Origin of the sequence: Vibrio rotiferianus CAIM 577 = LMG 21460 (assembly GCF_002741985.1) — a bacterium.
Lineage (GTDB): Bacteria > Pseudomonadota > Gammaproteobacteria > Enterobacterales > Vibrionaceae > Vibrio > Vibrio rotiferianus.
In genome coordinates, this window is sequence record NZ_APHW01000014.1 from 230,685 (window position 1) to 288,355 (window position 57,671).

The 57,671-nt window shown below is 43.7% G+C and carries 46 protein-coding genes and 3 pseudogenes (2 of these 49 cut by a window edge); 19 read left to right on the top strand and 30 right to left on the bottom strand.

The window, feature by feature from the left end; translation table 11 throughout:
* The 6 genes from B853_RS07405 to B853_RS07425 all read right to left on the bottom strand — a co-directional run.
* Positions 1 to 1,237, bottom strand: partial view of a rolling circle replication-associated protein gene (locus B853_RS07405; protein WP_249027406.1) — the 5' portion only. Its footprint begins 377 nt before the window's first position; 1,237 of the gene's 1,614 nt are visible here — the first part of the coding sequence; it begins with the start codon at positions 1,235 to 1,237; its stop codon lies off the left edge, out of view.
* Positions 1,210 to 1,473 carry a hypothetical protein gene (locus B853_RS26420; protein ID WP_249027407.1) on the bottom strand — a complete coding sequence of 88 codons (264 nt, stop codon included), beginning with the start codon at positions 1,471 to 1,473 and terminating at the stop codon, positions 1,210 to 1,212. Before B853_RS26420 ends, B853_RS07405 begins: the two co-directional genes overlap by 28 nt.
* 49 nt (positions 1,474 to 1,522) lie before the next feature.
* Positions 1,523 to 1,717: a hypothetical protein gene (locus tag B853_RS07410; RefSeq protein WP_038883657.1), complete on the bottom strand. Its 195-nt coding sequence runs from the start codon at positions 1,715 to 1,717 to the stop codon at positions 1,523 to 1,525.
* Between the two features lie 127 nt (positions 1,718 to 1,844).
* A complete protein-coding gene (locus B853_RS07415) occupies positions 1,845 to 2,042 on the bottom strand; it encodes a hypothetical protein (RefSeq protein WP_038883655.1) in 198 nt (65 codons plus the stop codon).
* Positions 2,042 to 2,374 carry a hypothetical protein gene (locus B853_RS07420; RefSeq protein WP_038883654.1) on the bottom strand — a complete coding sequence of 111 codons (333 nt, stop codon included), beginning with the start codon at positions 2,372 to 2,374 and terminating at the stop codon, positions 2,042 to 2,044. Before B853_RS07420 ends, B853_RS07415 begins: the two co-directional genes overlap by 1 nt.
* Positions 2,371 to 2,571 carry a hypothetical protein gene (locus B853_RS07425; RefSeq protein ID WP_038883730.1) on the bottom strand — a complete coding sequence of 67 codons (201 nt, stop codon included), beginning with the start codon at positions 2,569 to 2,571 and terminating at the stop codon, positions 2,371 to 2,373. The genes B853_RS07420 and B853_RS07425 overlap by 4 nt, the downstream gene beginning before the upstream one ends.
* Before the next feature lie 144 nt (positions 2,572 to 2,715).
* Between B853_RS07425 and B853_RS07430 the strand changes: the two genes are divergently transcribed.
* Positions 2,716 to 2,979, top strand: a complete 264-nt coding sequence (locus tag B853_RS07430) for a helix-turn-helix domain-containing protein (RefSeq protein WP_038883652.1) — start codon at positions 2,716 to 2,718, stop codon at positions 2,977 to 2,979.
* A gap of 7 nt (positions 2,980 to 2,986) precedes the next feature.
* Here the strand turns inward: B853_RS07430 and B853_RS07435 are convergent.
* Positions 2,987 to 3,329 (bottom strand): annotated as a pseudogene (locus tag B853_RS07435) (DUF3693 domain-containing protein).
* Positions 3,330 to 3,385: 56 nt separating this feature from the next.
* Between B853_RS07435 and B853_RS26890 the strand changes: the two are divergent.
* Positions 3,386 to 3,532, top strand: coding sequence for a hypothetical protein (locus B853_RS26890; protein ID WP_409385907.1), 147 nt, complete (start codon positions 3,386 to 3,388; stop codon positions 3,530 to 3,532).
* A 613-nt stretch (positions 3,533 to 4,145) separates the two neighbouring features.
* Here B853_RS26890 and B853_RS07445 read toward each other — a convergent pair.
* The 4 genes from B853_RS07445 to matP form a co-directional block, all read right to left on the bottom strand.
* On the bottom strand, positions 4,146 to 5,363 hold the full coding sequence (locus B853_RS07445; protein WP_038883650.1) for an HDOD domain-containing protein: 1,218 nt from the start codon (positions 5,361 to 5,363) through the stop codon (positions 4,146 to 4,148).
* A 129-nt stretch (positions 5,364 to 5,492) separates the two neighbouring features.
* Entirely contained in the window at positions 5,493 to 5,819 is a 327-nt protein-coding gene (locus tag B853_RS26895; protein WP_010447998.1) for a hypothetical protein, read from the bottom strand.
* 120 nt (positions 5,820 to 5,939) lie between these two features.
* On the bottom strand, positions 5,940 to 6,251 hold the full coding sequence (locus tag B853_RS07455; protein ID WP_038883647.1) for a DUF3634 family protein: 312 nt from the start codon (positions 6,249 to 6,251) through the stop codon (positions 5,940 to 5,942).
* Positions 6,252 to 6,261: 10 nt separating this feature from the next.
* A complete protein-coding gene (matP, locus tag B853_RS07460) occupies positions 6,262 to 6,711 on the bottom strand; it encodes a macrodomain Ter protein MatP (protein WP_010448003.1) in 450 nt (149 codons plus the stop codon).
* A 213-nt stretch (positions 6,712 to 6,924) separates the two neighbouring features.
* Here matP and B853_RS07465 point away from each other — a divergent pair, with 213 nt between their 5' ends.
* Positions 6,925 to 8,565: a S16 family serine protease gene (locus B853_RS07465; protein WP_038883644.1), complete on the top strand. Its 1,641-nt coding sequence runs from the start codon at positions 6,925 to 6,927 to the stop codon at positions 8,563 to 8,565.
* 70 nt (positions 8,566 to 8,635) lie between these two features.
* A complete protein-coding gene (fabA, locus tag B853_RS07470; RefSeq protein ID WP_038883643.1) occupies positions 8,636 to 9,154 on the top strand; it encodes a bifunctional 3-hydroxydecanoyl-ACP dehydratase/trans-2-decenoyl-ACP isomerase in 519 nt (172 codons plus the stop codon).
* A 148-nt stretch (positions 9,155 to 9,302) separates the two neighbouring features.
* Here fabA and rmf read toward each other — a convergent pair whose 3' ends face one another.
* From rmf to B853_RS07540, 14 genes and pseudogenes are all read right to left on the bottom strand, one after another.
* Positions 9,303 to 9,476, bottom strand: a complete 174-nt coding sequence (gene rmf, locus B853_RS07475) for a ribosome modulation factor (protein ID WP_005532367.1) — start codon at positions 9,474 to 9,476, stop codon at positions 9,303 to 9,305.
* Between the two features lie 160 nt (positions 9,477 to 9,636).
* Positions 9,637 to 11,397: a DUF3466 family protein gene (locus B853_RS07480; RefSeq protein WP_038883641.1), complete on the bottom strand. Its 1,761-nt coding sequence runs from the start codon at positions 11,395 to 11,397 to the stop codon at positions 9,637 to 9,639.
* 7 nt (positions 11,398 to 11,404) lie between these two features.
* On the bottom strand, positions 11,405 to 13,324 hold the full coding sequence (locus B853_RS07485; RefSeq protein ID WP_038883639.1) for an ABC transporter ATP-binding protein: 1,920 nt from the start codon (positions 13,322 to 13,324) through the stop codon (positions 11,405 to 11,407).
* Positions 13,302 to 13,553: a glutaredoxin family protein gene (locus B853_RS07490; RefSeq protein WP_081641157.1), complete on the bottom strand. Its 252-nt coding sequence runs from the start codon at positions 13,551 to 13,553 to the stop codon at positions 13,302 to 13,304. The genes B853_RS07485 and B853_RS07490 overlap by 23 nt, the downstream gene beginning before the upstream one ends.
* A gap of 18 nt (positions 13,554 to 13,571) precedes the next feature.
* Positions 13,572 to 15,695, bottom strand: coding sequence for a bifunctional 23S rRNA (guanine(2069)-N(7))-methyltransferase RlmK/23S rRNA (guanine(2445)-N(2))-methyltransferase RlmL (rlmKL, locus tag B853_RS07495; RefSeq protein ID WP_038883638.1), 2,124 nt, complete (start codon positions 15,693 to 15,695; stop codon positions 13,572 to 13,574).
* A 512-nt stretch (positions 15,696 to 16,207) separates the two neighbouring features.
* Complete coding sequence (locus B853_RS07500; RefSeq protein ID WP_010448021.1) at positions 16,208 to 16,750, bottom strand: cell division protein ZapC; 543 nt, start codon at positions 16,748 to 16,750, stop codon at positions 16,208 to 16,210.
* Positions 16,751 to 16,916: 166 nt separating this feature from the next.
* Positions 16,917 to 17,926, bottom strand: a pseudogene (gene pyrD, locus B853_RS07505) (quinone-dependent dihydroorotate dehydrogenase).
* Between the two features lie 305 nt (positions 17,927 to 18,231).
* Positions 18,232 to 23,073 carry an NAD-glutamate dehydrogenase gene (locus tag B853_RS07510; protein ID WP_038883636.1) on the bottom strand — a complete coding sequence of 1,614 codons (4,842 nt, stop codon included), beginning with the start codon at positions 23,071 to 23,073 and terminating at the stop codon, positions 18,232 to 18,234.
* 199 nt (positions 23,074 to 23,272) lie between these two features.
* A complete protein-coding gene (locus B853_RS07515) occupies positions 23,273 to 23,491 on the bottom strand; it encodes a DUF2835 domain-containing protein (protein ID WP_010448028.1) in 219 nt (72 codons plus the stop codon).
* A 66-nt stretch (positions 23,492 to 23,557) separates the two neighbouring features.
* Entirely contained in the window at positions 23,558 to 26,164 is a 2,607-nt protein-coding gene (gene pepN, locus B853_RS07520; RefSeq protein ID WP_038883634.1) for an aminopeptidase N, read from the bottom strand.
* 232 nt (positions 26,165 to 26,396) lie between these two features.
* Positions 26,397 to 27,062, bottom strand: coding sequence for a hypothetical protein (locus tag B853_RS07525; RefSeq protein ID WP_010448032.1), 666 nt, complete (start codon positions 27,060 to 27,062; stop codon positions 26,397 to 26,399).
* A gap of 209 nt (positions 27,063 to 27,271) precedes the next feature.
* Entirely contained in the window at positions 27,272 to 29,266 is a 1,995-nt protein-coding gene (gene prc / locus B853_RS07530) for a carboxy terminal-processing peptidase (RefSeq protein WP_010448034.1), read from the bottom strand.
* A gap of 17 nt (positions 29,267 to 29,283) precedes the next feature.
* Complete coding sequence (gene proQ / locus B853_RS07535; protein WP_010448036.1) at positions 29,284 to 29,910, bottom strand: RNA chaperone ProQ; 627 nt, start codon at positions 29,908 to 29,910, stop codon at positions 29,284 to 29,286.
* A gap of 97 nt (positions 29,911 to 30,007) precedes the next feature.
* Positions 30,008 to 30,481 (bottom strand): GAF domain-containing protein, encoded by a 474-nt coding sequence (locus B853_RS07540; protein ID WP_038883633.1) that lies wholly within the window; start codon positions 30,479 to 30,481, stop codon positions 30,008 to 30,010.
* 87 nt (positions 30,482 to 30,568) lie between these two features.
* Here B853_RS07540 and B853_RS07545 point away from each other — a divergent pair, with 87 nt between their 5' ends.
* The 4 genes from B853_RS07545 to rsmF all read left to right on the top strand — a co-directional run bounded on the left by B853_RS07545 (position 30,569) and on the right by rsmF (position 37,853).
* The gene (locus tag B853_RS07545; protein WP_038883631.1) at positions 30,569 to 32,365 is read left to right on the top strand and encodes an ABC transporter ATP-binding protein; all 1,797 of its coding nucleotides are present in this window, start codon (positions 30,569 to 30,571) and stop codon (positions 32,363 to 32,365) included.
* Between the two features lie 21 nt (positions 32,366 to 32,386).
* On the top strand, positions 32,387 to 33,628 hold the full coding sequence (locus tag B853_RS07550) for a paraquat-inducible protein A (RefSeq protein ID WP_029560977.1): 1,242 nt from the start codon (positions 32,387 to 32,389) through the stop codon (positions 33,626 to 33,628).
* Entirely contained in the window at positions 33,625 to 36,279 is a 2,655-nt protein-coding gene (locus B853_RS07555) for an MlaD family protein (RefSeq protein ID WP_128826838.1), read from the top strand. The genes B853_RS07550 and B853_RS07555 overlap by 4 nt, the downstream gene beginning before the upstream one ends.
* A gap of 137 nt (positions 36,280 to 36,416) precedes the next feature.
* A complete protein-coding gene (rsmF, locus tag B853_RS07565) occupies positions 36,417 to 37,853 on the top strand; it encodes a 16S rRNA (cytosine(1407)-C(5))-methyltransferase RsmF (RefSeq protein WP_038887215.1) in 1,437 nt (478 codons plus the stop codon).
* Between the two features lie 344 nt (positions 37,854 to 38,197).
* Here rsmF and B853_RS07570 read toward each other — a convergent pair.
* Positions 38,198 to 39,033, bottom strand: a pseudogene (locus tag B853_RS07570) (CvfB family protein).
* 166 nt (positions 39,034 to 39,199) lie between these two features.
* On the opposite strand from B853_RS07570, the gene B853_RS07575 reads away from it, so the two are divergent.
* A complete protein-coding gene (locus B853_RS07575) occupies positions 39,200 to 40,552 on the top strand; it encodes a hypothetical protein (RefSeq protein ID WP_010448049.1) in 1,353 nt (450 codons plus the stop codon).
* A gap of 24 nt (positions 40,553 to 40,576) precedes the next feature.
* Here B853_RS07575 and B853_RS07580 read toward each other — a convergent pair whose 3' ends face one another.
* Positions 40,577 to 41,068 carry a PaaI family thioesterase gene (locus tag B853_RS07580; protein WP_010448051.1) on the bottom strand — a complete coding sequence of 164 codons (492 nt, stop codon included), beginning with the start codon at positions 41,066 to 41,068 and terminating at the stop codon, positions 40,577 to 40,579.
* Positions 41,069 to 41,527: 459 nt separating this feature from the next.
* Here B853_RS07580 and B853_RS07585 point away from each other — a divergent pair, with 459 nt between their 5' ends.
* On the top strand, positions 41,528 to 42,580 hold the full coding sequence (locus tag B853_RS07585) for a 3-deoxy-7-phosphoheptulonate synthase (RefSeq protein ID WP_010448053.1): 1,053 nt from the start codon (positions 41,528 to 41,530) through the stop codon (positions 42,578 to 42,580).
* 32 nt (positions 42,581 to 42,612) lie between these two features.
* The gene (locus tag B853_RS07590) at positions 42,613 to 43,095 is read left to right on the top strand and encodes a YajQ family cyclic di-GMP-binding protein (protein ID WP_010448055.1); all 483 of its coding nucleotides are present in this window, start codon (positions 42,613 to 42,615) and stop codon (positions 43,093 to 43,095) included.
* A 115-nt stretch (positions 43,096 to 43,210) separates the two neighbouring features.
* Here the strand turns inward: B853_RS07590 and B853_RS07595 are convergent, their stop codons facing one another.
* Positions 43,211 to 44,131, bottom strand: coding sequence for a precorrin-2 dehydrogenase/sirohydrochlorin ferrochelatase family protein (locus B853_RS07595; protein ID WP_038887218.1), 921 nt, complete (start codon positions 44,129 to 44,131; stop codon positions 43,211 to 43,213).
* 462 nt (positions 44,132 to 44,593) lie between these two features.
* Between B853_RS07595 and B853_RS07605 the strand changes: the two genes are divergently transcribed.
* The 6 genes from B853_RS07605 (at position 44,594) to B853_RS07630 (ending at position 50,507) form a co-directional block, all read left to right on the top strand.
* Positions 44,594 to 45,622, top strand: coding sequence for an amino acid ABC transporter substrate-binding protein (locus B853_RS07605; RefSeq protein ID WP_038887220.1), 1,029 nt, complete (start codon positions 44,594 to 44,596; stop codon positions 45,620 to 45,622).
* Between the two features lie 72 nt (positions 45,623 to 45,694).
* Positions 45,695 to 46,900, top strand: coding sequence for an amino acid ABC transporter permease (locus tag B853_RS07610; RefSeq protein WP_038887222.1), 1,206 nt, complete (start codon positions 45,695 to 45,697; stop codon positions 46,898 to 46,900).
* Position 46,901: 1 nt separating this feature from the next.
* A complete protein-coding gene (locus B853_RS07615) occupies positions 46,902 to 47,999 on the top strand; it encodes an amino acid ABC transporter permease (protein WP_010448065.1) in 1,098 nt (365 codons plus the stop codon).
* A 23-nt stretch (positions 48,000 to 48,022) separates the two neighbouring features.
* Positions 48,023 to 48,772, top strand: a complete 750-nt coding sequence (locus tag B853_RS07620) for an amino acid ABC transporter ATP-binding protein (RefSeq protein WP_029560978.1) — start codon at positions 48,023 to 48,025, stop codon at positions 48,770 to 48,772.
* Between the two features lie 378 nt (positions 48,773 to 49,150).
* Entirely contained in the window at positions 49,151 to 49,813 is a 663-nt protein-coding gene (locus B853_RS07625; RefSeq protein ID WP_038887224.1) for a Bax inhibitor-1/YccA family protein, read from the top strand.
* Between the two features lie 364 nt (positions 49,814 to 50,177).
* Complete coding sequence (locus tag B853_RS07630; protein WP_010448071.1) at positions 50,178 to 50,507, top strand: TusE/DsrC/DsvC family sulfur relay protein; 330 nt, start codon at positions 50,178 to 50,180, stop codon at positions 50,505 to 50,507.
* 32 nt (positions 50,508 to 50,539) lie between these two features.
* On the opposite strand, the gene yccX is transcribed toward B853_RS07630, so the two are convergent.
* Entirely contained in the window at positions 50,540 to 50,812 is a 273-nt protein-coding gene (yccX, locus tag B853_RS07635; RefSeq protein WP_010448072.1) for an acylphosphatase, read from the bottom strand.
* A 90-nt stretch (positions 50,813 to 50,902) separates the two neighbouring features.
* Here yccX and B853_RS07640 point away from each other — a divergent pair, with 90 nt between their 5' ends.
* Both B853_RS07640 and B853_RS07645 read left to right on the top strand, forming a co-directional pair.
* The gene (locus B853_RS07640) at positions 50,903 to 52,306 is read left to right on the top strand and encodes a methyl-accepting chemotaxis protein (protein ID WP_038887225.1); all 1,404 of its coding nucleotides are present in this window, start codon (positions 50,903 to 50,905) and stop codon (positions 52,304 to 52,306) included.
* A gap of 194 nt (positions 52,307 to 52,500) precedes the next feature.
* Positions 52,501 to 53,694 carry a class I SAM-dependent methyltransferase gene (locus B853_RS07645; RefSeq protein ID WP_010448074.1) on the top strand — a complete coding sequence of 398 codons (1,194 nt, stop codon included), beginning with the start codon at positions 52,501 to 52,503 and terminating at the stop codon, positions 53,692 to 53,694.
* Positions 53,695 to 53,743: 49 nt separating this feature from the next.
* On the opposite strand, the gene B853_RS07650 is transcribed toward B853_RS07645, so the two are convergent.
* Positions 53,744 to 57,671, bottom strand: partial view of a Calx-beta domain-containing protein gene (locus B853_RS07650; RefSeq protein ID WP_128826840.1) — the 3' portion only. 497 nt of this gene lie beyond the right edge of the window; the window shows 3,928 of its 4,425 coding nt (coding positions 498-4,425); its start codon lies beyond the right edge, outside the window; its stop codon occupies positions 53,744 to 53,746.

Below are 57,671 nucleotides of genomic sequence, written 5' to 3' on the forward strand. Positions count from 1 at the left end.
TCAGACGCTGAAGTTTTGCAACGGCGGTCAAGTTGCTCTTTTTCTTGTTGATGTCGATAGCTTTGATGTACTCCGCTTTCTTGTCTTGCTTGCGCTTAATCTCTCTTTCCAGTGGTTTTCGCCACTGCTGCAAGCGGTAGCCGCATTCTTGAATGATGCCCGTCATGTTATCGACGTCGAACGAGGCCAATACATCCCAATCAGGCGCACGGCTGCAGCGCGCTATGTTGTAGCGGTTACCCTTGATTAAACCTTGGTCTGCGTTGTCACCTTTTGCGGCATAACCCACCGCTTTGATGAGATAGCCAGACGCGGCCTCACCGTATTTGATGCGCTCTAAGTGCGCCATCCCATGACCCCAAAGCGCTTCTAACCGCTTCGCCCACGCTCGAAAATGGCAAGGCTCCACTTGCCAATTCAACAGTAAATGCACATGTGGATTCGGCTCTCCATCTTCATTGGCTGGACACTCAGCGACCCAAATATAATGGAAGTCTGATTGCTTACCGTAGCCGCTAACTTTGGTTGTATCTTCATCAAGATTCAGCATGCCGAATTGTGTTGCATCGTATTCAAAGCCGCGCTGATAAACCTTTTTAGCTGCGTTAAGAAAACGTGAGACTTCCGCGCCAATGGTGGTCTGAATTGGGCAGTATGCTAAACCCTCATCCGTAACCGACTCCCCACCAAAAATGTGAGCACGTTGCTCTGGTGTAAATGTGAGTGTTAGGAACGTAGTAAATCCACCATGACACGCAGCGACATAGGCGCCCGACTCAAATATTTTCTTCACTGCGCGAGGGTTCAACTTTTCTGTGAAGCGTTCACCCGCTTGCTGCTCTGGCGCATCGGATGGGCTTGGATGGTAAACCACCTGCATTTTGGTTTGCTTTGACCAATCACGACGCATCAAATACGCACGACTTTTACCGATTGGTTGCCATTCCAAGCGCTTTTTGTTGCCTTCCTTGGTCAGCACCCAGCCTGTCTGCGACTCTGAGCGCGTGTTAATTTCATCGGTAGCATTGACGCCAAAAAACGATTTCGTCTTTTGTCGGGGCGGCATACGTCGAGAACGGGTAACGAATCGCTCTATGTGCTTTCGTTTTCCGTGTCCGACTTTTGCGCCCTTTGACGAGCCTAGTACTTTCACGCCTACGGCGTGCGCTTCGCGCTTAGGTTCATTCCAATATTCAGGTGTGATTAACGTTAGTTTCCACCCTGAACCAGTTTCCAAATCTCGGCACTGTCTTTTGATTGATGATGATGTACTTGATCAAACGATTTGAGTTTCGCCAGTTCGTTTTCCATCCAATCATGATTTGGAGCACTAAAAAAACCGCTGTCGATAGCGGCAATGTTTTTCTCAGTGATTGTGACGTCTTGGGCTAAGGCGGTAACAAAGCCCACATCTTGTGGGCTTAATAAATTGGTAAATTCACGCACCGGCTGCGGTTCATATAAGTTATTCATCTAGAGTATTGCTCCCTGGACGTAATACACGCCACGTATGCGCACCTGGTTAACTTTTAAATTCGATAATTTCTAGTTGAACTAGAACATGAAGTGGGATGGCTTGCTTACCAGAAGCCCAACGCGACAAGGTGGCCTGTGATACCTCAAGCTTGTTGCGACGTAAAAATTCATCTTGCCAAGATCGAGATAAACGCTTTCGCAATTCGCCCGCTGCTTTTTCTTGAATTTCTTGTTTATTCATACCAACCCCAAATTTCCGCACACAGCATAAAGAGACAAAGCAAGAGCAAGAGCAACTAACAGCGCTTGTCTAAAGCTGTCGAACGAATACGCACATAACGCACCGATAATAATTGCTATCACTGTCATCATAACGTCACCACCATACGGCGATTAGCATCCAATGGAATGATCGCAATGCTTGGATTGATAAAGGTTGCCGTTGCTTTGGTGTGGTTCTCACACTGAGCAATCAGTGCGTAAAAGTTACGGCTGAACGGTTTAAACGGGAGTTCTTCTCCCGTTGGCGCATGGTTTACGTTTGAATAGATTGCTAGGCTAGCCATTAGATAGCCTCTTGAAGTGAAGAATCCGCGCCCGCTTGGGGCGCTTCATCTTGCTTGCGGATTTCGTTGCGCTCTCGCTGCATGCGAATAAGCAATGCTAATAGGTAGCGCGGCTTGGTTCTCGATGTGGCATCAAAAGTTAAATAACCACTTCGGCTTTGGATGATTCTCTCCACTAACCGACAAAGAGTTGATGCCTTGTAAGCTGCGCACGAACCAAGCGTATTATCAATCTCATCTAAAATCAGGAACACGCCATTTAATGAGCCGCTTTTGAACTCTTCTTCGGCTTTAAGGACAATTTTTCTAAACGCTTTTGGTGAGTTAATCATGATTGCACCCCCAGACCTGAAAGACGCATAGCAACCAGTTGATGACCGCGCTTGTACTCTGCCTGACCACGGCGAGAAAAACGGTAGTCTTTACCTGTAGTTAGAGGTTTGTCGCTTTTGCCAAAGTTAGGGAAATATTTGTGCTTAATACTGTCTATGGTGTTACAACCAAACTCAGTCGGTGTATGTGTTTCCATGGCGTAGCCTCCGCAAGCTGCTTCATAAGTGATTCGAAAAGACAATATCACCACAAATCGGCTATAGCCACCGACCAGCCATAGTGAAAAGAACAAAATGATCCTCTATGATTTAACAATTAGCGGATTAGAGGTATCCACAAAATGAACTACACAAATGCTCTTTTGGACAGGGTAAAAGCCAAGTTCGAATTGACTTCTGAGTACCAACTTGCGAAAAAACTAGAAGTTCCGCACAGTAGTCTGCGCAGATGGCGAAAAGGTGGGAGTTCTATGGAATGGGATACTGCCTTTCAGATAGCAGATTTGTTAGACGAAGATGATCAAAATGTCGTTCATGGTTTGATAAATGACAAGTACACAAACCCTCGCCTAATCAATGCCTTACATGCGGGCGCACCCTCTTAGCGCCCATTTACCACGTTATACATAATGCGCACTGATATAGTGGTTCTTGTGGGCTTGCTAATGTTACGGCTAATCCTGTACAAGCCATTAAACTTTTTTCCAATGCTTTGCCATAACGTTTGAGCTTCGTGCGTTTTCGCCTTGTCCATCGCCAAACCAATTAGAGCTTTTTCTTTATCTTCGCCTATAGCCTCCGCAAGCATAAGTATCTGATTTTCTTTTAAGTAAGTTCTTCCTTTTCTCACATCTGTCAGCATTTGTGGGCTTATCCCCAAATCAGGCGCAATTTGTTTGTATTGCACGTACTTCATTTGCTTTTTGTAAGCGTCAATGAGTTGGTTTGTGTACATTTCTGCTGCTACAAAAATATCTGTATACAACCACCTTGGCTGCAGTTATTCTAAATGTGTCTGTTCGTCATATCCGGCGCTTACTCAATCGAATTTCCACTTTAGGAGCTCAAAGTCTCGTACACGCTGCTCGTGGTCGTCCAAGTAACCGACGTTACTCTGAAGATTTTAAAGTTGAAATACTAAAGATTATTCACAAGTAATATTCTGATTTCTCACTAACGCTCGCTCTAGAAAAACTCTCAGAACAACACAACCTCGCTACCGACGTGATTGCGTGAGCTTATTCAAATTGATGGATCTATATCTAAACTTGGTTACGCTTCTTTTTTATAGTGACGTTGTCACCGGGTTAGACAAGAGCCTGCCCGCAAAACCATGCAGTTTTCAAACTTAGCCCCCGTTCTGTCTTATATCGTAACTCTTTGACACTTAATAATATGGATGTCTTGACATGAACCTCGCTCAAATCATCTAATACGATTTTCTGTCTGACTACAAAAGCGGTTATTTCCTTTGGAGCTAAGGAGTTACGTAGGTTTCACTAAGCTGCTCATCTTCTTTCAAGCATGAGCTAATCAAAGGATTTCGTTACCGCGTAACCAATAAGGGCGGCTAGCTCCCTGCTCCACCTATGTTCAACCGAGCTTTGGCCAAGTATCTTAGAGGTTGATACATATTAAACTTTCTGGATAGCACTTCATATGCACTCGCTCTTCATGGCGTCACACTGTAACTATTAATTGATTTAGTCTTACCTTACGGGTCTTCTAACAACAAAAAAGCTCGTGTCGCGAGCTTTTTTAATACTTATCTCTACATTGTTAATGTTAATTTCCCGGGGATTCTTGAGCGCACATCCTTTAGCGCATCTCCAGACATCTGAACATTTGCGAACCAGAATGGCTTGTGCTTATCAATGAATGCGCTACTTTTAGTTAAGCCTTCATAAATTGAGTACGCTTTGGCTTGTACCAATGCTGCGCCATGGTCGCTTCTCTCCAATATTGGTATGTTATCAAGATCTTCGATGACAGCATTTTTGATATGTAATGAAGCTTTTGGCCAATCATATGATTCAAGAATACGGCGTGTAATCGATGCTTCCATCTCGTGTATGACTTTTGGTAAAAAGGCGGTATTGGCTTTTATGTCAGCACAAGCATAGTATTCTTCTTTTTTTTCTGCTTTCCTGTAGTTAAGCATGACCTCAACCAATGCGTCTTCAAAGGTATAAGTAAAATGATTGACGATGACGAAGTTACCTAGTGTACGCAAAACACCAATTAGAATACCTGCGTCTGGCTCTCGAACCCCTGCACTTTGCAAACGCATTCGTGTGACATTTGCAGTTACCACAAGGTGTTGCCACATTTTAGGAGCAATAAGTTTGGTATTCTGATCTGCCCATTTGAGCATCGGCCTTGCCATTAAGACAGGAAATAACAGACGACAATTCTCAATTCCGATTTGACCAATCGCAACTTTTGCATCCGGTACACCCTTAGGTTTACGTCCTAGCCTTTCACAAAATTTGGGGTTAGAAATGAGATCTACAATGGTAGAGTTCAATTGGTGACTAAGGGTCGTGAGTGTCCCTAACTTCGAAAAAGAAAGTGATGGAGAGTATGCAAAAGAAGCAAAATGATCAAAAAGAGGGATTCCTCCGCATAGTTTATCAATAGGATAAGACTCTAACTTACTAATCAACATGCGTTCAGCTACTCGTGAAACATCCCGCACAACTTTTCTTAGTGTTTTTTGTTTGTCTTCAACAACCTGACGTCTTTCCTGTACCCGCTCTTGTTCGCACATAAGTAAAATACGTTGATTTCGGGTTATACGCTCATCCTCGTTGAAGATGACGTCATCACAATAGCGGCCTTGTAAACTTAGTAAATCATCGACCTCTGTTTGATCAACTAGGTACTTCATGCTAACAAGCCATTTTGCGTGTCGAATTTCTACCTCTTTCGATACTTTACTTGCTATATCAATTGCTTCTTGCGTGTAGGTTTTCTTGGTTAGCAACAAGCTTCTATCCCTATACTTCTTATAATGAATCTAATTGGTATAGTGTATACGATATGGCAATCAATCTTAAGTTTTGTGTGATATTAATTCAGATTAAGCCCTATCCGAATCTACTGAATCATCAACAAACTACAATTTTGACAGAGTAGACAGGTGGAGGCGGATAAACTTTTCGGGATACCGATATTTAAACTTTTTGCCTTTCTTCAGCTTCGATTTGGCAAATTTGCAGATCTTCGTGTCACCTATGCCAGTGACACGCCTTATCTTGGCAGTGCTGTTGGAGTGCTCAAGCTCAATCATGACATCACAATACCCTTGGTAATCATCAAACCTCTTATCTACCTGCTTTTGGAGTTTAGATTTGATTTTCTTTGCCACGGGATTGAATTCCGAATCATCTGCAACAATGAGGTTCGAGAACAATAATAAAGGAAACAGGAGTATTGAACGCATTTTCAGTCAGATAGTATTTAGAAGCCATGAATACTGACTATATTAAGTTCTCTTTCGTAAATAAAACCGGGACGCATGTTGTGCGTCCCGGTGAGTGTTTTTTCGTAAGTGATATGTTTGTTAGGCCTGCTTTTTTCCTTTGCTACTTTTAAAACCTTGGTGAGGAAAAACGTTTCTAATACGCTGCTGTACTTTCTTGGGTACCTGTTTAGAAAACACCAATCGCATACCAGTGCGCTGACTATATACTTTCAGCTGACCATCAAAAGGAAAATGTTCGGCAATATCTTGCAAGTGGTGCTTAAAAGAAGGTGGAATGTGGCCTTTCACTTTAGTCAAATTACCCTTGTCAAAGTTCACCTTTAAAACTGGGCGATCTACAGCTATCAACCAAAAAATAACAACAGCAGCAATCAAGATTACATAAAGCATTCGGTGCTCCTTAGCTAGACAACAGTTTGCTCAAGTCTTCTTTAATTGATGATACCTTAAGACTTGCCTTTTCGCTTCTTGAAGCTTCGGACAATAAATATTCGATGGCATCGGATAACGTACAACCTAGCTCATTCGCTCTACTGGAGAGTTTTTCCCATACACGATAGTCAAGATCGATGGATTTCTTCTTGGTATGAACTTGCTCAGCATTAAAGTGACGTTTGCGCTTAGCGCGAATCGCTTGCTTGAGCTTATTATCGAGTTCGTCTGACATATGGTTTTCAATCCAAGTCAGAACTTGTGTTGGCTCATGCTCTATTTTACGCAACTCAGCAACTGCTGCGTCAGCTTCACTGGTGTCAATGTAGCGTGTAATCGCCTCTCCATCTTTCCATTTTTTGATGAGATACTTCCACTTCCAACCACATTCTAAATTTTCAAGTTGCTGATATTTCATCCTTTCGACCCTTAATGCGCATCTGGGTGACAGCGTAACCCAGAGATGTCAATTCAGCAATTAAAACTCGTGAAAGTATCGATGTTGATCACTTATTTGTCTAAAGTTTAACCGGCGTACCGTTTCAATTTTTGGGATTGGTTAAATTGTCGCTAGGGAGTTGATCATCGTTTCGTTATAATGCTTCGCAAGATTAGATTAAGATGAATTTTAATGAACCAAGTTAACTGGCAAGATGTCACCCCTTCTTTCGAGCAATATGAAGAGCTTTTAAGCAATGCAACTACTCTTCCGATAAAATCCTTTATTGACCTTCAGCCAAGACTTGAAGCAACCATTAATAGATTTACTAACGTCCGAGGACTCACTCGCATACTCTTGGTCAACTGTACTGATAACGCCATTTATAGAGGGTTTATCTTTGATGTAGTAAAGGGTAAAACGTCTGGTCCTGTTATCACAACAGAATCGCTTGACGCGAAAGAGTTGTTTGACCGTTACAGTGTGAGTCGAGATGGTAACACGACATGTGAATCGGGTTTACTCTCTAAAGCAGATGGTGGCTATCTAATTGTTCCAGCAAATTTGGTTCTTGCTAATGCCGCTCGTTGGCCGAATATCAAAGCAGCTATTCAGGGGACTGGATTCTCGCCAATAAACCTAACTCCCGAGCGCATCGCCTCTTCACCAGTTACAGCAAAAACTTACGATGTAAAACTGATAATCACAGGCGACCGTAATCAGTTGGCCGAAATAGAATATGTTGATGATGACTTTTCGGCAGGCTTAACGATGTATACAGAAGTGGAAGAAGACATTCATCTTTCTCAAGAGAACCTCGGTAACTATATTGGATTGGTTAACTGGATTTGTAAGAAATATCAGCATCCAAATTTAGATTGTAGTGCATTTAAAAGGTTAATTCTTGCTGGTATGCGATACACGGAGGATCAGCATTACTTACCTCTTGGTGTGATGTGGCACAACCAGTTACTTGGCCTTTCACAACAATATGCTACGAGCGATATCATTAACTTTAACGCGGTTGATCAGGCTATTGATGACAAGTACTACCGTGAGTCATACCTGCCTCAGCGAGCGGTTGATGATATTCTTGACGGGCAAGTGATCATCGAGACTACGGGAGAACAGGTTGGCCAAATTAACGGATTGACCGTTATCGATATGGCTGGACACCCTGTTTCTTACGGAGAGCCCGCTCGTATCTCATGTGTTATACACTTCGGTGATGGTGATATTTCCGATGTTGAACGCAAGGCAGAGCTTGGCGGTAACTTGCACGCCAAAGGTATGATGATCATGCAAGCATTTGTGAGCTCAGCACTGGATCTTGATGAACCCTTACCATACTCCGCGTCGATTGTATTTGAGCAGTCTTACAGTGAAGTTGATGGTGATAGCGCCTCATTAGCCGAGCTCTGCTGTTTGGTAAGTGCCCTGTCTGAATCTCCAGTCAATCAACAGATCGCCGTCACCGGTGCTGTAGACCAATTTGGTCGTGTGCAAGCCGTTGGTGGCCTGAACGAAAAAATCGAAGGTTTCTACCAAGTATGTAAACACCAAGGGTTCACTGGACAGCAAGGTGTGATTATGCCCAAATCTAACCTCAAGCACCTCGCGTTACATAAAGATGTCATAGAGAGCATTAAGAATGATGAGTTCCATATTTGGTCTGTTTCTACTGTAGACGAAGCGATTCCTATCCTGATGTCAAAACCATTTCGTGGAGAAGAAGATAGCGTCATTGGTAAGATTGCCGAACGTATTGAAAGCTTTGAAAGACACGAACATCCTGAAGGAATTGTGGAGCGCGTCAAAAACTGGTTTGTCTAGTACTGATCGGAGTTGTTTAGCGTACACGTGTTCACTAAGATGCAGCTATCAAAAATCGGAGTAATTGATAATGCAAAACAAACGTGATTCTTATAACCGTGACGATCTTCTAGCTTCTAGCCAAGGTGAGCTGTTCGGACCTAGTTACCCTCAGCTTCCAGCGCCAAACATGCTAATGATGGATCGTATTACTAAAATGTCTGAGACTGAAGGCGATTTTGGTAAAGGTTTAATTCTTGCAGAATTGGATATTACTCCAGACCTTTGGTTTTTTGATTGCCACTTCCCTGGTGACCCGGTAATGCCAGGCTGTCTTGGTCTTGATGCAATGTGGCAGCTTGTTGGTTTCTTCTTAGGCTGGGTTGGCGGTAAAGGCAAAGGTCGCGCTCTTGGTGTTGGCGAAGTGAAATTTACTGGTCAGATCCTACCAACAGCGAAAAAAGTAACTTACGAAATCCACATGAAGCGTGTTGTTAACCGTAAGTTGGTGATGGGCTTAGCTGATGGCCGTGTATGTGTAGACGGTAAAGAAATCTACGTAGCAAAAGATCTGAAAGTGGGTTTGTTCCAAGACACTTCTAGCTTCTAATCACCTACTCTGAAGCGTTTTATAAGGCTCCTTTTTTAAGGGGCCTTTTTGTTATCCGCAGTATTGTTTTAAAACAAAATCTAGGCTTATGAACGCAGAAAAGGCTCTAAATGAGCCTTTTCAAATCCTTCTAGTTGTATGTGGAGAGTTATTTGTAGAGACCAGACTGTTTTTCATCTCTGGCATCACGCCAACCACCTAACCAATACGACCGAGCATCAATTTGTTGATATGGGCAAGCCTCTTGGGACCTTCCATTCAACCCAGCTTTGTAGCCTTGAGATTGAGCTCGTTCTAGGCGATCACGCTTTTGTCTCTTCATAGGTAATTCCTCATACAGGTCGTACAACTGTTATTGTGAAACTTTGATGGAGTTTTTATGACTCCACTTATAAGAATCGATCAAAGTTTGCTTTTTCTCAAGGCATAAAAAAAGCAGAGACTCATTTCTGTGAGCCTCTGCTTGATTTAAAAAATACTGACTATTTTCTACGGAACCCGAAAAGCCCAAGTAGTGTCAAAGCAAAAATGCCAAGCCCAGCACCTTGGCGTTCTGCTGCCGCTTGGTCGACAGATCGAGTGACAATGTCAGTTGCATCATTGGATGCGATTGGAATTAGTTTAACCGCCACCACTTTTTCAGCATTTGCCTCACCACCGTTACACAGTGAGTTATGTGCAAACGTATCATAGCCACCTGGACACATCGTCGCCGTTGCGGATATCATACCTGCATCATTAATGTCGGTTGCATCAATAATGCGGAATTGGTTGTTTTCAGCTGAATAATCACCACCATTAGTAAGGTCGTCCAAGTACCAAGCTCGATCTTGGAAGATATCTCTTCTCGCTTCAACCGTCCCTGTTGCGTCGTAAGGTAGGATAAAGCCGCGTTTTCGGCGTGCTTTGCCATCAACTTCACGCGTATCCTCCGCATCTAGCTGACCAACAATTTCATTGTAATTGTTGATGGACCCAACTTTACCGCCGATACCATCAAAAAAGATACCTCCGGATAGGTAGTTCGCAGTTGGCTGTTCAATGTCACTAACCACAAATAGCCTGTTTGACGCTGAACCATTTTCGGGGGCACCACCTGATCGCTTTGCCTCGCCGACTGCTATAAGGTTATCGTTTATCGTTTCAACTACAGAATTAGTATAAATAAAGTCAGAACTAATTTCTGATGTTGCACCTGATACACGTGATGATGTCCAAGCTGCGGTGGATACATTAGAAGAAGAATCAAAAATGCCTTTAAAAATAGTTGCCTCTAGGTAATTGTCATCATTTCCGTAAGTGTTATATCCAACGCCGTATATCACACTGTTTGCAGAATCCTTTTTAGATACAAAATCTCGCATACTTCCTTGCGCAATACGGTCATTTCTTATGGTATTGCCAGAAGACCAACCAATAAGCGCGGTATTACCTGCACTATCCCAAATTGCTGCCTTCGAGCTGTAATTCGAGCCATAGTCATTAACTTTTGAATATGAAACACTACCCGACACAAAACTATCATCGCTAGCCCAAGCTCTAGATTGATAATACTCTGTCTTAGCATCATCATCTGATTCCTTAATATAACTAGGATAAACAGGGGCAACAACTTGGTTACGTGTTTTCAATTTACTAGCGAGAGAGCCATCGCTGCTACTGTTAAGTACACTTTGATTACCTATCGCCTGACCGCTTTCAGTAAGAGCGTTTATTACATTGTTGTACTTGTTATCAAAAGGAGCACCCTCTGAGAATGCTAGCGCATTCGATTTTTCGTTTAGTGTGTATTTCTCTTGATACCAAGGCTCCCAAACACGTGAAGCCCAACTCTCACATGTGGAATATCGTAGTTCTCTAATACAATATAACTCAACGTCATCAAAGTCTTCGATGTAACGGAACTGAGCATCCATCGCAAATGGTACTTCCTCACGAAAGCTAACACCATCTACCGCTTCACCCGATAGTATCTTGGTCGTTCTCGTTTCACCGGCTAGCTTGAATGTTGTTTCATCACAAGCGGCACCATTATCAAAACAACCTAACTGATATGGTGTTGTTTTATCAGTGTCTTCATAAACGTTACCAGCTTGGATTGCAACGCCATATGCTGTGGCATAATCGGTATTGATACCTTCTGGAGCCACCTCCACCACACGATAAAGCGCAGCGTTAGCATTCATTGCCGTACCCACCATCATCGCGACGGCGGTCAATTTGAATTTGTTACTACAATTCATGGAATTCTTAACTGTCCTGTTGCATTGCTTCGAGTTCTTCCCATCTCTCGAACGCGATTTCCAACTCCTGCTCTACGGCAGCGAGCTGTTCCAATACCGGTTGAGTCTGTTCTACAGGTTTAGTGAAGAACTCTGTGTCATTCACTTGTTCTTGTAGAGTCTCAATATCCGACTCTAATTGTTCTAGTTTAGCTGGAAGAGCCTCTAATTCTCTTTGCAGCTTATACGATAACTTCTTCGAATTGTTCTTAGGTTGCGTAGTTTTGGGAGTTTCCTCAACCACTTTCTCTTTCTTCGCTGTTTTTTCAACCTGACCACGCGAAGCAAGAACTTGATCACGTTGCTGTTTTGCATCGTGATAGCCACCAACGAACTCTTCGATTACGCCGTTACCTTCAAAAATCCAACTGGTCGTTACTGTGTTATCTACAAACTCACGGTCGTGGCTTACTAACAGTAACGTACCCTGATAATTGGCAAGCATTTCTTCTAAAAGTTCCAACGTTTCGATGTCCAAATCGTTAGTTGGTTCGTCCAGAATAAGCAAATTGTTAGGTTTCAATAAGATACGCGCTAGCAACAAACGGTTTTTTTCACCGCCTGATAACGCTTTTACTGGCGTACGAGCACGTTTTGGTGCGAACAAGAAATCTTGCAGGTAGCTCAATGCGTGACGTTGACGACCGCCCACCATCACTTCTTGCTTACCATCCGCTAAGTTATCGATAACCGTTTTTTCAGGATCGAGGATTTCACGGTACTGGTCGAAGTAAGCCACTTCAAGTTTTGTACCGCAATGTAGACGACCACCTTGTGTCTCTAACTGGCCTAGTAGCAACTTGAGAACCGTACTTTTGCCACAGCCATTAGGGCCAATCAGTGCGATTCGATCACCGCGCATGATGTTGAAGCTAAAGTCATCCACGATCTTTTTGCCTTCAAAAGCAAAAGAGACGTTCTCTGCTTCAAAGACGATCTTGCCTGAACGCGATGCATCATCGATATTAAGGTTAACTTTACCTTGAACTTCACGGCGGTCACGACGTTCTTCACGCAGCTTTTTAAGAGCACGAACGCGACCTTCGTTACGTGTACGACGCGCTTTAATACCCTGACGAATCCATACTTCTTCCTGAGCTAGCTTTTTGTCGAACTCGGCATTTTGCATCTCTTCAACGCGAAGCATCTCTTCTTTGTCATTCAAGTATTGGTCATAGTTTCCAGGGAAAGAAGCCAATTGACCGCGATCTAAGTCAACGATGCGTGTCGCCATCGATTTGATGAACGCACGGTCGTGAGAAATAAAGATGATCGAGCCCTTGAAGTCTTTTAGGAAGTTCTCTAGCCATTCGATGGTTGTTACATCAAGGTGGTTAGTAGGCTCATCAAGAAGCAATACATCAGGGTCACAAACAAGTGCACGAGCGAGCGCAGCTTTGCGTTGCCAGCCACCTGACAAATCGGTCAGTTTGGTTTCAGGACTTAGCTTTAGCGCGCCAAGTACATTCTTAACACGATCATCAAAGCGCCAAGCGTTAAGGTGATCCAGCTGTTCTTGAATCTTAGCAAGTCGGTTGATGTTCTTTTCACTTGGGTCTTGAGCAACAAGATCGAGAAGATCGTGGTAGATCTTTAGTTGTTCACCTATTTCAGCCAAACCGCCAGATACGTATTCGTAAACCGTACCCTCTTGATTGCGCGGTGGATCTTGTTCAAGTCGAGAAACAACTACGTCTTGAGTGATTTGAATCTTGCCATCGTCCAACAAAATGTCGCCGGCAAGCACTTTCATTAATGTCGACTTACCTGCACCGTTACGACCAACTAAACAAACGCGTTCGTTTTCTTGAAGAGCGAACTCCGCTTTATCTAGCAATGGGTGGTCACCAAATGCAAGTTGCGCGTTATGAATAGTAAGTAATGCCATTATTATCCAACCAATGTGTGAGTTGTTCTAAGTCAAACGGCCAGTTCAACTCAGAATCTTGATATTTTAATACGGGAATCGTGACGCCGTAACGAGAAAAGAGAACATCGTCGAACGCAATGTCGACGATGTGTGTTTGTTCGGCGAGACCAATCTGACCAACGAGGTCAAACGCCATCTCACAGAGATGGCATCCTTCTGTGCTGTAAAGTGTTAGTACGTTCAACATCCTTTTACTGTTCCGTCCCTATTCTGCGTGCGTAACCAACCAGCAATTGTGAATCTGTTTGTTACGAGAGAAATCCAATGGCAGAGTTTGAGAAGAAATGTTCTGCGCTTTTAAGCCAAGTTCTGCAAGCCCCGCTTCGTCCATCTTGAAGTGACGTTTATTGTTAGAGAACACAATCGTACCGCCGGCACGTAATAGACGCTTCAGGTTTGTCATTAGCTTAATATGATCGCGTTGTACATCGAACGACGTTTCCATTCGCTTAGAGTTAGAGAATGTCGGTGGATCAATAAAGATAAGATCGTATTCACCTTTAGCGTTCTCAAGCCACTGTAGACAGTCAGCTTGCTCAAAACGATGCTGGCGACCCACACAACCATTTAGCTGCATGTTGTCTTTCGCCCAGTTAAGGTAAGTGTTAGACATGTCTACCGTGGTTGTAGAACGCGCACCACCAACGGCAGCGTGCACTGTCGCACTGCCAGTGTAAGCAAACAAGTTAAGGAAATCTTTACCCTGAGCCATCTCACCAAGGCGACGACGAGTGATCTTATGATCCAAGAACAAGCCTGTGTCTAGGTAATCGTGAAGGTTCACGATCAGCTTCACGCCATACTCATTCACTTCAAGCGTCTCTGAAACTTGACCTAGTTTTTGGTATTGACTACGACCTTTCTGCTTCTCACGAACTTTAAGTACAACTTTGTTCGCTTCTACACCTGTTACCTGAATCGTTGCACGGATGATGTCCGTTAGACGACGCTTAGCTTTTTCTTCAGGAATGTTTTTAGGTGCCGCGTATTCCTGAATCACAATTTGCTCGCCATACACGTCGATAGCTACGTTGTATTCTGGAAGGTCCGCATCGTAGATACGGTAACAGTCTAGTTTCTCTTTACGCGCCCACTTACCAATCTTGCCGATGTTTTTCTTCAAACGGTTTGAAAAGTCAGGTGCGATTTGGACGTTAGTGTCCGCACCTTTCACTTCATCAGCACTACGCTCCGCAATGCTGTAGTTCTTTTGGTGACACGGTAACGCACCATTATTCAATTTGAACTGTTTGTCCGCACGCATACGAAGACAACTTAGTAGCTCGTCTGAACTAGAGAAAATAGACGCTTTACAACCGCCAAATTCTGCTTTTAGCTGACCACCAAACGCTGTGTATAGCGCAATCAGACCTGGCTCAGTACCAAGACGCTCACCATACGGCGGGTTAGACACGATAACACCAGCTTCGAAACCGGCCGGACGAGTAATAGTTGCTGCGTCGCCTTGTGCAAATGTAATTAGCTCTTCAACGCCAGCTCTGCGAGCGTTGTCCTGTGCTACTTTCAGAACTTTCGGGTCGTTATCGAAGCCAAAAAACTTAGCGTCAACTTTTTTGACACCGCGTCGGGCTTGTACATTTGCTTCTGATTTAATCTCTGCCCAAAGCTCAGGTTCAAAGTCTTCTAGCGCTTCAAAGCCCCACTGTTTACGTTTAACGCCAGGTGCGATGTTCGCTGCCATCATTGCCGCTTCAATCAGCAACGTACCAGAACCACACATTGGGTCTAGAAGTGGTTGAGAGCAATCCCAGCCACAACGCATTACGATTGCTGCAGCAAGCGTTTCACGAAGTGGAGCTCGGCCAGATTCTGGGCGATAGCCACGTTGATGAAGGCCACTGCCCACCATATCGACACCAAGAATCGCTTTGTCTTTATGTAGACGAACGTGAACACGGATATCTGGTCGCTCTTTGCTAATGTTCGGACGAGGAAGTCCTTTCTTCTCAAAGCAGTCTACGATGCCATCTTTGACTTTCATCGCGCCATATTGGCTGTTGCGGATTTCGCGGTTAGTACCGTTGAAATCAACCACAAAACGCTTTGAGCTATGGAATTGGTTTACCCAGTTGATTGCAGACGTTGACAGGTAAAGGTCCATGTCGTCGTTACAGGTAAACTCCGATAAAACACGTACAAATCGAGACGCTAAGCGGCTCCACAAACAGCAACGGTAAATCTGTTCATTCGTTGCCTTAAATTTTACGCCTGCCTGTACTGGTTTGACGTTTTCAATGCCTAGTTTAGTCAGCTCTTCTACAAGCAAGTTTTCCATGCCGTTTGAAGTTACCGCGAGATATTGATTCATAGTGTTCTTTCGTCGATAAAAAATGGCTTTGATTATACCTGACTTTACGATCAATGCCTCGTTTTTAAAGGCTTTTTCGCTTTATTAGCGCAAACAGTCGCCAATCTCACCAACTGAAAGTCAAATCACATCACCTCCATAAACAGAATACGTCTCCTTATCACCTTCTTGTAAAAATGCGGCCTGTGGCGAAAGTAAATACTTATTCACTAACAAATTGGTATATACCAGTACGGGTTTTGGCATGTAATTTACTTACAAAATGGGCGTATAGAGGAATAAAAGGTGAAATATTAAGCGTCTTGTTGCCTAATTTAAGGAAAAGCTAAAGTGAAAAAATTGGAATAAAAGTGAGTTGCTTCATATATGAGATATGAAATCCCCCTCATCTAGGGATGAGTTTTGGGTGCATACGAGGAGAGATTTGGAAAATTCTAGGCAAAAAAAATCGACCTAATGCGGTCGATTAATGCAAACAAAGGAACGAAAATAAAGAAAAAATCAAAAGGAAACTAACCCACCATCGCCATTGGTGCCATCATGAATAAGTGATTGGCACATACCATGCGATCATGCATTACTTTAATCGGTTGTCCAAATGGCAGTGCTTTATTGCCATCGAGTAAGAACTCGTCCTGCCCTACATAAGCACACAGACTAGATGTTTCGCCTGGCTCGAGAACGATGAATACGCCTTCTGAAAAGCGGTTTGTCAGGCATACCATGTCCCCTTCTTCTGGCTCATGTCCATCGCATTGGGCATCGAAGAACCAGCTCTTGGGCTGGACTGGCTTGTGAAAGCGTTTTGCGGCTACGCAATAAAGCGTAAGTTCGGCTTGACGGTATTCGTTGATGTCGAGACAACGGATTCGTTCGTTGTACGTTTGGAACGCGCTTGCGTCATCAACGGTGAATTCATTGTCTGAGAAGGCACAATTGACCAACAGCTTACGGCATAGATTGGTTTGGAAAATCATCTCCTCCCCCAAATCCAGCATTAGGCAAGCTTTCTGCTCGTCAAAATACCAATTCCATTTGTCGCTGGGTTTAAGCATTATTCCGTTCTCTTGTGACTAGTTAAACAGTAATAAGAGGTAAAACGCTTAATTACCTACTCATGATTTTTAAATTTTACAAACGAACGGACAAAAAAAAAGAGGAAACGAGTTCCTCTTTTTTTTAGTAACAAGCGTCGATTTCTCAACGAGTTAGCAGCTAATTTTATAGACTTTTAACAATATCGCGTACGAGGCCCGGACCGTGGTAGATGAACCAGTGTAAACTTGAACAAGTTGTGCACCCGCCATCATTTTCTCTTTGGCAGCAACGTATGAGTCCACACCACCTACGCCGATGATCGGTAATTTGTCACCCAGCTCTTCATGAAGTTTACGAACGACCTCTGTTGAACGAGATTGAACTGGGCGTCCACTTAAACCACCCGCTTCGTTCGCATGTTTCATTCCTTCAACAATTGTGCGATCCAACGTCGTGTTTGTTGCAATAACGCCGTCAATGTTGTTCTTAATTAGAGAATCACAGATCTGGCTGATTTCGTCATCACTCAAATCCGGTGCAATTTTTAGCGCAAGTGGTACGTACTTACCGTGTTTTTCAGCAAGTTCTGCTTGTTTCGCTTTGAGTTCAGATAACAACTCGTCTAGCGCTTTACCGTACTGAAGCGAACGAAGTCCTGGTGTATTTGGTGACGAGATGTTCACGGCGATGTAACCGGCGTACTCGTACACTTTTTCCATACAAATCAGGTAGTCCTCTGCCCCATTCTCAATTGGTGTGTCTTTATTCTTACCAATGTTGATACCAAGAACGCAGTTGTATTTTGCCTTTTTCACATTCTCAACCAGATGATCCACACCTAGGTTGTTAAAACCCATACGGTTGATGATACCTTCCGCTTCAACTAGGCGGAACAAGCGTGGCTTGTCATTACCTGGTTGCGGACGAGGCGTAACAGTACCAACTTCGACAAAACCAAAGCCCATTGCGTCAAAGGCTTCGATACATTCACCGTTTTTGTCCAAGCCAGCAGCAAGACCCACTGGGTTACGGAATGTAAGCCCCATGCATTCTACTGGACGGTTTGGTAGTTGTTGACGATAGAAAAGATCGAGAGGAGTGCCATTAAAGCGTTGGAAATTTTTGATTGCAAGATCATGTGCCTTTTCGGCATCAAGTTGGAAAAAGCCAGTTCTGGCTAGACGGTAAAGCATTGTGCCTCCGAAAGAAAAAAGCCCCGTGTAAACGGGTCAATATTATTTACTGTTTTTCAATGCAATTCAATGAAAATGAGTGAATTCGGCAAAATAGTACGTCTCATTTTGGTTTTACTCATAAAAACAGTCGATTAGCGCACTATTCTCTATACAAAATTGCTAGCTTTTTCTTTAGAAGCAAACGATTTCATGCCATAAAAACTTAAATTTGGAGTTACAGCGTCACTATTTATGGGTAGTTATTAGTGATTTGAACATAAAAAAGCCCCGCGATTGCGAGGCTTTTGCTAAAGTCACTTACCCTATTCGTTCGAAGAACAGTTCAGGTTAAGTAGAACTAATTCTCGAAGTGCAACAGAGAACTTAGCGAACTCATGAACGGAACCAACTTTGAACTCGTTCAAGATGCTTTCCCAACGATGGAGTGACAGCTCATTCGTTGTCATCCAATCTTCTAGCGCTTGCATCACATCTAGATCTTCTGTTGAGCAACCACAAGTTAGAACTTGAGCTGTCAATTGACGTTGTTGCCAATCAAGATCTTCACGGAACGCCGCACGCGCCAGAGCTTGCCAGTTGTTGTCCACCGCTTGGCCATTGATTTGCTTCAAGAACCAGTGAAGTGATAAACGGTCACCCAAGTTAAAGTAAAGCTTCGATGCTTGCTCAACTGTTTTACCCGTTTCGCTTGCCACTGCGGAAATGTCCAATGCTGATTGTAGGCTAGAGAGACGTGCAACGTGGTGTGCAAGCTTGTCTTCTACTCCACGCTCAATCCATTTCAGAGCAAGTTCGTTGTGCTCTTCCACTTCTGACGCAACTAACATGGTATCTAGTGTTTCAGTAATTGTGTGAACATCGTCTTTATATAGTGCAACGAGCTCAGTTACCGTGCTCTTACCGCTTCGGTTGCGTAGTAACCAGCGAGAAATACGGCGTAATGCACGACGTACGTAGAACATGATTTCATATTGAGCTTCTGCAGTTGCAATGTTATCTAATGCACGGGTTTGCTTAAGAATATCTTCCAGTTCGAAGATTTCACGGGTCGCACTGTAAGCATTTGCGATATCAACTACACTCGCCCCCGTTTCTTCTTGAAGACGAGTCACGAAATTACAACCCATTTCATTAACCATTTGGTTTGCCAACGCCGTCGCGATAATTTCAGCACGCAGCGGGTGGTTTACCATTTGATCTTTGTAGTTACGGCGTAACTCACTTGGGAAGTAAGCAACTAGCTGTTTTCCATGGAATTCGTCATTTGCAATGTCATCAGCAACCAACTGCTCTTTCAGAACCATCTTGCCGTAAGCCACTAGCACTGAAAGCTCAGGACGCGTAAGACCAAGACCTTGTTTTTCGCGCTCAATGAGCGTTTCATCGTCTGGAATGTACTCAAGAGCACGATCCAAGTACCCTGCCTTCTCCATTGTATGGATAAAGCGGATTTGTTCTTTGACGATACCGACACCCTGTTGCTCAGTCACTGAAATCGACTCAGACTGACGGTATGCATCATCCAAGACGATTTCGCCCACTTCGTCTTCCATCGATTCAAGAATCTGGTTGCGTTGTTTAACCGTCAGATCGCCATTTGATACAAGACCGTTCAAGAAGATCTTAATATTTACTTCGTTATCCGAACAATCTACACCACCAACGTTGTCAACAAAGTCCGTATTTACTCGACCACCAGTCGTTGCATATTCGATACGACCAAGCTGAGTCATACCTAAGTTACCGCCTTCACCAACGACTTTCGCTTTCAAATCACGTCCGTCGATACGGAGTACATCGTTTGCACGGTCGCCAACATCGGTATGTGTCTCGCTAGATGCTTTAACATACGTGCCGATACCACCATTCCAAAGTAGATCCACTTTCATTTGCAGGATCATCTTAATCAGATCGTTTGGAGCTAGAGACGCTTTCTTCGTGCCCAGCATTTTTTGGATTTCTGGCGTCAGGTGGATCGATTTAGAGCGACGAGAGAAAATACCACCGCCCTGCGAGATCAACTCTGCGTTGTAGTCTTCCCAACTTGATCGTGGCAGATTGAATAAGCGGTTACGCTCTTCCCAGCTGGTGGCTGAATCTGGATTTGGATCAATGAAGATGTGCATGTGGTTAAATGCAGCTTGTAGACGAATATGCTTAGACAGCAGCATTCCATTACCAAATACGTCACCCGCCATATCACCAACACCAATTGCTGTGAAGTCAGTGGTTTGACAGTTGATACCCATTTCACGGAAGTGGCGCTTCACCGATTCCCAACCACCTTTCGCAGTGATACCCATTGCTTTGTGGTCATAACCGTTAGAGCCGCCTGATGCAAACGCATCGCCTAGCCAGAAGTTGTACTCTGCAGATACAGAGTTTGCAAGATCAGAGAACGTTGCCGTACCTTTATCGGCTGCAACAACCAAGTATGGGTCGTCTTCATCGTGACGTACTACGCTCTTCGGTGGAATAACTTCGCCTTCGATGATGTTATCGGAAACATCAAGAAGCGCGCGAATAAAGCGTTTGTAACAACGCTGACCTTCAGCAAAGATTTCATCACGGTTAGTTAGAGTGTGCTGACGTTTACATACGAAGCCACCTTTTGCTCCCACAGGAACAATAACCGTGTTCTTAACTTGCTGCGCTTTAACCAGACCAAGAATCTCAGTACGGAAGTCCTCTTGTCGGTCCGACCAACGCAAACCGCCACGTGCGACTTTACCGCCACGTAGGTGTACACCTTCGATATCCGGTGCGTACACAAAGATTTCAAATGCAGGTACAGGTTGAGGAATATCTGGAATTTCGCTTGGCTTCATCTTCAATGATAACCAAGGTTTTGGCTGCTTATCTTCGTCCAACTGGTAGTAGTTAGTACGCAGCGTTGCTGTGATCATTTCCATGTAGCGACGGATAATACGATCATCATCCAAGCTTTCTACACGATCCAATTCTTCTGTAATCTTCTTAATGAGATCGTTTTGACCTTTCTCGCTGCCCTTATGTTTTGGATCGAATCGCTTAGCAAACAGATTCACTAGACCCGTGGCTAAATCTGGGTAATGGCTAAGGGTATCTTCAATATATTGTTGACTAAATGGGAAGCCAACTTGGCGCATGTAGCGAGCGTATGCACGAAGAATAGAGATTTCACGACCAGACAGTGAAGCGCCTAGTACCAAGCGGTTGAAGCCATCACTTTCTAAGTTACCAGCCCAAATCGCTGCGAATGCTTGTTGGAAACGATCGCGAGCTTCACGAAGATCAACGGTCTTGTCGCTTTTATGCAGCATCGAGAAGTCTAAGATCCAAAACGTCTGGCCGTTGTTGGTTTCGATCTCATACGGTGATTCGCCGATCACACGTAAGCCTAGGTTTTCCAACATTGGCATTACGTCAGATAGGTGAATCGGCTCGTCACGGTGGTATAGCTTTAAGCGCACCGCTTTCGATTCTGCCGCCTCTTCTTGCGGGCGGTAGAACAACATACCGAGTTTGTTATCATCGCTTAACGCTTCAAGACGTTCGATGTCTGCAACTGCAGAACCTGGCATCATGTCTTCTTTGTATGAACGTGGGAATGCGCTCATGTACTCTTTCGAAAGTGGAAGACCTTTACTCTCACCAAAGTTTGCAATGATGGATTCTTTTAGGCGGTCATCCCATGAAGTCGATACTTCCATTAAGTTCTGCTCAATCTTTTTCACGTCTACATCAATGTTGTTATTGTCTACACGAACAATGTAATGGGTTCTCGCTAGCGGGCTCTCAGAGAAGAACGTTGTAAATTCAACCTCTTGCTCACAGCCGAAGTACTGCTTAAGAATGCGTTGCGTTTGGCGACGTAGCTCCGTGTTATAACGGTCTTTTGTCACGTAAACCATGCAGCTGAAGAAGCGACCAAACGGGTCTTTACGAACAAACAGACGCAATAAGTCACGATCTTGCATCTGTACTACACCCATTCCCACTTCTAGTAGCTCTTCTTCACGAGCTTGAAGGAGTTCATCACGTGGGTAGTTTTCTAGAATATTGTGCAGTGCTTTGTAAGAGTACGATCCGTTACGGTAGCCGCTTGCTTCTAGGATACGACCCACTTTCTCGCGGATTAGAGGAATGCTTTGTACCGCTTGGTTATAAACAGCAGAAGTGTAAAGACCTGTGAAACGGTGTTCACCAATGACTTTGCCGTTTTCATCAAACTTTTTAACACCAATGTAGTCGGTGTACGCTGGGCGATGAATGCGAGACGCTTGGTTGCCCTTAGTAATGATCAGTGCGTAAGGTTTTTTCGCTTCAAGACGAGCTGAATCAGATAACTCTGAAAGCTTAATGCTGCGTATGCGATTGTCATCGGCAAATAGACCGAGGCCTTTTTCTTTTACTGGTTGGAGTTCAGTGTCGCCATCGACGTTAACAAGATCATATTCCTTGTAGCCCATGAAGGTAAAGTTATGATCCCCTAACCAACGGAGGTATTCGATCGTTTCATCCAAACGATCGGTTTTCATTGAGACTCGATCTTTATTCTTTACGAGATCATCAGTAACGATCTTGAGTTTATCAACCATTTGCTTCCAGTCATCAACGACTAAACGTGTGTCAGACAAAATAGTAAGTAGCTCATTTTTCAGCGCTTGCATTTCATCTTTACTGGTTAAGCGGTCAACTTCAATGTGGAACAGAGATTGAAGAACACCACCCTCACCATTAACGTCCGTCACTTGACCTTTCTTATCGCGCTCTAGTTGCGTTGGATTGTTAAGCATCAAGTGAGAAACAAGGTCGAGTCGCGTTAGTGCCATCTTGATGGAATCCACCAAAAAAGGGCTATCTGGGACAACAATTTCAACAATAGTGTGGGTTGATTGCCAACCTTGGCGACTGACAGTTGGGTTAAATACCCTTACAGAGATGTCTTCTGGTTTCTTTTCATTGACATGATGCCACAGGCTAACAACGGCACCATATAGGTCGGATTCGTTTCGCTGAATTAAGTCATCATCAGCAATGTTACTAAATAAGTGTTGAGCAAGTTTAGTTACAAGCGGTTGGTGAGAAAGCTCGAGTTTGTCTTGAATTAGTTGGTATACCTTTTCAAGCAGAACCGGCACTACATTTTCACGCGCGGTCATATTCACACTCCACATTAGAATTGTTGTTTTGTAGGGGGACTTAACTTCGGGTTTTAGCCTCGAAACTAAGCATAGGTAATGCATGCACTTATTGTAAAAGCATAATTACAAATGTTTAACAAAAATTCGCAGTGGTAGGAGGTGAAATGTTTGATTCTGTGACTAAGATTCCTGTTTAACTCACTAGGAATATCAGGCATCACAGAGTTTCTAACTTTAGAAACTTATTATTTTGGTCAGTTGTGAGTCTAAAACGACCTCGAATGCCTAATTGGCTAAGAAATGGTCGAAATTTTGATGCATCTAGTTGCAGCCTCAAACCGTTGTCGGTAATGACTTGAACCGAACTCGCCACGCCAGAATAGTGTGAAAGAAATGTTTGATAAGAGATGTTGAGAGAGAAGTAATACTGGTTCATGGGAATGGATTATTGTCAGAACAAATAGCTAGGGTGATCGTGACGACCACCCTATTCTTTTGTCGATTATTCGTCTAGTGCTTTAGTCACTTTTTCGAACAAGTCTTTCGCCAGATTGTCCATCGCTTTAAGCTTTTCAAGCTCTGCACGGATCAATGCTTGACGACCCTTATCGTATTTACGGAACTTCAGCAGAGGATCGATCATACGAGATGCCACTTGTGGGTTGCTATCGTTCAACTGACGAAGGATCTCGCCCGCAAACTTGTAGCCAGAACCAGACTTATCATGGAAGCGAACTGGGTTTGCGTTCAAGAAAGAGCCAATCAAACTACGCGTACGGTTCGGGTTTTTCAAGCTAAACGCTTCGTGGCTCATAGTTTCTTTCACTTTATCAAGTGCGTTTTCTACTGGGTTGCTGCCCTGAAGAACAAACCACTTGTCCATAACCAGACCATCGTGCTTCCACTTGTCGCTGTAATCCGACATGAGTGTTTCGCGGCATTCAAGTTGAGCACTGTTCGCAGCACTCATTGCTGCGATAGTGTCTGTCATGTTGTTGGATGACTCGTACTGTGCTTTCGCTAGCTCGTTACCCTTTTCAGTGTAAGCTAAGAACTGCAGACATTGGTTACGCAAAGCTCGTTTACCAATAGCGTCGTGATCAATGCTGTACTCTGCTTGGTTCAATGCGTGGTAAGTCGCACTCAGTTCATCTTCTAATTCTTTAGAAAGTGACACTGTAATGCCATTCAGTACCGTATCTACCGCATCAATATCGATCTGCTTGTACCAACCTGTGATTTCGTTGATTGAAGGCAAAGACAGAACTTGTGCGATAAACGCTGGCTCAAGATTCGAATCAAGTAACACGCCTCGGAATGCATCGATTAAGTCTTCAGATAATTTAACCTCACCACCCGCTTGAACATTGGCTACGTTTTGACGAATGTATTTCGCTAGTAGCATTTGGCTAGCATCCCAACGAGCAAAATCGTTTGTCGCATGCTTCATCAAGAAAATCAGTTCATCATCACTGTAGTCGTATTCCAATTTAACTGGTGCAGAAAACTCACGAAGTAATGATGGCACTGGCTGTTCTGCTACGTTTTCGAATACGAAAGTCTGCTTGTCTTGTTTCACATCCAGAACGTTGTGTACTGATTCGCCATTGATAACCAGTGGAATCACATCACCATTTTGTGCGTAAAGTTCGATATCAAACGGAATATGTAGTGCTTGTTTTTCTGCTTGTTCGTGTGTTGCTTCAGTGAACTGTTCAACCGTTAGGGCGTAAGTTTTTGCTTCTGCATTGTATTCACTGTTTACACGAAGTGTTGGTGTACCCGATTGGCTGTACCATAGGCGGAATTGCTTGAGGTCAACGCCGGTTGCATCTTCCATTGCAGAAACGAAATCTTCACACGTTGCAGCCGTACCGTCATGACGCTCAAAGTAAAGCTTCATGCCTTTTTGGAAACCTTCTTCGCCAAGTAGCGTGTGGTACATACGGATAACTTCGCTGCCCTTTTCGTACACGGTTAGCGTGTAGAAGTTATTCATTTCAATAACTTTATCAGGACGAATTGGGTGTGACATTGGGCTTGAGTCTTCCGCAAACTGAGGCCCACGGATAATACGAACATTGTCGATACGGTTAACTGCACGTGAGCCAAGATCTGATGAGAACTCTTGATCACGGAACACCGTTAGACCTTCTTTCAAGCTCAGTTGGAACCAGTCGCGACAAGTCACTCGGTTACCTGTCCAGTTATGGAAGTATTCATGACCGATGACCGCTTCAATACCTAGGTATTCGCGGTCAGTAGCCGTTTTCTCATTCGCCAGAACAAACTTCGAGTTGAAGATGTTCAAACCTTTGTTTTCCATCGCGCCCATGTTAAAGAAATCAACCGCAACGATCATGTAGATATCAAGATCATACTCAAGACCAAAACGATCTTCGTCCCACTTCATTGAGTTGATAAGCGAAGTCATTGCATGACCTGCACGGTCAAGGTTGCCTTTATCTACAAAGATTTCTAGGTCAACTTCACGGCCAGATGTTGTCGTGTATTTGTCACGTAGAACATCAAAGTCACCAGCAACTAACGCAAACAAATAAGCAGGCTTTGGATGTGGGTCTTGCCACTGAACCCAATGACGACCATTTTCTGCTTCTCCTTCTGCAATACGGTTACCATTGCTCAGTAGGAATGGATACACGCCTTTGTCTGCAATCACTTTCGTTGTGTATTTTGCAAGAACGTCTGGACGATCTAGATAGTAAGTAATGCGACGGAAACCTTCTGCTTCACATTGCGTGCAGAATGCACCACCTGATTTGTATAGGCCTTCAAGCGCTGTGTTGGCTTCTGGGTCAACCTTAGTAACAATTTCTAATTCAAATTCTTTTGGCAGATCAGTAAGAACTAATGAAGCTTCTTTGACTTCATGATGAGACCAATCTTCACCATTCACTTTTACGGAGCGTAGCTCTAGCCCTTCACCGTCCAGTTCTAACGTGGTTGATTCACACTTTTGAACTACTTTTGATACTGCTGTGACGATTGTGTCGTTGTCATAAAGATCAAACGTCAAATCGATATCAGTAATGGTATGAGATGGCGCCTTATAATCTTTGCGATATTTCGCTTGGGGAGCTTGAGACATGTCCATAAATCCTTGTATATAGAACCACAAAAATACCAGGACTAGAGGCTCAAACACCTCACACTGGTATCACGATATAAGCTATTTGTAGGGGTTATGGTATCAGAATACAAGTCTTTCTATAAAAAAACGGAGCTTTTAGTGGCTTAGCTCCGCTTTCCGTTTAACATTTAATCAACATCAGAATATTTCACTATTAATAAACAAACGTGAAATCATCTGAATGAATCATTTAAGGTGTCACTCGATTAAGTACTGCGTACATATCTCCATTAGAGTCCTCAATCGTCAGCATATTTTGATTCAATTTGTAACGTGTACCGTGCTCACCATTCTCGTAAAGAAGAACTAAATGTTCTCCCTCGGTGTAAAACACGCCCTGCTTAACCGACTCCTCTCCTGCTTCATTTGAAACTCGGAACATAAACACAAAATCTGGCTGCAATATCAAATCCATCTGGCTGATGTTATTGGCAAGCATACCGTCCCCACCAACTTGTGAGCTGGACCAAATACCAGCAAGTGCATTCGACAACCCTTTGGTAAAGGTTACACCGTTCAGGTCTAGCGTGTTGTGATTATTTCGATATGCATAAATTTGCGGTTGGTCTGTGTTCAAGCCCAGGACAATGGTATCTTCGTTAGCGTTGTACATCCCTTCCCAATGGTCAATCGAGTAGTCCTTTTTCTGAATATCGATCGAAAAAGTGTAGTCCGAGCCTAGAGTCAGTTTAATGGCTCTGAAGTTTTCAGCAGAATCATCAGGATTAGGATTCATTAAATACCAGTCACCGATGAGAAAAGGTGTATCAAAATGACTAAGTTCGTCTTCTTTGTTTATTTCCGCACTAAAAACACTGAAGCAACAAAAGCTAAGTAAAACAACAAACCATTTCATAACGGTATCCTTATCGTTTTCTTTTAGCTTAGGCACTAGAACTCATTTTTGCGATATATTTGATCTAGATCACGTAAATTATTGGTGAGAATTAAGAGTATGAATCATCGTATTTAGCGTAAACATTACGGTAAAAGCACACAAAAAAAGAGCGAATCGAAATGACTCGCTCTTTTTGTATTGAATTGCTAGTCGTTATGACTGAATACTTAGCTCTTAAGCATATCAACCATCACCGCGACAGATTCATCTAAATAAACATCTGGGGCTTCGTAGTCTTTTGGCACATCGTCTAACGTCTTGAATGGTTCTTTACCCATTGCAGTCTGACGTTCATTAATGCGCTCTAAACGTAATGCTTCCGCTTTATCCGATTCGTCTTCACGTACTTTCTCGTTAAGAGACAATAAGTTATCGTCTTTCTCTTTACGGTACTTCTCGATATCTTCTTTAATGAATCGGAATTCCATTTCGTCAGCAATTCGTTTGTTGTGAAGCTCAGTTAGTTCAGTTACAAGTGCTTCATTACTAGGGAAAGTCTGATATTTTGCTTTATCAATGCTATCCCAAGGCAGCGCATTGTCTTCAACACTTTCACCTGTTTCACTTGGCTCAACCGGAGTTGGATAAGCGATGTCTGGCGCTACACCACGGTTCTGAGTGCTGCCACCATCAATACGGTAAAACTTTTGAATCGTGTATTGAACGTAGCCCAGTTCCTTATCAAACAAATCATAGATATGATTTAATGAACGGTGCTGCTGTACAGTACCCTTACCAAAAGAGTTTTCGCCAAGAATGACTGCGCGGTTGTAATCCTGCATTGCCGCCGCAAAGATCTCAGACGCCGAAGCACTGTAGCGGTTGATCAACACTGTGAGAGGACCATCGTAGCTAACTTCACCATCGGTATCCGCATTCACTTTGATACGACCGTAACTATCACGAACTTGCACAACTGGACCTTCTTTAATAAAGAGACCTGTTAATGCCGTTGCTTCAGTCAGTGCACCACCACCGTTGTTACGCAGATCTACGATCACGCCATCAACGTTTTTCGATTTCAGCTCAGATAGCAGTTTATCGGTATCTTTAGAAAGACCCACATAGAAGCTAGGAACTTCAAGTACCCCTATCTTCTTGCCATCTTTCTCGATAATTTCAGATTTAACTGCACGATCTTCTAGACGTACTTTATCACGGACAATAGTGACAACGTAACTCTTCGCATCTTTACCTTCTGGCAAGACTTGCAGATTAACTTTAGTGCCTTTTGGCCCCTTAATTAACTGTACGACATCATCAAGACGCCAACCAATCACGTCTACAACTTCTTCGCCATCCTGACCAACACCAATAATTCGGTCGCCCTCACCTAGCTGTTTGCTCTTAGATGCTGGTCCACCAGCCACTAAGGATCGAATAACGGTATAATCATCCGTCATTTGAAGCACAGCACCAATTCCTTCTAGGGAAAGGTTCATTTCTGACTGGAACTGCTCTGCATTTCGTGGGGACAAATAGCTGGTATGAGGATCAACTTCACGAGCGAAAGCGTTCATGTAAAGTTGGAAAGCGTCTTCGTTGCGAGTTTGAGTGATACGTTTCATTGCGTTGTTATAACGCTTCTCTAATACCTCTTTAATTTCTGGCCATTCTTTACCAGTCATTTTGAGGTTAAGAGCGTCATATTTAACACGCTTACGCCACAGTTCATTCAATTCCGCTTCATCTTTTGGCCAAGCAGCTTCAGAGCGATCTAATTCAATAAATTCATCAGTATCAAACTTGATTTCGTTATCGAGTAGAGTCAGTGCGTAGGCGAAACGATCAAAGCGCTTCTGCATCGAAAGGTTATAAACATCAAAAGCAATCTTGTTGTTGCCAGCTTTAAGTTGATCATCAAGGCTGATTGACCAATCTTTGAAAGAGTCGATATCGGCTTGAGTAAAAATATTTCTATTGTAATCAAGCATTTCTACGTAGCGCTCAAAGATCGCTTTGGAGAAATCATCGTTAAGATTGAAGTGCTTATAGTGAGATCGTGTGAATCGAGATGTTACACGTTTGCTGGCTGTTTCGTGCTGAACTTCAGGAGCGAGAACCGGCAAATCATCTTTGTTTAGTTTGGCTTCTAGAGCCTGAGCTGAAGCTGCTAGCATTAAGCTAGCAGCAATCAGTGTCACTTTTGAACGGCAATTCATGCGTAGGAGTATCTCCCTTATGCGCGCAAGTGCTCCGCTTTTACAACCATTTGTAGGCCGTTAGCAAGTTGAACACGTACATCATCCTTATTGACTTCAACAATGGTCGCTGCCATGTTTCCTTTACCCATGTTCACGTTTACTGCATTGCCTACTGTGATTTCATCAGCGTTTAATGCGCGTGTTTCTACAGGCTTATTCTCTTTTTGTACTTTTGGTTTGTTAGTACGACGAGGCTGTTGAGGTTTTTTAGCCGATGGTTTTGCCTTAGCTTTACCTTCTTCACGAGCCTTTTGAGCTTGCTCTTTACGACGAGCCTGCACTTTAGCTTTGCTCTCAGCTAGTGTTGCTTTAGCGTGATCTACGTGCTCTTCTTCTAGTTCACCACAAGGGTTGCCATCTAGATCAACACGTACCGCACCAGGTTTTACGCCGTGTAGGTAACGCCATGATGAAGTGTACTGTCTTAACGCTGCACGAAGCTGAGTTTTGCTTACTTTTTCGTCTTCATTTAGACGTTCCGCAAGATCTTGAAAAATACCAATTTTCAGAGGCTTTGCTTCACCTTCTAAAGTAAAGCACTTAGGGAAACATTCAGCAATATATGCGATAACTTCTTTGCTGTTTTTTAACTTTTCAGTCATGAGGGTTCCTGATTTGAGCGGATTTCCGCGAAGCATTAAGAAAAATATTCTCGTATTATAGTGACATGCCAAGGAAAAACCACACTCGAGGGCGAATTTATGCGTCGTTAGCGTGCGAATTAAGCAGCTTTTCTACTTCTAACATGAAATGTGTGAGGCCTTGCTCATCAATTTCATTAAAACGACCAATACTTGGGCTATCAATATCAAGTACACCAGCCACTTCCCCATTGATCGTAAATGGCAGAACTATTTCTGAGTTACTTGCTGCATCACACGCTATATGACCTTCAAACTCGTGTACGTCGTACACTCTTTGTATGCGATTAGTTTGCGCCGCAGTTCCGCATACTCCTCGCCCCATAGGGATACGCACACAAGCGGGTTTGCCTTGAAACGGACCAAGAACGAGCTCGTTTCCTTTTTTCAAATAAAATCCCGCCCAGTTTAGGTTTTCTAGTTCCATAAATAGAAGGGAACTTATGTTCGCAAGATTTGCAATTAAATCCGGTTCCGACTCGATAAGTGCAACCGCCTGTTTGGTAAGTGTTTGGTATTGTTCTATGGTCATATTAACTTCCAAATTATTCTGTTGAGGCTTCCATTATTAGTGAATACAATGCTCGCCTAAAATTTAATAGGACTTATTCTCATTACAATGACTTCACGAAATGACACTATTAGCCGTTCTTGGTTGATAACTCAAGCAAAAAAGCACAAGTCTAAATTGGCTTTGGCTAACTTTATTGCGGTTTTAGCAACTCTGATTAGTGTTCCTATCCCACTTCTGATGCCACTTATGGTCGATGAAGTATTACTCGATAAGCCAGCTTCTGGTTTGGCAGCCATGAATCTTGTTTTACCAGAGGCATGGCATACTCCTACGGGTTATATCTTCTTTACTCTCTTCCTTGTTGTTCTCATGCGCGCTGCCAGCCAAGCGCTTAACATAGTTCAAAGCCGCCAGTTTACTCTTGTTTCAAAGACGATTACTTATGAAATGAGAAGCAAGATGATCGACAAACTTGGTCGGATAAGTATTCGCCAATATGAAACAAAAGGTAGCGGCGGCATTAACGCTCACCTTATCACTGACATAGAGACCATAGATAAGTTTATCGGTTCTACGTTAGCTAAATTTGTTATTAGCTTACTCACCGTCATAGGTACGGCCATCATTCTCTTGTGGTTAGACTGGCGTCTTGGATTATTCATTCTTCTTGTGAACCCTATTGTTATCTACTTTTCACGTAAGCTGGGAAGTACGGTCAAACATCTTAAGCGTAAAGAGAACCACTCATTCGAAGTTTTCCAAAACCGATTGGTTGAAACTTTAGATGGTATCTACCAATTGCGAGCAGCCAACAAAGAACGTGAGTTTCTTCAACAGTTAAAATTCGATGCTGATCAGATCCGTATCGACGCAGACAAATACGCCTGGCAATCAGAAGCAGCTGGTCGTGTGTCCTTCCTTCTTTTTTTAATCGGTTTTGAACTTTTCCGTGCCGTCGCAATGCTCATGGTGATGTTCAGTGACCTCACCATCGGTCAGATTTTTGCGGTCTTTGGCTATCTTTGGTTTATGTTGTCCCCAGTGCAAGAGCTATTAGGCATTCAGTTTTCTTGGTACAGCGCTAAAGCTGCCCTAAAACGCATCAATGACCTTCTAGAACTCGAGGAAGAACATAGACCTGTTTCTAAGGTAAATCCTTTCAACAAAGGCCAAGAAGTTGATGTTAAAATCGAGAATGTGGATTTTTCATACAATAGTGAGGTAAAGGTCTTGGATAACCTCTCACTGCATATTCCACCGGGTAAAAAAGTGGCACTGGTTGGTGCTTCTGGTGGAGGTAAATCCACACTGATCCAACTATTAATTGGTGTTTATCGACAAAACTCTGGAAACATACGTTTTAATGATGAACTCAGTGAAGATATAAGCTTCGATGTAATTCGTAATAAAATTGCCGTTGTATTACAGCAACCTATATTATTTAACGACACGCTAAGGCATAATCTTACGCTTGGTGGTGACTTTGATGAGTTGTCTTTGTGGCGCGCATTAGAAGTTGCTCAGTTACAAGACGTAATGAAGCAATTAGACAATGGTTTAAACACCCAAATCGGTAGGAACGGTATCCGATTGTCTGGTGGACAAAGACAGAGATTGGCCATTGCTCGTATGGTGTTAAGCGATCCTCAGTTTGTAATACTTGATGAGGCGACATCAGCATTAGATACCGCTACGGAAGCAGCGCTCCATAAGGCGTTAACAGAGTTTCTGAACGGCAGAACCACTTTAATCGTTGCGCACAGGCTGTCTGCAGTAAAACAAGCTGATTTAATTTACGTACTTGAAGATGGAAAAGTCACCCAGTCGGGCACGCATGGTGAGTTAGTTGAACAAGAAGGTTTGTACCAAACGTTATACGGGGGAGTTCAGTCCCACGTTTAGTATTATCGCAGGGAGGTCATATTGGCCTCTCTAGATAAGCATGCAAATAACCCTGACAATGTCAGACTATGTCAGGGTTGCGAATTACCTGTCGATACCCTCCTTCTACCTAGAGGGAAACACGCCTATTGCCCTCGATGTGGCACGCAACTTTATCGTGGAGGCTCTCCTAGCCTTTCTGGGAATCTGGCAATTGCCGTCACTTGCTTATTACTGTTCATCCCTTCCCACTTCTTTGACTTCATCAGTATTCGTTTAGTTGGGGTCATGATCCCGGCAACCCTCCCTGCTGGAATGATTACGTTAATGGACGAAGGTTTCGTTGCACTGTCACTTTTGATTCTATTTTGTAGTTCTCTAGCTCCATTTATCGTTTGTAGCTCTGTTGTCGTCGCTCATGCATCGATGAAGATCCGCTGGTTTAACGGTATGCGTATCTCACTCTGGCTTGTTCAACACCTAAAGCATTGGGTGATGATTGACGTATTTCTTGTTAGCATCGCCATTTCATGTTTTAAGCTCCAAGATTACTCAGATATTTTCGTTGGTCCTGGGCTTATTGGCTTAGTTCTCCTTCAATTGTTTACTGTATTATTAATCACCCGTATCAGCGTTCGTCGATATTGGGAAGCCTGGCAACCAGAACGGGCTTTTCACTTCGAGCACAAAGATATTCATTGTCATGAGTGTCACCTTTCACAGCCCGAAGGTGATAAATGTCAACGATGCCATCATGTGCTATATCATCGGAAACCAAACTCCATTCAAAAAACGTGGGCGTACTTAATTGCAGCGACGATTGCAATCTTCCCCGCTAACTTAATTCCTATATCTATCTTGATCACAAATGGACGACGTTTAGAAGATACAATCTTTTCAGGTGTTGCTGGATTAGTTAAAAATGGCATGTACGGCATTGCAATAATTATATTTGTCGCCAGTATCATCGTCCCCGTCATCAAGATTTTAGGTTTGGCCTATATCCTACTTTGCATCAAGTTCAAGCGTTCTGTGTTTCATAAACAGCGTATGATGGTTTACTTCGCTGTAAAATGGATTGGCAAATGGTCAGTAATGGATTTATTCGTTATTTCAATAATGATGACGCTAGTCGACCGTGGACAGATTTTAGATTTCACACCAGGTTATGGTGCAGTCGCATTTGGAATAGTAGTTGTTTTAACTATGCTCGCAGCAGATAGCATAGACCCAAGGCTTATTTGGGATAATGCTCCAGACTATAAAAAAAGAGTTCATAAATGAGTGTTCAGAATAGTTCTCAAAATTCTTACTCCCCTGACGTAAAGAAAAGTATTGGCCTGTCTCCTCTTTGGCTATTACCTATTCTTACCATGGTACTTGCCGGCTGGTTAGTGGTTAAATCCATTCACGATGCAGGTCAACGAGTACAAATTTACTTTTCTGACGCCGCGGGATTAGTAGCGGGCAGAACGACGATCCGATATCAAGGGTTAGAGGTAGGTATCGTCAGAGACATCAACTTATCTAAAGACCTCAGTAACATTTACGTTGATGCGGATATTTATCCAGAAGCCACAAAGCTATTGAATGAAAGTACACGATTTTGGCTAGTTAAACCGACGGCTAGTTTGTCTGGTGTCTCCGGCTTAGACGCCTTAGTTTCTGGTAACTATATTTCTATTCAGCCAGGCAATAGCAAAGAGTACGAAACAACATTTCATGCTTTAGATTCAGCACCTACTGATCTTCGCGTCACTCAAGGTCTTAATATCATACTCAAGAGTAAGGATTTGGGTGGCGTGTCGGTTGGGTCTCAGATTGTCTATAAAAAGATCCCTATCGGCGAAGTGTACAGCTACCAGTTAAATGAAGACGCAAAATCCATTTCGATCCATGCCAACATTCAAGAGCAGTACCGACACATTATTAATAACCGAAGTCGCTTTTGGAATGTGAGTGGTATTGGTGCGAGCATCGGTTTTGATGGCGTAGATGTTCGTTTAGAGAGCATGAGCGCCCTTCTTGGTGGGGCAATAGCCGTTGATTCCCCGGATGATGGTGAACCAGTAGAAGAAAACAAGCAGTTCAGACTGTATCGCGATCTAAAAACGGCTGGTCGAGGTATTCCGATTAAGATCGCACTACCCGACGACAACAATATTAGCGGTGAAGGCGCACCAATCATGTACCGCGGCATTGAGATTGGCCAAATCACAGACTTGGGGCTATCTGAGGGTAGAGAGTTAATTCTTGCCTCTGCTGCGATTCAGCCAGCGTTTAGTGACATGCTAACAACAAATACAAAGTTCATCTTAGAAGAAGCGAAAGTGTCACTCTCTGGGGTGGAAAATATCACTAACCTAGTTCGCGGTAATTTCCTTACCATCGTCCCAGAGCAAGGCGATCGCGCTCGTCGTTTCAGTGCTATTCGTAAAACAGATTTCAATCAACAGCAAGAAAAGTCTATCGCCATTCGCTTAGTGTCGGACAACTCATTTGGCTTAGATACTGGGGCAAATGTCTTATACAAAGGAATCGTTGTAGGTTCGATTATCAACGTTGGCTTGCTGGATAAAGAGAGCGCTACACAAGTCAAACATGAAGTGTTTATGGATGTCCTCATTGACCATGAGTTCAAGCACTTAATTAAATCTAATAACCGCTTCTATGTGACCGGCAGTGCTTCTGCTGAGTTAACTGAATCAGGTTTAAGCGTCACCGTGCCACCAGCAAAGCAGCTTCTAACCGGTTCAATCAGTTTTGTTAGTGAAGGAAAAGAGTCCATCACTAGCGAGTATCAATTGTTCCAAAGTGCTTCTCTTGCGGAATTAGCAAAATATAACCAAAGCGGGTCACAAACTTTGACGCTCTTTGCCAACGAGCTTCCTCCTATTTCAAAAGGCAGTCCTCTACTCTACCGCAACCTTCCTGTCGGAAGTGTCTCTGACTTCAACCTTGTTGATGGCGGTTTAATTGTAAAAGCGACAATTGAAAATCGCTATGCACACCTACTTACTAACCAAACGGTATTTTGGAACCGTTCAGGAGTAGAAGTTGAAGCGTCATTGGCTGGTATTAGCGTCAAAGCTCATCCATTAAAAACGCTGATAAAAGGCGGTATCGCCTTCGACTCTATTCCAGGGATTGAGAATAAAATAGGACAGAACTGGAAGCTTTATAATGACCAGAACAAAGCGCGTAAGTTTGGCCGAATCATTGAACTGGTCACCGATGGGACTCAAGAAGTAACAAAAGGCATGCCGATTAATTACCAAGGAGTGAAAGTCGGTGAAGTTACATTAGTTGTACCGAACTTTAAACAAGAGCATATCGACGTCACCGCTCGAATTCTGCCAGAGTTTGTCAATGATGTTGCAGTTAAAGGCTCACACTTCTGGCTAACTGAACCCGAGATAGGGATAGGTGGCGTGAAAAACTTAGGTGCGTTGGTCTCGAAATCAATCAGTGTTGAACCTGGTCATGGTACAGAAAAATTTAAATTTGATTTAGCTAAAAGTCAGCAAGCAGAAAAAGGCGTCTCGTTCACACTTCAAAGTGAGCAGCGAGGTTCAGTTCAGGTTGGCACCCCAATTCTATACCGTCAAATGGAGGTTGGCAGCGTGACTGATGTTCGTCTTGGCGAGTTTGCGGATCGTATTGTCACTAAGATTGAGATACAACCTGAATACGCTTACCTTGTTCGTCAAAATAGTGTGTTCTGGAATGTCTCAGGTGTAGATGTATCAATTGGCATTACTGGCGCGAACATCAAAGCAGGCACATTTGATAGCTTAGTTCGTGGCGGTATTGCTTTCTCTACCCCGGAACAATCACAAATCCCGCCTGCGGCAAAAGATGGTCAATCATTCTATCTGTACCCACAAGCAGACGAGAACTGGTCAAAATGGCGCACCGCCATTCCAAAACCGTAATCGCGAGAAGCGATAATAATCTCAATCTAAAGAGCAGCAATCGCTGCTCTTTTTTTATGACCATCGCAGCATGAGTATTCGTTTCTGAGTCGCTTTCGTATATTATTTGCAGCAAATTCTGCAATCGAGATTTCACTTTGCATCCTAATGTTTACATCCCAGAAGCTTTTCTGGAAAAAATCCAAACTATTCTCCCTGCTCACCTTAACATGGAAGACTTTATCGCATCGTGCCAAAAGCCACTTCGCAAAAGTATTCGTGTAAACACACTGAAGATAAGTGTAGAAGCGTTTCTAGAGCGCGCAGAAGCAAAAGGCTGGACACTTTTCCCTGTACCCTGGTGTGAAACAGGTTTTTGGATCGAAGCTGATGAGTCGATTGTTCCTCTTGGAAATACTGCTGAGCACATGTCTGGGCTTTTCTACATTCAAGAAGCCAGCTCTATGATGCCTGTATCAGCCCTATTCATGAACGATGAGTCATACGATGCCGTTCTAGATACTGCCGCAGCGCCAGGTTCTAAAACGACTCAAATCGCCGCGTTGATGAATAACGAAGGCGTATTGGTTGCAAATGAATACGCAGCGAGTCGTGTCAAAGTGTTACACGCCAACATCGAACGTTGTGGCGTTCGTAACGCCGCGCTTAGCAACTTCGATGGCCGTGTCTTTGGTGGTTGGCTACCTGAACAGTTTGATGCCGTTTTACTCGACGCACCTTGTTCCGGTGAAGGTACGGTTCGTAAAGATGAAGATGCAATGAAAAACTGGACGCAAGCGTCAGTAGTGGAAATTGCAGATACTCAGAAAGACCTGATTGAAAGTGCGTTCCACGCTCTAAAGCCAGGCGGCGTAATGGTTTATTCAACCTGTACGCTAAGCACGGAAGAAAACCAACAAGTTTGTCATCACCTGAAAGAGACATTTGGTGACGCGGTTGAATTCGAAAGCTTAAAAGATCTGTTCGAAAATGCCGAAGCGGCGCTTACAGAAGAAGGCTTCTTGCATATTTTCCCGCAAGTCTATGACTGTGAGGGCTTCTTCGTCGCTCGCATTCGTAAACTTACAGCAGTTGAAGCACCAAAAGTGAAAAAGCGCATGGGTAAATTCCCATTCGCGAAAGCATCAAACAAAGAGTCAGCAGAGATTGCTAAACAGCTACAAAATACGATGGATATCAAAGTGCCTGAAGACAGCACAGTTTGGATTCGCGACAAAGATGTTTGGCTTTTCCCTGACGCGCTAGAGCCAATGATTGGTGAACTGCGTTTCTCTCGTATGGGTATCAAAATTGCTGAAGCACACAAGAACGGTTACCGCTGGCAACACCAAGTCGCAACGGCTCTAGCTACCGGCGATGAGAAAAATGCTATTGAGTTAACGATTGAAGAAGCACGCGAGTGGTACATGGGTCGCGATGTTCGCCCACAAAACATTCCAGCAGATATGAAGACAGGTAAAGGCGAAGTGTTCGTTAAGTACGAAGGTGCGATCATTGGTCTTGGAAAATGGGTCAGCAATCGCATTAAAAACGGTCTGCCACGCGAACTTGTGCGTGATAAGAACTTATTTTAGTAACAAATTGACATGCTATAAATAAATGAAAAGCCATCGTATTTACGATGGCTTTTTAGTTATAAAGCATGATTGGAGCTGAGCTCACTAGCGATTCGAGTGCCCTGTACTAAACTGAATGTATCAAAGCTTCGCTTTGAATAGGCATTTCTCTCTACTATTTCCAACAACCTACGTTGGTGACGAGTTTAGCGCAGGCTCTAAAGGAGCCGTTTCCCCTAGGCCCAAAAAAAGGACGAGTTTGGGCCATTTTTTTGGCTGCAGCATTTGTCAACGTGAGCTCAAAGCTCACCAGCTATAACGAACTCAACCAGCAACCTTTTTTTGAGGGGTTAGCGAGCTTATTAAGCCAGACGGATACCGTCTTTCTCAATAACGATCTTACCGTCCTTGTATAGCCCGCCAATGGTCTTTTTATAAGTACCTTTGCTAGTACGGAACGCTTCAAAAATTGCTTCTGGAGAAGACTTATCGTTAAGAGGTAAGAATCCCCCCCCTTCTTCTCAAGTTGTTCCATGATCTTGCTCGATAGGTCATCCATCTTCGCAACACCAACTTTTTGAAGCGCTAAGTCAATCTTTCCGTCTTCACGAATTTTCTTAACGTAACCTTTCAGTTTCTTACCGATAAATAGCTTACCAAAGACATCTGATGGGAAGATCATACCCCAGTGCTCACCGTTAACGATCGCTTTGTAACCAAGTTGGCTGCGCTCTGCGATGATAAGGTTAACTTCTTCGTTTACTTCATAGTTAGCGGGAGTTTTATCTAGCCATTTGTTGAATTTAGTCGTACCTACGATACGACCAGATGCTTTGTCTGTGTATACGTATACCAGGATATTTTGGCCAGCAGTAAAACGAGCACGTTGCTCGCTGAATGGGATAAGAAGGTCTTTCTCTTTAATACCCCAGTTAACGAATGCACCCGTTTTGTTGATGCCTTCGATTTTCATAAGTCCCCATTCGCCCACTTGAGCAATTGGCTTATCAATGGTCGCAGCTAGCTGACTTTCTGAATCAAAGTAAAGAAATACGTCTAGGTGATCACCCAATTCTGTGCCCTCTGGTACATGCTTGTTAGGCAGCAATACAGAACCGTAATCTTCACCATCCAGAAATACGCCAAAATCAGCCGTTTTAATGACTTCTAAGCTGTTAATTTGACCAATTTTAATCATCGAATTTGTCTCTTTTTAAATTTACTGGGAATTATACCCAAACTAACAAGAAAATCAGAGAGAAAAGCAAACCTCTCTGTTATGCTGTTGCTGTTCAACCACCTCCCTAGTAATTCAACTATCTTGATATGGGTACACATTGCTTTAGCAACATCAGGAGCCTTCCTTGGTCACTGTCGATAAACAAGACTCAATAACTTTAAAAATTAGCCACGCATTGGCAAAGAGTAAAACACTTGACCTTGATATCTACTTTTTTGTCCCAGGGGAATTGGGGCTAAATTCCGACATCATCAGTGAGTCTGAGTTCTACTATACCTCGATCACCCAAAAACGTTCTTATTACAGTACTGAGGTACTTCTCCCTCTAGTGCACAGTCGTTTAGCAAAACGAGGCCGTTTATCTAACCAGCAATACCGCGTGAGTCTGAGTTTATTCGCCTATCAGTACGTCATTGCACTCGATAAAGCAGTAGCAGCGCTGAATAAACATGAGAGTGACAGTGTCACCGCTGAAGAGGTAGATGAAGTTATAGAGCTAACGCTGGATATTTTAAAACGCCTTCGTCGCTCGATTCCATATGAAGAAAGCCTCAAGCGCTACTACGTAAATATTGATAACTACCTATCTTGGTATACTGAGCAGAAGTTTTTGTCGTTAGTTGCTCATCTTCCACGAGAAGGTGATTACAGCACAATTAAAGAGCGTTTGATCACCCTGTGTGAGAAAGAGCAAGCGCACCGTAAATTGAACAATTATAACTCTGCAAGTGTGGTTGATGATGTAACGCGTCTATCGAATAAGATGCGTTTGCTAAGGCGCTTGATTGAGCACCCTATCGTTTTACGCGAAAAAACAATGTCGATGGGCAATAACATCAAGCGTGCAATCAAAGGTATTGCGACAGGCTTAGTCATGGTTGTTGTCACAAGTACGGTGATTCTTGCTCGTGATTACCTTGGTGAGATTTCTGCGTCGTTTATTATCGCGATGTCTTTCATCTATGCTCTACGCGAAATCTTTAAAGATGACCTCCGTGATGCGATGTGGCGTTGGATCCGAAAAGGTAAGCCAAAATGGCGTAAGAAGTACATGGATCCGACCACCAAGAAAGTCGTTGGCCGTAAGTTGGAATGGTTAGATTACCGCTCACTTTCGAGTTTGCCTGACCGCATTCAAAATATCCGTAAGAAGCGCGTTGTTCAGCGCGAAGAGCAAATTCTTCATTACCACGCTAAGACAGAAATGGCCACTTCTCTCTTCTTAAGTGGTTACGAACAGACTCGTGAGACTTTAAACATCAGCTTGCGTCCAATTATTCGTCTAATGGATAAAAGCTCAAACCGTGTTTATCGCTTGGCGGATGGACAAGTAAGTAAAGAATCTGTTGAGAAAAGACACTTACTCAATGTGATAGTCAAAGAAGACAACCACACGGATGATCCGGTTTATTACCGTTGGAAAGTCGTATTAAACCGCTCCAAAATCGTCTCTATCGAAAAAATAGAACTGACCTAACCACGACTTGTACAATGAATGATATTAAGCAGCTTGTTTTTGGGCTGCTTTTTTTATCGACAGAGTAAGAGAAAACTCTGCCATTGGCTCATCACCATGCAAACTTGGACATAAAGCCGTAATTTTCACATCTTGGTTAACTCGCTCCCCCGTTTCTAATGTTCTTCGCAACATGTCATCAATTAAGGGGCCATCATGACAAACAAAATGAACGTCACCCTCTGGACGCTTCAAAAAATCCGCTTTAACACCTTTGAATGCTAAAGAAATCCTCTCACCTTGCTCTTCCGCTTTACTCATAGCCAGAAAGCCACCAGCTACATCTGCGCCCACAGCTAAAGCACCAAAATACATACTATTTAGGTGGTTTTTGGTTCGTCGTTTCAGAGGAATTCTTACTTCAACGTGCTTCTCGTCAATAGCTAATATCTTTGGTCTACATAGCCAAATTAGCGGCACTTTTGTAAAACCAAACATATTTAAATAGAAGTTTGCACGACGCACTGCTGACAACATTTTTTGGTCTCCCTACCAAACTAGTCTGACCAGTTAATCAGCCAACGCTTTAAATGTCAAAGAAATGTTAACAAGACGAAGTTAAAACCAGAGGTCAATGTCATTTCATTTTACTCTCGGGTATGTCGATATATACCAAAACTCCGCTAACTTCTTTTATATGGAGCATGGTCGAGCCTAACAACCAGTTCATTATCAAACTGAATAAAGCCCCTCACAACTACTGTTGCCGCCGCTCAATTCGTTATGTTTGAAAATAGGAATATTGCTCTAAAAATCAAGTCGCTATGCATTGATAGCATTGCGTAAAACGCGCCCTCACAGATAAATGCCGTGAATAAATGAGCACTTCCACATAGGTAAAGCACTATTTACTGGGTAAGAATACCGTTAAACGGTTTATTCCTAACTATAATTCCGTTATCTTTACCGCTTCGCAATAGAGAAAAAAGCTATAACATGCCTATTAAAACAGATGAATTGAGAACCCAACCATTGGGTCCAATGCCTACACCCGCAGAGCTTGGAAGCGTGTATCCAATTACTGACGATGTCGCGGATCGTATAGCTCAATCTCGCCGTCAAATTGAAAAAATCCTAACAGGCGAAGACGATCGTATTCTTGCTATCGTTGGCCCTTGTTCAGTGCATGACACAGAAGCAGCGATCGACTACGCGACGCGCCTTGCTAGCATTCAAGATAAGTACAAAGACGAACTATTTATCGTCATGCGCACTTATTTCGAGAAGCCTCGTACAGTAGTTGGTTGGAAAGGTCTTATCACTGACCCTAACCTAGATGGTTCATACGCGCTAGAAGCTGGTCTTCACAAAGCACGTAAACTGCTACTGGATATCAACAAGCTTGGTCTTGCTACTGCTACTGAGTTTCTTGATATGATCACTGGTCAATACATTGCAGATCTGATTACTTGGGGAGCGATTGGCGCTCGCACCACAGAGTCTCAGATCCACCGTGAAATGGCGTCTGCTCTTTCATGTCCAGTTGGCTTTAAGAATGGTACCAACGGTAACGTAAAAATTGCCATTGATGCTATCCGTGCATCAAAAGCATCGCATTACTTCTACTCTCCAGACAAGCATGGCCGTATGACGGTGTACCGTACTAGCGGTAATCCTTATGGCCACATCATTCTTCGTGGTGGTGAAAAAGGTCCAAACTTTGATGAGACATCAGTGAAGCAAGCGTGTGATGCACTTGCTGAGTTCGACTTGCCACAACGTTTGATTGTAGACTTCAGCCATGCTAACTGCCAAAAGCAACACCGCAAACAAATAGAAGTAGCACAAGACATTTGTGACCAAATTAAGTCAGGCAGCACTCGTATTGCTGGTATCATGGCAGAGAGCTTCATTATTGAAGGCAATCAGCCAATGACTGATATTAACAACCTTACTTATGGTCAATCTATCACTGACCCATGTCTGAGTTGGGATGATACTGTGACTATGCTAGATATGCTGGCAGAAGCAGTAAAATCCAGTAAGTAATTTCCCTATAACAAGATAATCAAGGAATCTTCATGCCATCGTTTGATATTGTTTCAGAAATCGATACCGTTGAACTACGTAACGCGGTTGATAATGCTAACCGAGAACTGTCTACTCGTTTCGATTTCCGCAATGTGAATGCGAGCTTTGAGCTAGTAGAAGAAAACGTAAAAGTGTCAGCAGAAGGTGAGTTCCAGCTTAAGCAAATGCGTGACATCCTGCGTAGCCACCTGGCTAAGCGTAATATTGATGCAAATGCTATGGACGCGAAAAATCCAGAAGCAACAGGTAAAAACTGGCACCAAAATATCGCTTTCCGCCAAGGCATCGACACTCCAACCGCGAAAAAGCTAGTTAAACTGATCAAAGACGCAAAGCTTAAAGTGCAAGCTTCGATCCAAGGTGACAAAGTTCGTGTTACAGGTAAGAAGCGTGACGACTTGCAGGCGACGATTGCAGCGATCCGTGAAGCAGATATGGGTATCCCATTCCAGTACAACAACTTCCGTGATTAATTGCGCTCTCCTATTCTCCCTATAATTGGATAGGAATAGTGGAATAAAAAACGCCGACGAGAGAGAATCGTCGGCGTTTTTGTATGTATCGCTTAGAAGGAAGGAGATATCGCTTTTAGATAACTAAGTCTTGCCCTTGCAAAAGGGAAAACTCACTCGTGCCCTGCGGAACGAAGACACAGATTCGTAAATTGTCCTCTTTTGCTTTTTGCAGCATATCAGATAGCTCAGTGGCACTCGAGAATGACTCACGCTCGGCATCTCTTCTTACGAGTTCCATAACATCTGCTTCGCACTTTGTTGAATACAATGCGAGTTCAGCTTGCTGCATGTAACGCACAGCTTTAATTGGTAGCATTTCGACATCATTACCTACTTGAATCCAAGTACAGCTTCCTTGGTCATCTAGAGGCTTTGTCATTGTTTGTTGGTAAATGGTTTCAAGCTCACGGTTATCACGTGCATTCTCAACATCTGGGTGTGAGAAGTAGTTCTCCCAAAATTTACGACGTAAATCGACACTAGGCAGTGCTTCCTTAATCGAATTGCGTTTTGAATTAGCAAACTCAGCCATCAATCCCATATTTTGTGGCAGGATCGCTTCTAGCTTTTCACGAATATTTCGAATCAAAACAGGTGAAGCACCACCACTAGAGATAGCGATTTGAATACGACCTCGATTAATCATCGAAGGCGTAATGAAATCACAATAAGGCTTGTCGTCAACAACGTTCACTAGGATGCCCAGCACCTTAGCATCTTTATAAACTTGGTGGTTCAGTGCCGGATTATCCGTTGTCGCCCAAACTTGAACAAACGAACCAGTGACAATGTCACTAGAGTAAAAGCGCTGAACCCAACGCACTTGGTGATCGTTTGCCAACTTTGCAAGAAAATCGACCAAGCTCGGGGATACAATGGTGACGTCAGCCCCTGCTTTAAGTAAAGCTTCTACTTTACGGCTGGCAACTTCACCACCGCCAACAACCAGCACGGGTTTATCGACTAAATCTAAGAACAGAGGAAAATATCGCATTTCAATCCATGATTACTTTAAATAACTACCGAAATTCATGCTACCAAAAACAGGGCAACCTGTTCACCTTGTTTTGATGTCACAAATAATTTTTGTTCAAAATTTTCGCTATCATAGCCAACCTACACTAATGACAGTTTTAATAACAAACTTTTATCCTTCCGTTTTAAACCCTCTTTGCGTGATTGTTCTGATGCACCAATTCGACAATTAGTTGCACTATTTACAAACAATTAACATTTCGTCATTCTAAATCTCAAGGCGCTTTGTGAGTTCTCTCCAAAAACCTTTTTAAATTATATATTTGAGAATTAGCAGATCCTTTCCTACGCTTATAACGGATTGATTTTGCGATTGCCGTTTCTTCGAAAATCAATCACGTAGGACAATAACACAAACAAAACAGGACACGTTGTATCAGGTCGCTCCTGATTAAACATGGATCATACAGGAAGGATACAAATGGCAAATAAACTAACAATTCTTGCTTCCGTCGTAGCGGCTTCTACTGCAATGATGGCGACATCAGCACAAGCTGCAGACACTACTCTGGACAAAGTGACAAAACAAGGCTTTCTTACTTGTGGCGTAAGTACTGGTCTACCTGGTTTCTCTAACCCAAACTCAAAAGGTGAATGGGAAGGTATCGACGTAGAATATTGCCAAGCATTGGCTGCTGCCGTTCTTGGGGATAAAACGAAAGTTAAATATGTACCCCTAACTGCAAAAGAACGTTTTACTGCACTTCAGTCGGGTGAGATTGATGTACTTTCACGAAACACTACCTGGACACTGCACCGTGACACCGCTCTTGGTCTAAATTTTGTTGGTGTAAACTACTATGACGGTCAGGGTTTCATGGTAATGAAAGACCTTGGCGTTTCTAGCGCTAAAGATCTTGATGGCGCGTCTGTATGTGTGCAATCGGGTACCACTACTGAGCTAAACCTCGCCGACTACTTCCGCAACCAAGAAATGGCCTACAAGCCTGTAGTCTTTGATACTGCAGCTCAAACTTCTAAAGGCTTCGATGCTGGTCGCTGTGACGTATTAACGACTGACCAATCCGGCCTTTATGCTCTTCGCTTAAATCTAAAAGATCCCTCTGCTGCAACGGTTCTACCAGAAATCATTTCGAAGGAGCCACTGGGCCCAGTAGTTCGTCAAGGTGATGATCAGTGGTTCAATATCGCTAAATGGACTCTATCAGCAATGGTGAACGCGGAAGAATATGGCATTACCTCGAAAAATGCTGATGAGATGTTGAAATCAAAAGATCCAAACATCAAGCGTATTCTTGGCGTGGATGGTCCAAAGGGTAAAGGACTGGGTATTCGCGACGATTGGGGCTACCAAGTTATCAAACAAGTTGGTAACTACGGTGAAAGCTTTGAGCGCACAGTTGGTACTGGTTCACCTCTGAAAATTTCTCGTGGTGTCAATGCACTATGGAATGCAGGCGGCTTCATGTACGCGCCGCCAATCCGCTAATACAACGATCATCACAGGGCGGTTTATGCCGCCCTTTTTCGTGAATAAATAAGGGTTTGAGGTTATCGCTGTATGAAACCGACGAATGATGCATCGCCAAGTACGATGTCCAAACCAAGCGGAAGTAAGAGCCTGATATACAATCCAGCCTTTCGTTCTGCTCTTTTTCAGATCATTGCTATCGCTGCACTGGTATTTTTCTTCTATACAATCATCAACAATGCACTCAACAACCTTGATGCTCGGGGTATCGCGACAGGGTTTGGGTTCCTTAACCAAGAAGCAGGCTTTGGGATAGGTCTGACTCTTGTTGAATACGACGAAACGTTTTCTTATGGGCGTACGTTTGTCGTTGGCCTCCTTAATACCGCATTGGTTTCTGTGCTGGGTATTATTCTCGCCACCATAATTGGTTTTGTCATGGGTATCGCGCGTCTCTCTTCCAACTGGTTGGTAAGTCGATTAGCCGCGGTATACATTGAAACGTTCCGAAATATCCCTCTACTTCTACAAATTTTCTTTTGGTATTTCGCCGTTCTTCAAGCCCTCCCGTCACCAAGACAAAGTATGAGTCTTGGCGAAGCAATTTTTCTGAACGTACGCGGTTTATACTTCCCTGCCCCTGTTATGGAAGCGGGGAGCAGTTTTGTTATCGCAGCGTTTGTCTTTGGTGTCATCGCGAGTATTTTGATCAATGTATGGGCAAACAATAAACAACGCTTAACAGGTCAGCAAACACCGATGGGCAGAATTGTGCTGGGTTTGGTAGTTGTACTGCCTTTAGTCGTATACTTCTTAGCGGGAATGCCTATTTCACTGCAATACCCAGAATTGAAAGGCTTTAACTTCCGCGGTGGTATCAGCATCATTCCAGAACTTGCCGCCCTGCTTCTTGCACTAAGTGTCTATACTGCGTCATTTATCGCCGAGATCGTACGTTCTGGTATTAATGCGGTGAGCCATGGTCAAACAGAAGCAGCGATGTCGCTCGGCTTGCCTCGCACTAAGACGCTAAAGTTAGTCGTCATTCCGCAAGCTCTGCGTATTATCATCCCTCCTCTCACTAGCCAATATTTAAATCTTACCAAGAACTCTTCTTTGGCGATGGCAATTGGTTACCCTGACTTGGTTTCAGTATTTGCAGGCACCACACTGAACCAAACAGGACAAGCGATAGAGATTATCGCGATGACCATGGGCGTTTACTTGACGTTGAGTTTGGTGACTTCTGCGTTGATGAACTTATATAACCGCAAAGTTGCGCTGGTGGAGAGATAATATGAGCACACATCAATTTCAGCCTGATCTCCCGCCGCCAGCAAATACTGTTGGCATAGTAGGTTGGCTGCGCAAAAACCTATTCAATGGCCCTGTCAACTCAATAGTAACGCTGATTCTAGCTTACATTGTGTTTTCTGCTCTTTGGAACATCCTTGATTGGGCGTTTATTAATGCGGATTGGATTGGCACAACAAGAGATGACTGTACTCGCGAAGGGGCGTGCTGGGTATTTATCAGCGTCCGTTGGGAGCAGTTCATGTATGGGTTCTACCCTGAAGCTGAGCTATGGCGCCCTCGCCTGTTCTACATCACGTTAGCGATCTTTACTGTGTTGCTAGCGTACGAGAAAACACCAAAACGTATTTGGATATGGCTGTTCTTTGTTAACATCTATCCGTTCATCATCGCTGCTCTACTATACGGTGGTGTGTTTGGTCTTGAAGTAGTTGAGACACACAAATGGGGCGGTCTATTAGTTACCTTAATCATCGCACTCGTTGGTATCGTCGTATCGCTACCTATTGGTGTTGCTTTGGCACTAGGTCGACGTTCTGACATGCCGATCATTCGCAGTATTTGTACTGTTTACATCGAAGTATGGCGTGGAGTTCCATTGATCACCGTGCTGTTCATGGCATCAGTAATGTTGCCCCTGTTTTTGGCTGAAGGCTCTGAAACCGACAAGCTGATCCGTGCGCTTATCGGTGTGGTCATGTTCAGTGCCGCCTACATGGCGGAGGTAGTACGTGGTGGCTTGCAAGCGATTCCGAAAGGACAATATGAAGCGGCAGATGCACTCGGATTAAGCTATTGGAAGAAAATGGGGCTCATCATTTTGCCTCAGGCACTGAAGATCACTATCCCTTCTATTGTTAATACCTTCATTGGCCTGTTCAAAGATACCAGTCTGGTACTTATTATTGGTATGTTTGATGTGCTGGGTATTGGGCAAGCCGCGAATACCGACCCTGAGTGGTTAGGCTTCGCAACAGAAAGTTATGTATTTGTCGCGTTAGTGTTTTGGGTATTTTGCTTTGGCATGTCGCGTTACTCGATATGGCTTGAAAACAAACTGCATACCGGTCACAAACGATAACTCATCAAGATCAAGGACGTATTATGACGCAACAACAAGATTATATGATCCAGTTGAAGGACATGAATAAGTGGTATGGTGAGTTTCACGTACTAAAGAACATCAACCTAGACGTAAAGAAAGGCGAGAAAATCGTTATCTGTGGCCCTTCTGGCTCAGGTAAATCGACCATGATTCGCTGCATAAACCGTTTGGAAGAACATCAAGCTGGCAGCATCTATGTCTCAGGCACTGAACTCACAGAAGATCTCAAGAACATCGAAGCGGTTCGCCGTGAAGTGGGTATGTGTTTTCAGCACTTCAACCTATTCCCTCACCTTACAGTATTAGAGAACTGCACTCTCGCACCAATCTGGGTGAAGAAGATGCCCAAAGAAGAGGCTGAGTCAATCGCAATGCAGTACCTAGAGCGCGTTAAGATCCCAGATCAAGCCGACAAGTATCCTGGTCAGCTTTCTGGTGGTCAGCAGCAACGTGTAGCTATCGCACGCTCTCTGTGCATGAACCCTAAAGTAATGCTGTTTGACGAGCCGACTTCTGCACTCGACCCAGAAATGGTTCGTGAAGTTCTAGATGTAATGGTTGAGTTAGCGGAAGAAGGCATGACGATGCTGTGTGTAACGCACGAGATGGGCTTTGCGAAGGAAGTTGCCGACCGAGTCATCTTTATGGATGCTGGTGAAATCATTGAAGAAAACAACCCTGTCGACTTCTTTGAAAATCCTCAATCGGATAGAACGCAGAATTTCTTAGCTCAAATTCTGCATCATTAATCATGGGTTTGCATCGCCCCTCGAACCAAGTGGGGTGAAAGACGCTGAAAAATCTAAGCGCTGGAGTAAAAATCAGCGCTTTTCTTTATTCAACAACGTGCTTAAAACCAAAGTTACGAAAATCCAGTTGATTCAATACGTTGTAAATTTGCACAATCTTACAAACACTTCGTGAGCTGGTCTTCAGAGCTTTGAGTATTAAACCGTTGTTTGCTATGCAAGGTGGTAATATTGTGTTACAAGTTGCCACATACATAACACACTATTTCTATTATTATTTTGTTCTAGAGATAGACGTGTCGGGCTTGATTTATTGAACTTTCGGGCCCATATATGTCTATATATCAAAGATAAGACGGTCCCTTATAGAGGAAGATTATGAACAGTCCTATGTTTTCACGCACTACTACTCAAGAGAGTGCTCTACAAACCAACAAAGTATTGCGTAACACATATGCACTACTTTCAATGACTTTACTATGGTCAGCACTGGTTGCTGGCGTTTCTATGGCGTTTAACTTGCCGCGTCCAGGTATTATCCTGATGCTGGTTGGTTTCTACGGTTTGCTATTCTTGACTGAGAAAAACCGCAACAACAGCCTTGGTCTTGTATTTACGTTCCTATTCACGGGCTTCTTGGGTTACACCATTGGTCCAATTCTGAATATGTACATCGGCGCTGGTATGGGCGATGTTGTTCTCACTGCTCTTGGTGGTACAGCCCTGTCATTTATGGCAGCTTCAGCTTACGCACTAACAACTAAGCGCGACCTATCTATGATAGGTGGTCTAATGCTGTCACTGTTCGTTGTTCTAGTAGTAGGTATGATTGCAAGTATCTTCATCCAATCAACTATCCTTCACTTGGCAATGAGCAGCTTGTTCATCGTATTCTCAACGATGGCGATTTTAATGACCACTCAAGGCATCATTCGTGGCGGTGAAACAAACTACATCTCAGCAACGATTACGCTGTATGTTTCAATCTACAACATCTTCATCAGCCTACTTAGCATCCTAGGCATCATGAACGACGATTAATCTGTTAGGTTGAGTTCAAAACTTAAAAGCCCGAGGTTCTACTTCGGGCTTTTTCTTTTCAGCTTTATTCCAACGATTACTCTGGTTCGTAAATTGGTGCGTCGTAGTCATATCACTCATCACATTTATGAATACTCATGCAAAAACAAAAATACTCACCCCGAGAATTTTCTAACTAAACGCATAAAAAGACAAATTAGTGAATAGATGTTGATTTATCCAAACCGTTTGCCCCTTTCCAAGCTCTACTCTCGGCTGCACATATTTACATCGTTCAAAAAGCTTAGAGGATTCTCTTGTTGAGAATACGCTACCCTCTACGCTACCCTATACGTATCAAAGGTTACTTAGCGGAAGCAAAGCTATGTTCGTTTACAATGGCAAAGAAATTGAAACCGATGCTCAAGGCTACCTACTTGACCACACCCAGTGGGAAGAAGGCATGATTGAGCTTCTAGCAAAAGATGAAGACATCGAGCTTACCGATGCGCATTTAGAAGTCGTTCACTTCGTGCGTGATTTTTATGAAGAGTTCAACACATCACCAGCAGTAAGAATGCTGGTAAAAGCGATGGAAAAAGCGCACGGCCCTGAAAAAGGTAACAGTAAGTACCTATTCAAACTGTTTAAGAAAGGCCCTGCAAAACAAGCAACCAAACTGGCTGGTCTGCCAAAACCAGCGAAATGTTTGTAAGACCATTATTGATAAGACGACCGTTTATAAAACTATAAGATCTTAAATCCGCGGAAAGGCTTATAAGACACACTTTCCTGAGTGACACTGTCTACTGTCGCCGTCCGCGGCCCTTCCTCTAACCACGCCGAAAAGGCGGCAATTTGCTCTTCAGTGCCACAGGCAATCACTTCAACATCTCCGTTATTTAAGTTTTTAGCGTATCCAGTTAAACCGAGCTTCAATCCTTGATGTGATGTGTGGTATCGAAATCCTACCCCTTGTACATGACCGACTATCAGAAACTTCTCACACTTTAGTACCATCCGTATACCGCTCCCTATATTTGAGTGATATATTATTTACGTCTATTTACCCCACTAAGGATAGTGGGTTTTTATTTGGTTTTTATTATTATGAAAGAAATTCCATTCCGTTGGATTGATAAATATCTCATCCATTTAAAAATTCAAGAGAAGTTCTATCTACTCTTCTTGCTCCCCGTCATTGCCTTAATTGTTCTTACGCTTGTTCTTAATAGTGCTGCAAACACTATGTTGGGACATTTGTATCAAGAAGAATTGATACTAATGAAAAACCTTATTGAGGCTGGAAATCTCAACCAATCACAAGTCTCTGCGTTACTTGCAACTTCGGAGACGATCAGCTTCGGTACTGGCCCAGGTGCCATTTCTGTTCTAAATGGATCATTCAGCCTTGTTGCGAACCACGATCAATCTCTATGGACTGCACTTTCCACTACTCAAGTTAGTATCATTCTTGTCACTTTGTTCATCATTGCGCTTGGTGTTTACTACATCATGACGTTCATCGGCGGTGCAATGTTCACAATGAATAAAGCACTAAACACGCTAGCGGATGGTGATCTAACCGCACGTATGAACTTCTTCCGTGTCCGTGATGAGTTCAGTGAAATTGCAATCACTATCGATAAAGTGGCAGATCGTGAACAAAAGATGGTTCAGTCGATTCAAGAATCTGTCGCACTGATGCAGCAAATCAGTTCTGATCTTAACCTGTCGATTCAAAACAGCTCTGAAATCTCGAATACGCAGCAAGAGCACCTCAACTCTCTAGCTAGTGCAACAGAACAAATGGCATCGACTATTCGTGAAGTGGCAACACTGGCACACAGTTCAAGCACACAGACTGAAGATGCTCGCAGCGTTGCGCAGTCTGGTCAGGTGAAAGTAGAAAATACCCTTCACTCTATCTCAAATCTATCGACTGAGATCCAATCTGCGTCTCAAGCGGTTGAAGAATTAGATGCGAACGCAGCACAAATCGATGAAGTGGTTACAACCATTAATGGTATTTCTGAGCAAACTAACCTACTTGCACTGAATGCGGCTATCGAAGCGGCACGTGCAGGCGAACAAGGTCGTGGCTTTGCCGTCGTTGCTGATGAAGTTCGTGCTCTTGCGGGACGTACTCAACAAGCAACGGTTGAAATTCAAGCGATGATTGAGGCGCTACAACGTAACAGCCAATCGCTTACTAAGCTAATGGAAGTAACGGTGCATAACGCCAACGAAGGCCAAACTCTGATGGCAGAAGTAAATCACGAGATCGGCTCACTAGCAGATAAGAACCAAACTATCTCTGACAGCAGCATTCAGATTGCAACTGCTGCGGAAGAGCAAGGCGTGGTTGCAGATAACATTGCCTCAAGCGTAGAAGAAGTTCGTGTTCAAGCAAATAACGTGTGTAATATGATCAGCACAACGTCTCAAAATGTTGAACAACTCCGTGCTCAGAGTGACACAATGGAGTCTCTACTGACAGGACTTAAAGCTTAGTTATAAGTTGAAAAATATAGGGTCACTTCGGTGGCCCTTTTTTGTTTCCATTGCACATGAGTATTCCCCGTCAGCTTTGCGCATCGAGCTGAAAATGAAACCTCAGCAAATGACTGGATTGTCGATGGATATTGCTTTTGCGGGCAACATCCCGGACAATACGCCCCTTTCAAAATTCAACAAGAGCTAAAGAAATGACAGCTGCTATCTATTTGGTTAAAGGTCGTGAGAAATCGGTAAAGCGTAAGCACCCTTGGATCTTCTCTCGAGGCATCAGTAAAGTTGAGGGCGAGCCAGCTCTTGGCGAAACCGTTGATGTATTCACTCACGACGGAAAATGGCTAGCTAAAGCTGCATACTCGCCTGCTTCTCAAATTCGAGCGCGTATCTGGAGTTTTGAAAAAGAAGAGATCAACAAAACGTTCTTCGTTAAGCGTTTCAACAACGCTCAACTTCTTCGTGAAGACGTTATCGAGCGCGATGGTCTGACTGGTTATCGTCTGATCGCAGCGGAATCTGACGGCCTACCTGGCGTTACAATCGACCGCTATCAAAACTTCTTCGTGTGTCAGCTGTTAAGTGCAGGTGCAGAATACAACAAGCAAGCGATCGTTGATGCGCTAGTGGAATGTTTCCCTGATTGCAACGTTTACGAGCGTTCAGATGTAGCAGTACGTAAAAAAGAAGGTCTGAAAGAAACGACTGGTGTGTTACACGGTGAAGAGCCACCAAAATCAGTGGTTATTGAAGAAAACGGCGTGAAGATCAGCGTAGATATCGTTGGCGGTCATAAAACAGGTTTCTACCTAGACCAACGCGATAGCCGCCAGCAAGCTGTGAAATACATGAAGAACAAAGAAGTTCTCAACTGTTTCTCTTACACCGGTGGTTTTGGTCTATACGCACTAAAAGGCGGTGCAAAACGTGTTATCAACGCAGACGTGTCACAACCTGCACTGGATACCGCGAAATTTAACGCCGAACTTAATGAGTTTGATATCTCGAAAAAGCGCGCGGTGTTCCTAAACGCAGACGTATTCAAACTACTGCGCGAGTACCGCGATCAAGGCACAAAGTTCGATGTAGTTATCATGGACCCACCAAAATTCGCTGAAAGTAAAGCGCAATTGAATGGTGCATGTCGTGGCTATAAAGACATCAATATGCTAGCAATGCAAATCCTTAAGCCTGGTGGCACGCTGCTGACCTATTCTTGCTCAGGCTTAATGGACCAAGTTCTGTTCCAAAAAATCATTGCCGATGCAGCAGTAGATGCGAATCGCCAAGTAAAATTCGTAGAACGTTTCGAGCAAGCAGCTGATCACCCAACAGATACAGCATACCCAGAAGGCTTCTACCTTAAAGGTTTTGCATGTAAGGTGCTTTAATCGCTGATTAAAGTCGATTAAAAAGAAAACGGAGCTGCGCTCCGTTTTTTTATTCTCTTAGTTGTTCAAGGTTGCTAATGAGACTGTTCGCAATATCAGCGGCAGATGCTCCATCAAAGTTAACTTCGAGTTGTTGACCATCTTTGTTAATAGTCAAGGTCGAGTTAATCCCACTTTCGGTTACTGATACCGAAACATCATCAACTTGCCCAGCATAATCACCAGAGCTCAGATCATCTAACAAGATAGATAGATCGTATTCTGTGACGCCATCAAACAAGTCCACAAAGTCTAAAGAATCTCCGTCACCAAAATCAGTCACTGTATCTGTGGCATCATCCATTTCTGTCCATTTAAAGACATCGTTACCACCTCCACCGGTAAGCAGATCGTCGCCAAGTCCACCAATCAAGATATCATTACCATCCGTACCAACCAACGTATCATCTTGGTCAGTACCTTGAACTATGTTGTTAGCTTGCATTGACGCTACTTGGACAGCAGAAGCTTCTACTGCGTCTACAGAGACATTAGAGAACTCGATATCAACTGTTGCAGTATCAGTGCTTGTGAGCCCTCCTGAATCGACTGCTTGATAGTCAAATGAATCATTTACATTATTGAAGCTGGTAATCTGTGTACCTACTAATGTAAAACTCGCTTTATCACTCGCGCTGTCGGTCTCTGGGAATAAACGAATTTCGTCAAAGCTACCGCTACTAATGGCGACCGTAGCAAAGCCCTGTTGGTTTCCGGTAAATACAATGTCATCAGTTTGAATAACCTGGGTCTCAGCTAGAACTCCGTCCATGTAAAAATAAACGTTTATCCATGCAGCACCACTATTGAAGCGGTCATTCAAGCTTGCCAAATTTAACCTTGCTTCTTTCGCTTCAAGACCGTCATCGAGATCAATGGCAATGAATTCACTGGTACTGATTTCATCACCCTGTCCAGTCTCTCCAGGTGACACGACAACTAAGCCTACTTGTTGAGCAGCAAAATCAACTTTGATCTGAGCATTATTTACAAAATCACCATTGCTATCGATTGTCCCTCCGTAAAAGCTCAATCCATTCACATCAACTGAATCAGCTAGGAAGTCTTTGTCAAATTCATCCAATAGATCTTGGGAGTCAAAACTCTGTTCATCAAAAAAGTCTTCCGTAAGTCGATACTTAACCTCTGTATCTTCGTATAATTTGCTAGAGGAATCATTTATAAAATCTTGATCTATAATGACTTCTCGATTGTTTTCATCTACAAAGAAAAGCTCACCAAATGAAGGAAGTTCAATGATTTCGATTTCTATATCCCCATCGTTCGCAGTTACAGCGTCATCCTCCAAATCTTCTACTCTTTGCAGTCCAGCGCCAGTTACGCTGTCAAAATCAACATCTTGAACAGGAAAGATTCCGTCTTCGATATCCAACAAAATACCAAAATCACGTACCGTCGGCGGTGTGTTGGGAAGATCATCATCAACAATAGTTGCCGTGCCTTGGACACCTCCCACGTTTAAGAAGAAGGTCTCGTCCGGCTCATCGATGGTGTCAGGCACTGTGCCAACCGTTACGGTAAACTCATCCACACCAGCTGGCACTATGATCTGTTGATTCACCGGATCGTACGTCACTCCATTGTTGAATGTGAGATTGTCGAGCGCTTCATCGTAATCGTCTATGGTTGCAGTACCATTGAGCAAGCCAATATCAAATGCGGTGCTTGTCGCGCTGGTATTACTCAACTTAACCGTAAACACCGCATCATCACCTTCCGGTACGCGTGTATCACCTGTCGCTAAGTCAATCCCCACCTCGATGACAACAGGCGGTGGAACAGGTGGTTCATCGTCATCTACGATGGTTGCAGTGCCCGCAACACCACCCACGTTTAAGAAGAAGGTTTCATCTGGCTCATCTATTGAGTCTGGTTCCGTACTAACTGCAACAGTAAACTCATCTACACCTGCTGGCACTATGATCTGTTGATTCACCGGATCGTACGTCACTCCATTGTTGAATGTGAGATTGTCGAGCACTTCATCGTAATCGTCTATGGTTGCAGTACCATTGAGCAAGCCAATATCAAATGCGGTGCTTGTCGCGCTGGTATTACTCAACTTAACCGTAAACACCGCATCATCACCTTCCGGTACGCGTGTATCACCTGTCGCTAGGTCAATCCCCACCTCGATGACAACAGGCGGTGGAACAGGTGGTTCATCGTCATCTACGATGGTTGCAATGCCCGCAACACCACCCACGTTTAAGAAGAAGGTTTCATCTGGCTCATCTATTGAGTCTGGCTCCGTACTAACTGCAACAGTAAACTCATCTATACCTGCTGGCACTATGATCTGTTGATTCACCGGATCGTACGTCACTCCATTGTTAAATGTGAGATTGTCGAGCGCTTCATCGTAATCGTCTATGGTTGCAGTACCATTGAGCAAGCCAATATCAAATGCGGTGCTTGTCGCGCTGGTATTGCTCAACTTAACCGTAAACACCGCATCATCACCTTCCGGTACGCGTGTATCACCTGTATCTAGATCAATTCCTACCTCGGTAACAACAGGGGGGGGAACTAGTGTGTCATCGTCATCTTGGATTGTCGCTGTGCCTGTCACCCCACCCACTTGGAGGTCGAAGGTTTCGTCCGGCTCATCGATGGTGTCTTGCGTGGTATCCACTATTGCAGTGAACATGGTGACGCCCGCTGGGACGGTGATTTGTCCGGTATTAGCGTCATAGGTCACGCCATCACTGAACACGATATTGGACACGTTTGTATCGTAATCATTATCACCTGCCGTGCCATTGAATAAGCCAATCGCATAAGTTTGGTCGCTGCTGCTGGCATTACTTAGCGTCACTTTAAACTCAGCGGGTTGGCCTTCGGGGACTGTATCACCAACCAAAGCGACATCGGTAATAGTTGGCACACCATCATCATCAATAATGGTCGCTGTGCCAGTCACTCCACCGACTTGCAGGTCGAAGGTTTCATCTGGCTCATCGATGGTGTCTTGCGTGGTATCCACTGTTGCAGTGAACATGGTGATGCCCGCTGGGACGGTGATTTGTCCGGTATTGGCGTCGTAGGTCACGCCATCACTGAACACGATGTTGGACACGTTTGTATCGTAATCATCATCACCTGCCGTGCCGTTTAACAAACCAATCATGTAGGTTTGATCGCTGCTGCTGGCGTTACTTAGCGTCACTTTAAACTCTGCGGCTTGACCTTCGGGTACGGTCTCGCCAACCAAAGCGACATCGGTAATAGTTGGCACACCATCATCATCAATAATGGTCGCTGTGCCAGTCACTCCACCGACTTGCAGGTCGAAGGTTTCATCTGGCTCATCGATGGTGTCTTGCGTGGTGTCCACTGTTGCAGTGAACATAGTGACGCCCGCTGGGACGGTGATTTGTCCGGTATTGGCGTCGTAGGTCACGCCATCGCTGAACACAATGTTGGACACGTTGGTGTCGTAATCATCATCACCTGCCGTGCCGTTGACTAAGCCAATCGTGTAAGTTTGGTCGCTACTGCTGGCATTACTTAACGTCACTTTAAACTCAGCGGGTTGCCCTTCTGGTACGGTCTCCCCAACCAAAGCCACATCGGTAACCGTAGGCATATCATCGTTATCAACGATAATTGCCGTTCCCTGAACAGGAGTCTGCTGTGCTGTGGTAGTCCCGGATAGCGTAAACGACTCATCACCTTCAGTGATGTCGTCCTCTATAGTAGGGATAGTAAGTTGTAGTCCGCTTTCACCGCTAGGTAGAGTAACGATCAGCTCCCCTTGTGGACCTAGTTGAGGGTTTACAACCGTGCCATCTGGAAGAGAAATTTCGACCAACAGACTATCAAAGTCCTGTCCATCAAAAGCAGTTCCATCATTGAGAATAAGTGTTAACTCAGTATCCTGGCTACCTGGTTGATCTAAGGTAATATCAAATACA

What these genes read in the sequence shown, in the direction of transcription:
- B853_RS26420 (WP_249027407.1), bottom strand. Translation starts at nt 1,473, where the DNA reads ATGAATAACTTATATGAACCGCAGCCGGTGCGTGAATTTACCAATTTA.
- B853_RS07410 (WP_038883657.1), bottom strand. Translation starts at nt 1,717, where the DNA reads ATGAATAAACAAGAAATTCAAGAAAAAGCAGCGGGCGAATTGCGAAAG.
- B853_RS07415 (WP_038883655.1), bottom strand. Translation starts at nt 2,042, where the DNA reads ATGGCTAGCCTAGCAATCTATTCAAACGTAAACCATGCGCCAACGGGA.
- B853_RS07420 (WP_038883654.1), bottom strand. Translation starts at nt 2,374, where the DNA reads ATGATTAACTCACCAAAAGCGTTTAGAAAAATTGTCCTTAAAGCCGAA.
- B853_RS07425 (WP_038883730.1), bottom strand. Translation starts at nt 2,571, where the DNA reads ATGGAAACACATACACCGACTGAGTTTGGTTGTAACACCATAGACAGT.
- B853_RS07430 (WP_038883652.1), top strand. Translation starts at nt 2,716, where the DNA reads ATGAACTACACAAATGCTCTTTTGGACAGGGTAAAAGCCAAGTTCGAA.
- B853_RS26895 (WP_010447998.1), bottom strand. Translation starts at nt 5,819, where the DNA reads ATGCGTTCAATACTCCTGTTTCCTTTATTATTGTTCTCGAACCTCATT.
- B853_RS07455 (WP_038883647.1), bottom strand. Translation starts at nt 6,251, where the DNA reads ATGCTTTATGTAATCTTGATTGCTGCTGTTGTTATTTTTTGGTTGATA.
- matP (WP_010448003.1), bottom strand. Translation starts at nt 6,711, where the DNA reads ATGAAATATCAGCAACTTGAAAATTTAGAATGTGGTTGGAAGTGGAAG.
- B853_RS07465 (WP_038883644.1), top strand. Translation starts at nt 6,925, where the DNA reads ATGAACCAAGTTAACTGGCAAGATGTCACCCCTTCTTTCGAGCAATAT.
- fabA (WP_038883643.1), top strand. Translation starts at nt 8,636, where the DNA reads ATGCAAAACAAACGTGATTCTTATAACCGTGACGATCTTCTAGCTTCT.
- rmf (WP_005532367.1), bottom strand. Translation starts at nt 9,476, where the DNA reads ATGAAGAGACAAAAGCGTGATCGCCTAGAACGAGCTCAATCTCAAGGC.
- B853_RS07480 (WP_038883641.1), bottom strand. Translation starts at nt 11,397, where the DNA reads ATGAATTGTAGTAACAAATTCAAATTGACCGCCGTCGCGATGATGGTG.
- B853_RS07485 (WP_038883639.1), bottom strand. Translation starts at nt 13,324, where the DNA reads ATGGCATTACTTACTATTCATAACGCGCAACTTGCATTTGGTGACCAC.
- B853_RS07490 (WP_081641157.1), bottom strand. Translation starts at nt 13,553, where the DNA reads ATGTTGAACGTACTAACACTTTACAGCACAGAAGGATGCCATCTCTGT.
- rlmKL (WP_038883638.1), bottom strand. Translation starts at nt 15,695, where the DNA reads ATGAATCAATATCTCGCGGTAACTTCAAACGGCATGGAAAACTTGCTT.
- B853_RS07500 (WP_010448021.1), bottom strand. Translation starts at nt 16,750, where the DNA reads ATGCTTAAACCCAGCGACAAATGGAATTGGTATTTTGACGAGCAGAAA.
- B853_RS07510 (WP_038883636.1), bottom strand. Translation starts at nt 23,073, where the DNA reads ATGACCGCGCGTGAAAATGTAGTGCCGGTTCTGCTTGAAAAGGTATAC.
- B853_RS07515 (WP_010448028.1), bottom strand. Translation starts at nt 23,491, where the DNA reads ATGAACCAGTATTACTTCTCTCTCAACATCTCTTATCAAACATTTCTT.
- pepN (WP_038883634.1), bottom strand. Translation starts at nt 26,164, where the DNA reads ATGTCTCAAGCTCCCCAAGCGAAATATCGCAAAGATTATAAGGCGCCA.
- B853_RS07525 (WP_010448032.1), bottom strand. Translation starts at nt 27,062, where the DNA reads ATGAAATGGTTTGTTGTTTTACTTAGCTTTTGTTGCTTCAGTGTTTTT.
- prc (WP_010448034.1), bottom strand. Translation starts at nt 29,266, where the DNA reads ATGAATTGCCGTTCAAAAGTGACACTGATTGCTGCTAGCTTAATGCTA.
- proQ (WP_010448036.1), bottom strand. Translation starts at nt 29,910, where the DNA reads ATGACTGAAAAGTTAAAAAACAGCAAAGAAGTTATCGCATATATTGCT.
- B853_RS07540 (WP_038883633.1), bottom strand. Translation starts at nt 30,481, where the DNA reads ATGACCATAGAACAATACCAAACACTTACCAAACAGGCGGTTGCACTT.
- B853_RS07545 (WP_038883631.1), top strand. Translation starts at nt 30,569, where the DNA reads ATGACTTCACGAAATGACACTATTAGCCGTTCTTGGTTGATAACTCAA.
- B853_RS07555 (WP_128826838.1), top strand. Translation starts at nt 33,625, where the DNA reads ATGAGTGTTCAGAATAGTTCTCAAAATTCTTACTCCCCTGACGTAAAG.
- B853_RS07580 (WP_010448051.1), bottom strand. Translation starts at nt 41,068, where the DNA reads ATGTTGTCAGCAGTGCGTCGTGCAAACTTCTATTTAAATATGTTTGGT.
- B853_RS07585 (WP_010448053.1), top strand. Translation starts at nt 41,528, where the DNA reads ATGCCTATTAAAACAGATGAATTGAGAACCCAACCATTGGGTCCAATG.
- B853_RS07590 (WP_010448055.1), top strand. Translation starts at nt 42,613, where the DNA reads ATGCCATCGTTTGATATTGTTTCAGAAATCGATACCGTTGAACTACGT.
- B853_RS07595 (WP_038887218.1), bottom strand. Translation starts at nt 44,131, where the DNA reads ATGCGATATTTTCCTCTGTTCTTAGATTTAGTCGATAAACCCGTGCTG.
- B853_RS07605 (WP_038887220.1), top strand. Translation starts at nt 44,594, where the DNA reads ATGGCAAATAAACTAACAATTCTTGCTTCCGTCGTAGCGGCTTCTACT.
- B853_RS07610 (WP_038887222.1), top strand. Translation starts at nt 45,695, where the DNA reads ATGAAACCGACGAATGATGCATCGCCAAGTACGATGTCCAAACCAAGC.
- B853_RS07615 (WP_010448065.1), top strand. Translation starts at nt 46,902, where the DNA reads ATGAGCACACATCAATTTCAGCCTGATCTCCCGCCGCCAGCAAATACT.
- B853_RS07620 (WP_029560978.1), top strand. Translation starts at nt 48,023, where the DNA reads ATGACGCAACAACAAGATTATATGATCCAGTTGAAGGACATGAATAAG.
- B853_RS07625 (WP_038887224.1), top strand. Translation starts at nt 49,151, where the DNA reads ATGAACAGTCCTATGTTTTCACGCACTACTACTCAAGAGAGTGCTCTA.
- B853_RS07630 (WP_010448071.1), top strand. Translation starts at nt 50,178, where the DNA reads ATGTTCGTTTACAATGGCAAAGAAATTGAAACCGATGCTCAAGGCTAC.
- yccX (WP_010448072.1), bottom strand. Translation starts at nt 50,812, where the DNA reads ATGGTACTAAAGTGTGAGAAGTTTCTGATAGTCGGTCATGTACAAGGG.
- B853_RS07640 (WP_038887225.1), top strand. Translation starts at nt 50,903, where the DNA reads ATGAAAGAAATTCCATTCCGTTGGATTGATAAATATCTCATCCATTTA.
- B853_RS07645 (WP_010448074.1), top strand. Translation starts at nt 52,501, where the DNA reads ATGACAGCTGCTATCTATTTGGTTAAAGGTCGTGAGAAATCGGTAAAG.